This window comes from Actinomadura sp. 9N215 (genome assembly GCF_044326345.1).
Taxonomy (GTDB): Bacteria; Actinomycetota; Actinomycetes; order Streptosporangiales; family Streptosporangiaceae; genus Spirillospora.
The window spans coordinates 1-57,671 of sequence record NZ_JBIRBA010000002.1 but is presented as its reverse complement, the minus strand read 5'-3'; the positions used below and the strand labels follow the sequence as shown (position 1 = coordinate 57,671).

Sequence of the window (57,671 nt, the reverse complement as noted above, 5' to 3'; positions counted from 1 at the left end):
GAACAGCAGCGCGTTGCCGGTGTTGCCGGTGTGCTCGACGCACGAGACCTCCTTGGCCGACGGCAGGCCGAGCCTCTCGGTGATCTTGGCGGTCATCACCGCAGACAGCTGCGGCGGCAGCAGGTAGTCGACCTCGCCGCGGTCCCAGCCGAGGTCGTCCAGGAGGTCCGCGATCACGTCCTCGGCCAGCACCGGCACCAGTTCCTCGATCGCCTTGTAGTCCTCGGCGGCGGGAGCCACGGCGCTGTTCCGGTCGGCCAGGCCGTACCAGTTGAGGATCTGGCCGGGCGCCCGGTCCAGCCCGGCCAGCCGGGTCCGCACGGCCCGGAGCACCGGCGCGTCCGGCCGGTCCCGCGTCGTCAGCACGGCCGCGCCCGCCCCGTCCCCGAACAGCACGTAGTTGACGAGCTCGGCCGGCGGCAGCGCGGCCAGGTCGGCGGTGACGTCGTAGTGCTTGGCGATCACGTCGCCGCCCAGGACCAGGACGGTGCGCACCGCGCCGCCGCCCAGCAGCGCCGCCGCGACGTCGAGGGCCTGCACGGCGCCCGAACAGCCGGACTGCAGCTGGTAGGTGGGCACGTCGTCGATCCGCAGCCGATCGGCGATCACGTTGACGGCGGTCGGCATCAGCGTGTCGGGCGTCGCGGTGCCGAGCACGATCGCGTCCACCTCCTGCGCGGACTCGCCCGCCCGCGCCAGGGCCCGCCCGGCGGCCAGCGCGCCGAGCTCCGCCAGCGTCTGCCGCTGCTCCCCGGTGGCCAGGTCGATCGCGAGATGGCGCGAGCGGGTGCCGATGAAGGTCTCCACCCACTGCCGCCACAGACCGTCCATTCCGAATCGGTCGGCGAGTGCCGCCGTGTCGATCGGCGGCCCGGGTACAGCCGTCCCGGCCGAGAGAATCCGTACCGGACTCCGCTCCAATTGAGCACCCCTTCCCATCCGACCGTCGCTCCATTTCCGCGGCCACGCTAACCAGCCCCGCTAAAACTCCCCCAAAAATTGGAGCGGCCGGGAGAATGCCGGACACCGCACATTAAGAACATTTTTAGCGCGGGCTCGGAAGATGGCCGGGTCACGCCGGGAAAGGTTCGGAGAGGAGGGCGATGACGACGCATTCCGTCGAGCCGTCGCAGGCTGAACTCCGCGCGGCGCTGGGGCATTTCGCGACGGGTGTCGCGGCCGTCACGGGACTGAGCGAAGGAGCGTCGACCGGCCTCGCGGTCAACTCGTTCACCTCGGTCTCGCTGGTCCCCCCGCTGGTGTCGTTCTGCGTCGCGCACACCAGCCTGACCTGGCCGCGGCTGCGCCGGAGCGGGCGGATCTGCGTCAACATCCTCGGCGAGCACCAGCACGAGACCTCACGCAGGCTGGCCTCCTCGGGAGGCGACAAGTTCCGCGGCCTGTCCTGGACGGCGTCCCCGTCGGGCCTACCGATCCTGGACGAATCCATCGCCTGGCTCGAATGCGACGTCGAGACACACCACCCGGCAGGAGACCACGACATCGTCGTGGCCCGCGTCCACCACCTGGAGACCCGCGCGAACACCGGACCGCTGATCTTCTACCGCGGCCGATACGGCACGTTCACCCCCTCCCTCACCCAGGACGCCCGCAGCGAGCACCCATGAGCGCCGCCCAGCCGCGAACCGTCGACCTCGACCTCGACCTCGACCTCGACCTCGACCTCGACCTCGACCACAGGAATCCACGCCCGCGAGCCCATGCCGGAACCACCGGCCCGGCCTTACCCGCAGGCCGGGCATCGGGTCTTCATCGCCCCCTGCGAGCGTTCGCGACGCGCCGGTGAGGTAGTGGACCGTCCCGCCGGTGGATCCTCCGCACCCACGGCGTCCGGTACTTCCACGGCTGCTACTCGCCCGTGAATTCTCCAGCGATGTGTCGCGACGTGCGATACGCCGTTCGTCTTAGGAGTAGACCCCCGGCAGGGGGAGGAACTTGCGCCTAAGTGAATGTGAAGGAGGATCGTCGTGGTCGTCGGCGAAGAACTCATCCCGGTCCCGCGCAGCCTGGCCGAGCGGCGGGCCTGTGCTCGCAAGCGGCTCGAATCCGGCTTCCAGATGTGGCTGGCCACCGGCAGTGACGGTCGTGGCGCGCACCTGATCCCGGTCGCCTATGTCTGGGACGGGTCGGTTCTGTACACCGCGACCTTTGCCGGCAGCAGGACTGTCGCCAACATCAAAGCTCACCCGCGGGGCAGGGTCGCTCTCGGCGACACCACCGACGTCGTCATGATCGACGCCGGCGCGTCGCCTATCGATGTCCCCGACATCAACGTCGAAATTGCCGAGCGCTACGCCGAGGTTTCCACAGACCCGCGTAACCATCCGGAGGGCAGGTTCGTCTACCTGCGCCTGCAACCCCGGCGAATCCAGGTCTGGAACGGCTTCCACGAATTCGTCGGGCGTACGGTCATGCGGGACGGCCGATGGCTGGAAAGCTCCGTCGACTAAATGGTCCGTCCCGCGGCCGGCAGTGTCGGGTCCGTGGGCGGGTGCCGATCAACGCCCACATCCCGGCCCGGACCGGCGGCTATCCGGTGGTGACCACCAAAGGTCGCTCCACTTCCTTGTTGCGCGGGTCGCTGAACCTCGTCACACCCGGGACGAGCATCGCGGCGAGGGCGCTGCCCATGACCAGAAGACCCGCGGTCGTGAGCACGCTCTGGGCGCCGGCGGCGTCCACCATGGGTGGGATGAGGGCGAAGCCGACGGGGCTCATTCCGTAGGAGACGAGGAAGTCCAGCGATGAGATCCGGGCCTGCAAATGGCCGGGGACCTCGCGCTGGATGGCGGTGAACCACGGGATGTTGAACACCTCGATTCCTATCCCGCCGATGGCGCAGGCGGCGATGATGACCCAGCTCTGAGAGGCGTAGGCGAGGGAGAGCGGGACGAGCCCGTAACTCCCGAGCATGATCATGGCGGGGATCCCGACGCGTCGTGGTCTCCACCGGCTCATCAGCAGGGCGCCCGCGATCGCTCCGGCCGAGTAGGCGCCTAGTGCCAGGCCGATCAGGGCGGTGGAGCCGAACCTCTCCCTGCTCACCACGGGCAGCATCACGTACTTGGCGGCCTCGCCGAGGGCGAGCCAGGCGACCAGCGCGCCCAGACCGGCGAGAAACCAGCGATGGCGGCGCGCCTCGCGCAGCCCGTCCCGGAACTCGGTCAGCATGGTGGTGCTCTGTTCCGATTCGGTCGTGCGCTTCGCCGGGACGGTCGCGGCGAGTACCGCGGAGCCGAACCACAGCAGGGCCGCAGCCGTGAGGCTGAAGCCCCGGCCGAACTCGGCGTACAGGGCCACGGCCGCGGTCGGCCCGCCGACCAGCCAGATCCGCAGGCTGAGCGTGGTGGCGGCGTTGGCCTCCTGCAGCCGGTCCTTGTCGATGTGGTCGGCGACGAGTGCCTGGTAGGCGCTGCGGAAGGTGCCCTCGCCCGCGCCCGCCAAGCCGATGGCGACACAGACGGCCACCACGGGCAGGCCCGCGGCGAGGCCCACCACCGCGGTCGCACCGCCTCGTACCGCGCTGGAGGTCGCGAGCACCGCCGTGCGCGGGTAACGGTCGGCGATGACGCCGCCGGGCAGTGAGCCGAGGACGAACCCGAGGGTCCGTGCCCCGAGGACGAGTCCGAGCGCGGACAGGCCGTGGGGTCCGTCCAGGACGGCGAGCGTCAGCGCCGTCGGCATCATTCCGGTCGCCGCGGCCGAGGCCGAGTGGCTCAGCCACAGGCGCCGGAACGAGCGTTCGCGGAGAAGCGTCAGCACCCTTTCACCGCCATTCGGAGCGGGCCAGCACGAGCGTCGGAGAACCGAGTTCGGCCGCCAGATCCGGCAGGTAGTTCGCGCATTCCACGGCCGGCCTGGTGGAGTGCGGGGCGAGCTGCCGCGCACGTCGCCGCAGCCCTTCCGGGTCAGCGTCGGTGGTGAGGTCGTGAGCCTTCAGCCAGTCGTCGTTGAAGGCCGTGGCCAGGTAACGCTCACCGCGGTCGGCGGCGAGGAAGGCCACCTGCTGGTTGGGCTTGCCCTCCATGGCTTCGCTGAGCGCGACGGTGAGCGCGGCGCCGGTGGAGACGCCGGCGAGCAGCCCTTCGGAGCGCACCAGGGTGCGGCAGGCGCGGAAGGCGTCCTGGTCGGTGACCAGGTACACCTCGTCCACCAGCGACAGGTCCGGCAGGTTGGACGGCGTCCAGCTCAGCCCTACGCCGGGGGTCAGGTACGCGTGGGGCTCGCCGCCGAAGACCGTGGAGCCGTGCACGTCGACGCCGATCACCTTGACGTGCGGTGCGTCCTCCTTGACCGCCCGGGCGATGCCGCCGAGCTGCCCTCCGGTGGAGACGGTGCACACGATCGCCGCCAGACGACGCGTCTGTGCGAGCAGTTCACGCGCGGTGACGCGGTAGTGCGCCTCGCTGTTGAGCGGGTTGAAGCACTGGTCGGGACGGAAGGAGCCGGGGATCTCGCGATGCAGCCGGTTGGCGAGCTCGATGCGCGTCTTGTGGTACGAGCCGGAGTCGTCGGGTTCGTCCACGGTGATGATCTCGGCGCCGAACGCCTCCAGCAGGCCGCGGTTGGTGGCGGTGAGCTTGGGGTCGACCACGGCGATCACCCGGTAGCCACGGGACGCGCCGATCATCGCCAGCGCGATGGAGAAGTTCCCCGACGACGACTCGATGAGCGTTCCGCCCGGGCGCAGCCGTCCGGTCCGTTCGGCGCGCTCGACGATGTACCAGGCGGGCCGGTCCTTGAGGCTGCCCGCGGGATTGGCGTTCTCCAGCTTGACGACCAGTTGCGCCTCGTCGGGGGTCGTGAGGTTGCGAAGGCCCACGACGGGAGTTCCCCCGATGACGTCCAGGATTTCCGGCAAGGGGGTACGGCGTGTCGACTTCATGGGTATGACGATCCTTTTCAGTCGCGAACATGACATGAGCATGCTTTTTTGCGCCGACGCGGTGTCGGCGTACGCGACTGATCAGGTTCGCAGAACGCAAATCGCGGCCAAGGCGGCGGCACCGGTGCGGTACCCCGCCAGGCCTAAGCCGTTCAACGGCTCATCAGGCAAGGGCAGCGTGCCGCTGCCAAGGCTCGTGGTCACAGGGACGAGCAGGGCGTCCGCCATGGGCAGAGGTGCCTGGACTGGCGTTCCCGTCAGCTGGCAGCCCGGCGACGCCCCGTTCGGCGGGGTCACATGACAATGCTCGGCGCCGACCGCCAACGTCGGCGAAGCACTGGCCGGCGGGGTGGCCGGTGACTCATGGGTCTCCGCAGCGTAAAGGACCCCGTGTTCATGATGAGAGTGCCCCAACGGGACACACGGTGAACCATAGGCAAGGAAAACCGCGAAGACCAGCAGGCCGAACAGGCGCCTGCCAAGACACCTGCGCCATTGCATGGCGCGTCTCGCGAGTTCCACAATCCGGCGATGCTAGCCCAGGAAATATATTCCATTCCAGCGAATCATCGGCCGCGATTTTCAATGTTGATTGAAATCATCTAGAAGCCTGGCGATCTCGCCGATGGGCGGAACTCTTCGCATCGCGGGGGGCCGCTGGAGCGCACCTCGCGAACGCGATCGCGACGGGGGACGACGGACGTACCGGGCCGTTCTCGGCGCAGCGGTTCGCTCGCAGGAGGATGAGGGCGACCGACGACGACGGCTCTTCCGTCGTACGCGAACCCGGCTTCGGCAGCGACCTGCCCTTGTTAGATCCCCCCAGACGGCTATCATCGCGATATGGCGATTGATTCTGATTGTGGAATGACATCGTTGGACGGGCTCGCGCCGGCGGCCGCGCTGTTCCACTCCCTCGCCGACCCTGTCCGGCTGTCGATCGTGCAGCGGCTGGCGCGGGGCGAGGCCCGGGTGGTGGACCTGACCCGCGAGCTCGGGCTGGCGCAGTCGACGGTGTCCAAGCACCTGGCCTGCCTGCGCGGCTGCAAGCTGATCGACTACCGCGCGCAGGGCCGCCAGTCGTTCTACTTCATCGCGACCCCGGAACTGCTGGACCTGCTGCGCTCGGCCGAGCACCTGCTGGCCGCCACCGACCGCGCCGTCGCGCTCTGTCCCAGCTACGGCGCCGCCGCCGATCAGCCGGTGGGCGCGTGCGCTCCCGAGCGGCGGGCGCGGGGATGACCGTCCTGTCGCTGGGCCCCTCACCGCACCGCCGGGCAGTGCTGGCGCGGCGAGTACGGCTGCTGGTGGCCACCACCATCACCTACAACGTGATCGAGGCCGTCGTAGCGATCGGCGCCGGGACGCTCGCCTCGTCGGGCGCGCTGGTGGCCTTCGGGCTGGACTCGATGATCGAGGTCGCCTCCGCCGCCGCGGTCGCCTGGCAGTTCTCCGCGCGCGACCCGGAACTGGTCGAGCGGCGCGAGCACCGCGCCCTGCGGATCATCGCGGTCTCGTTCTTCGCGCTGGCCGCCTACGTCACCGCCGACTCGATCCGCGCCCTGGTCGGCGGCGGCCAGGCCGGGCACTCCACGCCCGGGCTGGTGCTGGCCGCCCTGTCGCTGGCGATCATGCCCGGACTGTCGTTCGCGCAGCGGCGGGCCGGCCGCGAGCTCGGGTCGGCCAGCGCGGTCGCCGACTCCAGACAGACCCTGCTCTGCACCTACCTGTCAGGCGTCCTGCTGGTCGGGCTCGCGGTCAACAGCCTGTTCGGCTGGTCCTGGGCGGACCCGATCGCCGCGCTGGTCATCGCCGCCGTCGCGGTCAAGGAAGGCCGCCAAGCCTGGCGCGGCGACGCCTGCTGCGCCCGTCCCACTCCGGCGGGGGCCACCGCCGACGTCAACGCCGCGGCTCAGGGCGACGGCTACGCGTCCTGCGGGCCTGGCTGCGCCTGCTGCTCCTGAGCTCCACCCGTCTCACGGCACCAGCTCCAAGACACGTCAGGGTCCGGATACCGGGGTGTCCGGGTTCTTAGGTGTTCCGGGCGTTTGCCACCGGGTGGCGAGGCGGGCGTGGCGCATTCGGCCCACCAGGTGGACGGGCAGCGTCTCGGGCGTGTCGTCGCCCGCGTCCTTGCTGATCGCCAGCGTGCTGTGCCGTACCGACAGGTCGTTGGCGTCGACCACCATGCCCGGCGCGAGGATCAGCTCCACGTTGCCGCCGCTGACCCGGAGTTCGATGACCAGCTCGGGTGCGCTGCGGACTGCGCTGGTCAGGTCCAGCATGACGTCGCACCACACGGTGCGCAGCGCCAGCCGGTGCGGCAGCGTCCACCGGCCTTCGCGGCGCACCGAGCCGTGCCGTGCCTTGATCGTGAGCAGTTCGACGGGCGGTTCGGCCGACGGCCGAGCGGACGGCAGCGTGAGTGCGCCGTCGCCTGGCGCCGCGACCAGATCGGCGACGAGCGGGGCCAGCGCGTCGATGGTGCGGGCGGCCAGTGCCGCGTCCAGCCGCTCGTCGAACTCGACCGGGTCGAGGCGGCCGTCGGCTACGGCGGCGCGCAGCAGTTCGATGATCCGGTCGCGGTCCGCGTCGGACGCGCGCAGCGCGGGTGAGCTGGGCGGATCTGCCGACATCCGGCCTTCCCCTGGGTACGAGGTGTGGCACCGCGTCACCGACGATGCTGCCTAAGGAGACAGTACCCAGGCGGTTTTGCGGCGGTAAGTGGGCCCATATGGTGTCACTCGCAGAAGATCTGCACTTTGGCGTCGGGGTCGTCGACGTCGACGGTGACGTCGTCGAGCTGATCGATCAGCTCTTCGAGCTGCTGCGGCTTGAGCTGGGTGAGGTCGATCGGCACCCCTGACCTGTCCAGCTCCGCGTTGGCCCTGGCGAGCGCCTTCGGAGGGATGAGGCTCGTGAGCCGGACCCCGGCGCGCAGCAGTTGCAGCGGGACCCGGACGTTGATCCGGCCCGGGCCGTCGCCGCCGGAGTCGTCCGTCCAGCTCACCAGCACGCGCAGGTACCTGGGCCGGGGTTTCGGGCCGGACGCGGTTCCCGGCGGCGACTCGGGCCGCGCACGTCCGAGTGCGTCGATCAGCCGCTCGGCCTCGGCCACGGTGATCTTGCCATCGGCCAGGATCTCCAGGATCTGGCGGCGCTGCTCGGTCATTGGTGCTCTTTCCTCTGACTCATCTGACGCTCACCAGCACTACCGGGCTCTCTCCAGCTCGGCCAGCGCCTCCTGGGCGCTGATCTCCCCCCGCCGCAGGCGGTCGACGACGTCGGCGCCGCTGGGCGCCGGGTCGACATCGACGAAGTCCAAGCGCTCGGCGATCCGGTTCAACCGGGACTTCACCGTCGGATAGCTCACCCCGAACACCCGCTCCATCTCCTTGATCGAACCGTGCGCCCGCACAAACGCAGCCACGAACACCTGATCGTCGACGCTGAGCTGAACCAGCTGCGGCGGCTCGAACCGCCCCTCGACCACGACACCACTGCCCACCAGGCGAACCCGCTCCACCACGAACGGCCGCCCGTGCGTCAGGTCCGTCAGCTCCTGCCAGTCCACCCTCGGCCCCCGCCTACGACAACATGAACGCTCTAGTTCTACCTTGACCCACTTAAGTAATCAATATTCAGACCTTAATTTTCTTAAGCTTGTCTACAACATCCTCACGGCTAACTCCGACCTTCGCGTACAACTACGGGATGCCGCTGAGGACGATGCCCCAGCCGATCACGGGCAGCGCCCGCTCGCCGATTTGGGCGTCGGACGCTTCCATCCGCTCAAGAGGGAGCGCGACAGCGGAGCGGATCAGCGGCGCATCATGCTCCGGAGTTTGTCGAGCGTCTCCGCCGCGTTGGCCAGGTTCTGCTGGACGGCCCCGTTGGCGTCCCGAAGCCCTTGGCCGATCGCGTCGCGCTCGTCGATGAGCGAGCTGCCGCGCAGGAACTCGGTGAGCTGTTTCTGGCCTTCGGTCTCGACCTCGTGCTGGGCCTGCCGGATGAGGCTCAGGACGGTACCGGCCAGTTCCTCGGCGCCCATGCGCATCGCGCGGGGGCCGATGTGCAGTGTCCGGACGCCGTCGGCGCTTGAGTACTCCACCGCCACGCGGCGGTCGGGCGACTCGGCGCGGGCGGTGACCTCCGTGCTGGCCTGGTGCATGTCGCGGAGCTGGGCGAAGAAGGCGTCGGCGTCCTCGGCCAGCTTTTCGGGGTCGAACCCGAGCGCGTCCTTGAGCTCGTTCACTCGTCCCTCATTCCCACGGGTACTGGTAGGAGCCGTCAGGGTTCTGCTCGGGCGTGAGGCCTCCGGTGATGGCCTGTCCGCCGTCGTTGTACTGCGTCTCGTAGAAGCCCTTGGCGCCTGCGGCCTGCGGAAAGCCTGCCGGGAGGGGCTGTCCGGTCGCCCGGCCGCGGCTCGCCCACCTGGAGAAGCCGCCGTCGGGCATCTTGCCGCCCAGGCCGTAGGCGGTGGCGTCGCGTTCCACGCGGTTGGCCGTGCCCCAGGCCAGCATGGGTCCCTGGTCGACGGTCGCGCTGACGAGGTCGCGTACGCCGCTGCAGTCGCCCTGCACCGCCTCCATGAGGACGTCTCCGGCGACGAGCGCGCCCAGCAGCCCGGCGCAGGTGTGGAGCGCGGCGCTGAGCATGGATTCCACGGATTTGAGGGTGGCGTTCAGGTTCGCCAGGGTCATCGTGGCCGTCAGCCGCGCCATGGCGGCGCTGATGGGGGTGACGGTGGCGATCGCGACCCAGGCCGCCAGCGCCACCAGCACGGCGACGAGCAACGCCATGAACACGATCATGGCCATGGTCAGCGTGACGGCGAGGAACAGCACCGCGGCGACGAAGGCGGTTGTAGGCGATGGCCAGCGAATAGGTGAACGAGGTGAAGGACGCCTCCGCGACCTGCAGGCCGACGAGTTCCTGGACGGCCTCCTCCAGGGTGCTGGTCGCCTGGGGCAATCCCGCCTGTATCCGGCGCAGCCGGTCGAGCTCGACCCTCACCTCTTGGGGGCTGGCAGGCGGCGGCGGGTTCAGGCCGGGCAGGCCGGGCCTGCCTGGCACGCCGGGCACGCCGGGCCTGGCGGGCACGCTGGCGGGTCCGGGGTCCGGCGGCCCGTTCAGGGCTCTCGCAATATGGTTCACGGCGCCTTCCAGCAACCTCATGTCACGCATGGACGAGCCCCATCGAAGACCTTCATCTCGCCGTTGGGCAACAGAATTGACGGCCTTTTGATGACCTCTGTATGCGTCTTTAGCGGCGGTGCCCGGCGCATCAGCGGATGCGCGCATCGATTTCGTTAAGGCTCTTGACGGGATCCGTGGTGCACGCCCTATCAATGGGGGACGATGTCCGCACCGAATGAGTTGTTCCGGACGCCGGCGCTGACGTTCGCGGGCGATCGTTCGTTTCTCGACTCGCGGAGCGGTGCGCTGCTCGCGCGGACCGTCCAGCGGAACCAGTCGCGACGGCGGATGCTGTCGGCCGGGGACGTCATGGACGTCCGGGACCCGTACGGGACGGTGCTGCTGGCCATCGGCCGGATTCGGCCGGGCTACCGGGTCTCCAAGCGGGCTCAGGTGTGGTGGCCCGACGGCCGGCGGGCCGGCGGCATAAGGCCTGAAGGGTTCGTCCACTGCGACTTCTTGCTCCGCGATCCGGACGACGCCGTGCTCGGCGTCGCCGAACGCGCCTCCCGGGGGTTCCGGGAGAACTACCGCGTCAATGACGTCCACGGCGTGCGGGTCGCCACGGTCGTCGAGCCTTTGGAATCGGTCCGCTCGATGGGCGAGAAGGGCGCGCTCCCGAGTTCGCGGTGGCTCAACGTCGAGTTCCAGTCAGATGTGACCGCGTCCCTTCACGCTCTCGTCCTCGCTCTTCCGCTCACCATCCGCATGCGCCGGTCGTGGTGACGGCCGTGATCCTCGGCAGGCAGGCGCCGGCGCTGACCAACGCCGGGATCGGCTGCAGTTCGGCGCGGTGTTCGGCACCGTGATCTTCCTGCTGGAGAGCGTGGTGTTCAGCCTGATCGGGCTGCAGTTGCCGACCCTCATCCGCGGGCTGTCGCGGAGCGCCGAGTCGTGGCTGCCGCCCGCGGCGCTGATCGCCGTGACGCTCATCGCGATCCGTGTGGTGTGGGTGTTCCCGCTGTCGGCGCTGCGGTCCTGGCGGGGTGGGCGGCGGCCCTCCTGGCAGGTCGCGGCCGTGGTGTCGTGGGCGGGAACGCGCGGCGTCGTCCCGCTGGCCGCCGCGCTGTCGATCCCGCTGACCACCGACACCGGCGCCGCCCTGCCCCATCGCGAGCCGGTGGTGGTGCTGGCCACCGCCGTCATCGTGATCTCGCTGGTGGTGCAGGGGTTCACCCTCCCCCCGCGGGTCCAGCTGACCGGGGTGGCGGTGCCCGCCTCGGCCGCCCAGCGCGAGTACACGCTGGCCAGGCTGCGCACGGCGCAGGCGGCGCTGGCCAGGCTCCAGGAGCTGGAGGACGTGGAGGCCGCGCCGCGCGTCGTGCTCGAACGGCTGCGGGTCGTCCTGCGGGACCGCGTCGAACGCGCCGAGCCGACTATCGCCGCCTGCGCCGCGACCTGGTCGCCGTCGAGACGGCCGAGCTGCGGCGGCTGCACGAGACCGGCCAGATCGGCGAGGCCGCCGTCCGCGACGTCCAGCGGCTGCTGGACCTGGAGGACGCCTCCCTGAACCATGCGACCGATCAGACCCCGGCGGCGGCGTCACGCTCACCCTGATCCCCGGGGCCGGGAGACGCCGGCCCGGTGCCGCCCGGTGCGGGAAGCAGCCGGCCGAACAGGTCCGTGACGGTGATGGCGCCGACCAGCCGCCCCCGGCGACCGCGCTCGACGACCGCCACGAGCGCGCTGCCGGTCTCCGCCATCAACGTCGCGATCTCCATGGCCTGGGCGTCGGCGGGCACGACGAGCCGCCGGGCCGCCTTCTCCGGCCTGAGGACGTCCCGCACGCTGCGTCCGCCGAGACCGGCGCACAGCTCGTCGGCGTAGTGCTCGTCGAAGACGCGCGCCAGGAGCGGGGAGACCTGGACATAGCCCGGCACCATCGACCACAGGATCTGCGGCCCGGTGAGCACCGCGACGGGACGCTCGCCATCGTCGTCCACCACGATCAATCCCGGCAGCCCGAGCTCGCACAGCAGCCGGGCACCCTGCGCGGCAGAAGTGTCCGGCCGGACGACGGGGAATGGCTTCGCTAACTGATACGCCCGCACGTCCCGCACATTACCCGCCGACGGGACGACGGAAAGAGGCCGCGGCGTTAAGAAGTCATCAGGACCGAAAACGAGCGTTAGAAAGCCATCAAGACCGCTTCCCCGCCGAGGACGGAGGTGCTTACTGCGAAGCCTCCCGGCATTCGCGGTGCCGACGATTCTGAAGGTGGTGGAGTTATGGCACGTCTGGTCGCCCGGCCCGAGTCCGCCGACGTCATGGAGGTGTCGAACCTGGCGCTGGAGGACCTGCAGGACCAGATCCGGCAGGCGTACGAGACGGCGAGGAACAAGGACGGCGCGGCGCCGGACCCCGGCGCATGATCGCCGTTCGTCAGGTGGCCGCCGGCTGGTGGGCGGGGGTGCTGGGCGCCGCGGGTTCGGGGAGCGGCGCGAGGCGGACGCGGAAGCGGCAGACCACGGCGTCGGTGTCGCGTCGCAGCGCGTGGGCGAGGACGGCGCCCCGCTGGTTCTGCAGGACGCGCTGCCACAGGTGTTCGGGCTCCAGTTCGGGAATGAGCACGAACACGTGCCGCTCTCTCGCGTCCCGGACGTACCGCACGATCGGCTCGACGAGCCGCAGCCGGTCGTCGTGCAGCAGGACGAGGTCCACGTCCGGCGACCATTCCTCCCAGGCGGTCAGGAACCGCCGCTGGTCGCCGGCCTCCTCGGGGTGGACGACGCGCACCGCGATCACCCGGTCGCCGAGGCTGAGCGCGGCGGCGAGGGCCTGGCGGGTGAGGTCGCTGACCCCGCCGATCGGCACGACGACCAGGGACCTGCGCGGCCGGGGCGGACGCGGCGTGCGGCCGAGTTCGAGCCGGTCGCCGATCCGGCCGTAGGCGCGGCCGATCCGTTCCATGAGCACGACCAGGGCGGGAAGCGCGAGCAGGATCAGCCAGCCGCCCTCGGTGAACTTGGAGATCGTCACCACGACGGCGGCGACACCGGTGAGCAGCGCACCGAACCCGTTCAGCAGGGCCCTGTGCCGCCAGCCGCGCGGCCGGTCGGCCAGCCAGTGCCGCACCATCCCGGTCTGCGACAGCGTGAACCCGACGAACACCCCGATCGCGAACAGCGGCACCAGGGTGTTCATGTCGCCGCGCGCGGCCACCAGCAGCACCGCCGAGGTGACGGCCAGGAAGCCGATCCCGTAGCGGTGGACCTGACGTTCGGCGCGCAGCGCGAACAGGTGCGGCAGGTGGTGGTCGGCGGCCAGCAGCCGGGCCAGGACGGGCAGCCCGCCGAAGGAGGTGTTGGCGGCCAACGCGAGCAGCACGACGGTGGCGAACTGCACCACATAGAACCCGGCGCCATGCCCGACGGCCCCCTCGGTGACCTGCGACAGCACCGTCACACCGTCCACCGGGCGGATGGAGAACCGCTCGATCAGCAGCGCGATGCCGATCAGCATCACCGCCAGGAGCGCGCCCAGGGCGACCTCGGCGCGCTGCGCCCGTTTGACGCGCGGCCGCCGGAAGGACGGGACGGCGTTGGCGATGGCCTCGACGCCGGTGAGCGCGGCGCAGCCGTTGGCGAACGCCTTGAGCAGCAGCAGCACGCCGACCGTCTGCAGTCCCTGCGCCTGCGCGGCGGCCGCGTGCTCGGTCGCGACCGGATGGTCGCGCAGCAGTCCGATCACGATGACCAGGACGATCGCCCCGACGTAGACGACCGTGGGGGCGATGAACATCCGCGCACTGTAGGCGATGCCCCGGTAGTTGACGAAGGTGATCAATCCCAGCACGGCCAGGCACAGCCACGGGGTGTGCGGCAGGAGTTCGGGGAAGGCCGAGGTCAGGGCGGCCACCCCGGCGGCGACGGAGACCGCGACGTTGAGCACGTAGTCGATGATCAGCGAGGCGGCGGCGACCAGTGAGGCGCGGCGACCCAGATACCGTCCGGCGACACCGTAGGCGCCGCCGCCCGCGGGGAACGCCGCGATCACCTGGCGGTAGGACAGGGTCAGGACGGTCAGCAGCGCCGCGATCGTGAGCGTGACCGGCAGCGTGAAGCCCATGCCCGCGCCCCCGGCGAGCGCCAGCACCAGCACGATGGCCTCCGGGCCGTAGGCCACCGACGCCATCGCGTCAAGGGACAGGGCGGCCAGCCCGCCCACCACGCTCAGCCGGTGCCGTTCCCTGGCGTCGGGGGGTTCCTCAGCGGCGCCCTTCACGGGCTCATCGCCGCGGACGAGGGGGATTCTCATTCGTGCTCCTGAAGGCTCCTGAAGGTGAAATGGTCCTGGGCCGGAGTCGGGGTCAGGGGTCAGGGGTCGAAGCGGTAGCCCATGCCGGGTTCGGTGATCAGATGCCTGGGGCGTGCCGGGTCGTCCTCCAGCTTGCGGCGCAGCGTGGCCAGGTAGACGCGCAGGTAGTTGGTCTCGCTGACGTGCTTCGGGCCCCAGACCTCGGCGAGGAGCCGCCGGTGCGTGATCAGCTTGCCGGGGTTGCGCACCAGGACCTCCAGCAGGCCCCATTCGGTCGGGGTGAGGTGGATCCGCGTACCGTCCGGGCCATGGACGATCTTCCCGGCCAGGTCGACGGAGTGGCGGCCGACGTCCACCCTGGGCGGCGCCTCCTCGGCGGGCGCCCGGCGGGTGATCGCGCGGATCCGGGCCAGCAGCTCGTCGATGCCGAACGGCTTGGTGACGTAGTCGTCGGCGCCGGCGTCCAGCGCGGCGACCTTGTCGCGGCTGCCGGCCCGACCGGACAGCACGATGATCGGCACCGCCGACCAGCCGCGCAGGCCGTGGATGACGTCGACGCCGTCCAGGTCGGGGAGCCCGAGGTCGAGGATCACCACGTCCGGGCGCCATTCCGCGGCGCCGGTGAGGGCACGGTTCCCTGTCGGCGCGACCTGGACCTCGTAGTCGCGGGCCCGCAGGTTGAGCCGGAGGGTCGCCAGCAGTTGCGGCGAGTCGTCCACCACCAGGACCCGCGTCATGGACGCCCACCCCGCCGGCCGGCCGATTCCCAGCGCTCCATTGGGAGCCTCCGCATTTCGGCGGCTTGTCGGGCCGCGATTTCAGGTGCTGCGGATGCGCGCTCCTCGGACACATCCGCAGCCTCACCGTAAGGTGAGATTCAGCTGGGAGCGCGGCCCTATACGCGTTCTCTACGCCGTCACCCGAAATATTGACGCCATCCTGACGCCTGCCCGGCCGGGCCCGGGAGCGGCTGCCTCCGCAGCCGTTCTCAAGTATGGGCATGGCCTGGTGTTCCGCCGGTCAGGCGCGATATTCGACCAGCCGGGGACGGACGCCCGTCACGATGAGAACGGTGCACACGACGACGGCCAGTGCGGGTATGTAGCTCCAGCCCCGCAGCGCTCGCCGCCCGTCGCGGATCGAGGCGTCGAAGTGCTGGTGGTTGAGTGCGATGAGCGATTCGAGTGACCGGTCATAGGCCGTGAAGTCGTGATTGGAGCCGCCGACGGCGTAGCTGGTGTTGAACTCCACGGCGGCGCGCAGGTTTCCCTTGGCCGCCAATGCCCGCAGATGGCGGTCGTCGCGTTCGTATTGTTGATAGAGGGCGATGGTCCGTTCGGCGCGTTCCCGTTCGCCGGGAAAGGTGATGTTACGGAAAGCGCGCCCGTAGAGCCCGTCGAACACCAGGTCGGCATGATCATTGCGGTAGCGCTGGATCGCGTCGGCGAGCCGCCCGTCATAGGTCGTCAACGTCGCGCGGGGCAGTCGCGCGAGTTGCTGTGACTTGTCCAGGAACGCCTGCTCGTAGCGCGAGCTCCGCTCGGGGTCGACCAGGAAACGGCTCTCGTCGGCGTTGGCGTCGTAGCCGATCGCCCGGGCCTGGGTGAGCGCGAGGACGGAGTCGAACGCGTCCTCCTTGGCCACGCGCAGTTGCTCGGCCTCTGCGGCGAACAGGACGGTCCCGGCGACGGTGAAGGCCACGACCAGGGCCGAGGCCGTGGCGACCGACGGGTTGACCATCCGGTGCGTACGACGGGTGAAGAGGACCTGGAGTGCGAGCAGCGTCGCGAGCAGCGCGAGGCCGAGTGCGGCGATCGCGACGGCGGTGTGCTGGGCGGCGCCGCGCCGGGCGCCGTAGGTGTGGTCCAGCGCGGCCGCGTTGGCCCGGGTCAGCCGCGCGGCGGCGGGCAGCACGTCGTCCTTCATCAGGTCGGTGGCCTGCCGGTAGAGGTCCAGCGCCGCTCTCGGCGGCCTGGCGGGGGGATGCGGCTCCTGCCCGTCGATCAGGACGGCCTGAGCGGGCGTTCGAACCAGTGTGAGCGCCACGGCGGGAACACGCCGCGGAGCCAATCCGCAAACGTCGCAATAGCCGTCCTGGACCGTCCCCTTACAGCCCGGCCAGGCGCAATGGGCCACGTCCGCCACGACCTTCACCTTCGCCCTAAGAACCAGGAACGAACCTCATTTTAATGACGGTTCAGACAAAGTCCCGCCTTCTTAACACGGTCTTAGCGAGGGGGATTGAAACGCGACCTGCGAAGCGCACGCCCCGGCGATCACGGATCGAAGCGGTATCCCAGGCCCGGTTCGGTGATCAGGTGCCGGGGACTCGACGGGGCCGCCTCCAGCTTCCGGCGCAGGGTCGCCACATAGACCCGCAGGTAGTTGGTGCGCCCGACGTAGTCGGTTCCCCAGACCTCGGTCAGCAGCACGCGGTGCGGAACGAGCTCGCCGGGCCTGCGGAGCAGCAGTTCGAGGATGCTCCATTCCGTGGGAGTGAGATGCGCCCTCCGCCCGCCTTCACCGGTGACGGTCTTGCGGACGAGGTCGACGACCCACGGCCCCAGCCGGACGCCGCAGGACGTCACAGCGGTGGAAGTCCGGCGGCTGACGGCGCGGATCCTGGCCAGCAGCTCGTCCACGTCGTACGGCTCGGTGACGTAGTCGTCGGCACCCGCGTCGAGGGCGGCCACCTTGTCCCTGCTGTGCGCCCGGCCGGACAGCACGATGATCGGAGCCTCGGTCCAGTCGCGCAGCCCCCGGATCGACTCGACGCCGTCGGCGCCGGACGCTCCCAGGTCCAGCAGGACCACGTCGGGACGCCAGTCGGCGGTGCGGCCGGGACCCCGCCCGGCGTCTGGTACGACGTGCAGGTCAAGTATTAACGCCGTCCTAACGGGCGCGCCCACGACCGGTCACGCCTTCTTAGCGCGTTAATGCCTCGTCAATTCTCTTGCGCCGTCCGATCCGGCATCGCAGAGTGGTCGGTGGCAGGCTGCATTCGAGCAAGGGAGCGGTGACGGTGTCTCGTTTCTCGTCACCGCCTGCCCGCTGCCATCGAAATCACGCCCCCTAGGCCGGGCACCCTCTGCCGTGGTCTGGGAAGGCGGCTCCTCCCGGTGCGAGCCCGGCGATTGACGCCGATGGGGCGGTCACGAGTTGGTCGTGGCCATTTCTCGGGAGGACCTCCACTCGCCACGGCAGCGCACCGCGTGCTCCGGCAGCAGAAAGAAGTGTCGACCATGAGCAAGCCCCGTCCCGGGGTCGCCCCGCCGGCTCTGACCGAGTCGGGCGGGGACGACAGGGAGGAACTGTTCCTGCTGGCCGTCCACGGCCTGACCGCGGGCGACCGGTTCGCCGAGACCACCGGCGACCGGTTCGCCGAGCGCGCCGCGCGGGTGGCGCTGGACGACGACGGCTGGCTGTGCCGATTCATCGACTGGACGGCGGAACGGGACGGCCTGCGACCGGTCGCCCTCGTCGCCGCAGCCGAGTTGGTGCGGGCGCGGCTCGCCGCCGGCCTGTTCACCTCGGGCGGCAACCGGCAGGTGATCAGCGGTGTGCTGCGGCGGGCGGACGAGCCAGGCCGCATGCTCGGCTACTGGTTCCGCCGGTACGGCCGGTCCGTCCCCAAGCCGGTCAAGCGCGGTGTCGCCGACGCCGTCCGCGTGCTGTACGACGAGCGCGCGGTGATCGCCCATGACGGGCGGGGCGGCGGGGTCCGCTTCGCCGACGTCCTGAAGATGACGCACCCCGCTCCGGCGAACGCGGCTCAGGCGGATCTGTTCCGGCACATCCTGCTCTCCCGCCGCCGGTCGGCCGCCGACGTTCCGGCGTCGCTGCCGACGCTCGGCGCTCAGGCCGCGCTGTACCGGCTGCCGCAGCAGGAGCGGACGCGGGTCCTGCGCGGACCCGGCGCACTGGACGCGCTGGAGCGGGCCGCGATGACCTGGGACAGACTCCCCAGGTGGCTGGGCCGACCGCTGGACGCCGACGCCTGGGCCACTGTCCTGCCCCTCATGGACTACCGGGACCGGCTGCGCGCCCTGCGCGCCTTCGACGAGGCGGGCCTGGACGACCGAACGGTCGCGACGGTGGCGGCCGGACTGGCCGATCAGGACTCGGTCGCCCAGGCCGGCGTCCTGCCGCTGGAGATCCTGGCCGCGGGACGGACGACCCGGTCCCGCCGCTGGGACGGGGCGCTGGAGCGGGCGGCCGACGCCGCGCTGAACCGGGTTCCCGCGCTGCCCGGCCGCACGCTGCTCCTCGTCGATCGTTCCGCGTCCATGTTCACCCAGGTGACCAGGGATTCCCCGGTGACCGTGGCCGACCAGGCCGCCGCCTTCGGAGCCGCGCTCGCGCTGCGGGCCGAACACGCCGACCTGGTGCAGTTCGGCACGGCGCACGCCCCGGTGCCCTTCACGCGGGGAGAGGGCCTGGCCGAGGTCGCGGCGCGGTTCCGGGAGATGGGCGACGGCAACGCCGCCGCGGTGGTCGGCGCCTGCTACCGGGGACACGACCGCGTCGCCGTCGTCACCGACGAGCCGGACGGCTCCGCCTGGGACGCGGGCAGCCCGGTGGACGCGCTGCCCGCCGGCGTCCCGTCCTACATCTGGAACGTCGCGAGCACCGCCCGGATGCCGTCGCCGTCGCCCAGGCACGTCTTCTCCGGGCTCACCGACGCCGCCTTCGAGGCGATCCCGCTGATCGAGGCCCGGTCCTGGCGATGAACCACCTGCCCGCCGTGCTGATGACGTGGAAGGCCGGGCTGCTGCTGGCCACCGGATGGCTCGCCCTCGCCGGACGGCTGCCGCCCAACCACCTCCTCGGCATCCGGACCCGCCGCACCCTGGCCGGCCCGGGGCCGCCTGGCACGTCGCCCACCATGCGGCGGGTCCGTGGGTCCTCGCCGCGGGGCTGGCCGACCTGCTGTTCGCCGCCGCGCTGCTCACCGGTCCACCGGCGCCGGTCACCGCCGCGCTCTGCAGGATGGGCATGCTGCTCACCGTGATCCTGCTGATCGTCGCGGCGGCGAGCGGCGGCGCCGAGCTCGGCCGCCGAACCGGCCACCGGCCACGATGCCCGCGACCGCAACGGCTGAACGCGGCGACGGCCGATACCGGGGCCGCGTTTCTCGGCCGCGTGAATTCCAGGACGAGGTCCTGGGTGTCCACCATGCTCACCAGGAGGGGTGGGGGCGGGTCAGGGTTCGTAGCGGTAGCCCATGCCGGGCTCGGTGATGAGGTGGCGTGGGCGGGACGGGTCGGATTCCAGCTTGCGCCGCAGGTTGGCGAGGTAGACGCGCAGGTAGTTGGTCTCCTTGACGTGTTTGGGGCCCCAGACCTCGGCGAGGAGCCGGCGCTGGGAGATGAGCTTGCCGGGATTCCGGACGAGGAGTTCGAGAACGCCCCACTCGGTGGGGGTGAGATGCACACCGCCACCGCCACCGCCACCGCCACCGCCGTCGCCACCGCCGGTGATGGTCTTGCGGGTGAAGTCGACCAGGTGGCGGCCGATCTGTGCGGCGGGCGGCTCTTCGTCGACGGGTGCGCGGCGGGTGATGGCGCGGATGCGGGCGAGCAGTTCGTCCACGCCGAAGGGTTTGGTGACGTAGTCGTCGGCGCCGGCGTCCAGGGCGTCGACCTTGTCCTTGCTGCCGGCGCGGCCGGACAGCACGATGACGGGGACCTGGCTCCAGCCGCGCAGCCGCCGGATGACCTCGACGCCGTCCAGGTCGGGGAGGCCGAGGTCGAGGATGATCAGGTCGGGGTGCCAATCGGCGGCGCGGTGGAGGGCCTGGCCGCCGTCGGCGGCGACCTGGACGTCGTAGTCGCGGGCGCGCAGGTTCAGGCGCAGGGTCGCCAGGATCTGCGGCGAGTCGTCGACGGCGAGCACGCGCGTCATGGCCGGTCCCGCTGCCCTTCGCCGTGGTCGCCGATGCGGTCCCGCCAGGCAGCGACCTGGTCGAGCATCGCGGGGTCGGCGTCGTGCTCGCCGGACGGGGACCGGCCCGCGGGGGGCGCCGCGCGGGGGGCGGGCATGTCGAGGACCATGGTGAGCCCGCCGCCGGGGGTCTCCTCGATGGCGATGGAGCCGCCCATGGCCTCGGCGAGACCGCGGGCCAGCGCGAGCCCGAGGCCGACGCCGGTGGTGTTGTCGCGGTCGCCGAGGCGCTGGAAGGGCTCGAAGACGCGGTCGCGGTTCTCGGGCGGGATGCCCGGGCCGCGGTCGATGACGCGCAGCTCGATCCGGTCGGCGTGCGAGCTGGCGGTGACCAGCACCGGCTCGCCCGGCGGGTTGTAGCGGACGGCGTTGGTGAGCAGGTTGGCCAGCACCCGTTCCAGGAGGGCGGGGTCGGCCCTCATCTCCGGCAGGCCGTCGGGAACGCTGATCTGGACCTCGGCCGGGCCCATGTCGGCCAGGACGCGCGGCACGACGTCCTCGGCGGCGACCGTGCGGAGCGAGATGCCGAGCGATCCGGCCTGCAGGCGGCTCATGTCCAGGAGGTTGGCGACGAGGCGGTCGAGCCGGTCCAGGGACTGGGCGGCGGTGTCGAGCAGCTCGTCCCGATCCTGCGGGCTCCAGGTCACGTCCGGGCTGCGCAGGCTGTCGACCACGGCCTTGGCGGAGGCCAGCGGCGTCCGCAGGTCGTGGCTGACGGCGTTCAGGAGGGCGGTGCGCATCTTGTCGGCCGCCGCCAGCGGCCGGACCTGCTCGGCGGTCTCGGCCAGCCGCCGCTGCCGCAGCGCGACGGCGGCCTGGGCGGCGAACGCCTCCAGCACGCGCCGGTCGGACGCGGGCAGCGTACGGCCGTGCAGGACGAGGGCGAGCGTGTCGTCGACGAGGATGTCGGTCTCGCCGTCGGCCGGGGTCGTGCAGGGCTCGCCGCCGACGTTGGCGACGACGTTCCAGGCGTCCGGGTCGCGCTTGGTGACGGGGGTGTCGGGCTCGTCCGGGTCGCGTTCGAGCAGCGTCACGGAGGTGAGCGCGTAGGTCTCCCGGAGCCGTTCCAGGATGCTGTCCAGGGCGCCCGGGGCACGGCGGCCGTCCGGACGCGGGTCCGTCCCGTCGCCGCGCAGGATGTCTCCGGCCAGGGTGGACAGCGCCTGGGCGTCGGCGCGGGCGCGGGCCGCCTCCCGGGCGCGGTGGGCGGTGCGGTCGACGATCGTGCTGACCATCACCCCGACCACGACGTAGACGCCGAGCTGGAAGATCACCTCCGGATCGCTGATCATGAACGTGTGCCGGGGTTCGGTGAAGTAGTAGTTGAGCAGCAGGGTGCCCGCGATGGCGGCGAACAGCGCCGGGAGCAGCCCGCCGATCACGGCGACCACCACCACCGCCGCCTGGAACACGAGGATCTCGGTGGTCAGGGAGACCGAGTCGTCCAGGCCGTCCAGCAGGAACGCCAGCAGCGGCAGGACGGTCACGGCCACGGCGAAGCCGAGGTTGCGCCGCCGGGCCGGGACGCCCCAGCTCTCCCGCAGCGCCTTCCAGCGGTGGCCCTGGTTGGCCTCCTCGTGGGTGACCAGGTGGACGTCGATCGGCCCCGACCGCGCCGTGACGGTGACGCCGACGCCGCGGGAGAACAGCTGCGCCAGCCGGCCGCGGCGCGAGGCGCCCAGGACGAGCTGGGTGGCGTTGACGCCGCTGGCGAAGTCGAGCACGGCGTCGGGCACGTTGGTGCCGACGACCTGGTGGTAGCTGCCGCCCAGGCTCTCCACCAGGTCGCGCTGCCGGGTGAGGCTGGCGGGGTCGGCGTCGGTGAGGCCGTCGCTGCGGGTGACGTGCACGGCCAGCACGTCGGCGCCCTTGGTGCGGTCGGCGATGCGGGCGGCGCGGCGGATCAGCGTCTCGCCCTCGGGACCGCCGGTGAGGGCGACGACGACCCGTTCCCGCGCCTCCCACGTCCGGTGGATGTCGTGGTCGGCGCGGTAGCGGTCGAGCTGGTCGTCGACCTTGTCGGCCAGCCACAGCAGCGCCAGCTCGCGCAGGGCGGTGAGGTTGCCGATCCGGAAGTAGTTGCCGAGCGCGGCGTCGACCTTCTCGGGCGCGTAGACGTTGCCGTGCGCCATGCGCCGCCGCAGCGCCTCCGGCGTCATGTCGACCAGCTCGACCTGCCCGGCGCGGCGCACCACCTCGTCCGGGACGGTCTCGCGCTGCGGCACGCCGGTGATCTGCTCGACGACGTCGTTGACCGAGTCCAGATGCTGGACGTTGACGGTCGTGATGACGTCGATGCCGGCGTCGAGGATCTCCTCGATGTCCTGCCAGCGCTTGGCGTTGCGGCTGCCGGGGACGTTGGTGTGGGCGAGCTCGTCCACCAGCGCCATCTTCGGCGCCCGCGCGATGACCGCGTCCGCGTCCATCTCGGTGAAGGCGGTCTCGCGGTAGCGCAGCGTCCTGCGCGGGATCGTCTCCAGGTCCTCGGTGAGCGCGGCGGTCTTGGGCCGGTTGTGGGTCTCCACGTAGCCGATGACCACGTCGGTCCCGCGCGCGCGGCGGCGGCCGCCCTCGGCGAGCATGGCGTAGGTCTTGCCGACCCCGGGCGCCGCCCCGAGGTACACCCGCAATCGCCCCCGGCCCATCACATCGTCCTTTCGCGTGCGCCCACCCGGTCCGCGAGCGGCCGGTCAGCGGCGGACGGGGTACCGCTGGTCGAGCGCGACGTTCAGTTTGAGGACGTTGACCGCCCGCTGCCCCATGAAGCCGAGCGCCCGGCCGGTGGTGTTGTCCTCGACCAGCTTGGTGACCTGACCGGCGGTGATCCCCCGGGCCCTGGCGACGCGACCGGCCTGGATCGCCGCGTACTCGGGTGAGATGTGCGGGTCCAGTCCGCTGCCGCTGGCCGTGACCGCGTCAGGCGGGACGGCGGGCGTGGTCGGCGCGCCGCCCTTGACGGGCACGATCAGCCCCTTGCCGTAGTCCTCACCGTACTTCGCCGGCTCGACCCTCACACCGTTGTAGGACGGGACGAAGGGCGCCTTGACCACGCCTTCCTGCTCGTTCACGCTGACGACGCGGGACGGGTGCGGGACCCTGCCGTCGGTGGTGCGGTCACCGAACACCGCAAGGACCGCGCCCACGCCGCTGCCCGTGCAGAAGGGCCGGGAGCCGTCCACGCCTTCCAGTTCACCGACCGACTTGCTGCGCTCGCAGACCTGGGTGAGCAGGCTCTGCTTGGCGTTCTCGTCCTCCTTGCCCGCCGCGGTGAGCTTCGGGTCGGGGAGGGTGTCGACGATGTCCTCGGGGCCGAGGTTGCTCGCCGCCGTCGCGGTCGGGTCGTAGCCGTCGCCCGCGTTGGACGGACGGCTCTGGAAGTACTCCTTGAGCGGGTTCCCGTCCTTGTCGGTGAACGACTGGCCGATGATCGCCGACCCGACGGTCCTCCCGTCGACCTTGAGCATCGAGCCGTCGGCGTCGTCGTTCAGGCCGGGCAGCCGTCCGGCCGCGAAGACGGCCAGCGGATAGAGGACGCCGGTCAGCACCGTGAGGACCAGAAGCGCGCGAAGCGCGGCCAGGTGCTGCCGGAACCAGGTTGGAACACGCATGTCAGGAGATCCCCATCCCCGGAAGGAACCGGACGAGCAGGTCGATGAGCTTGATGCCGATGAACGGGGCGACGATCCCGCCCAGGCCGTAGACGGACAGGTTGCGGCTGAGCAGCGCCGAGGCGCCGGACGGCCGGTACTTCACCCCGCGCAGCGCGAGCGGGATCAGCGCGACGATGATGAGCGCGTTGAAGACGACCGCGGACAGGATCGCCGACTGCGGGCTGTGCAGCCGCATGACGTTCAGCGCGTCCAGGCCGGGGAACAGTGAGACGAACAGCGCCGGGATGATCGCGAAGTACTTGGCGATGTCGTTGGCGATGGAGAACGTGGTCAGCGCGCCGCGCGTGATGAGGAGCTGCTTGCCGATCTCGACGATCTCGATGAGCTTGGTCGGGTCGGAGTCCAGGTCGACCATGTTCCCGGCCTCCTTCGCGGCGGAGGTGCCGGTGTTCATGGCGACGCCGACGTCGGCCTGCGCGAGCGCGGGCGCGTCGTTGGTGCCGTCGCCGGTCATCGCGACCAGCCGGCCGCCGTCCTGCTCGCGTCTGATCAGCGCGAGCTTGTCCTCCGGTTTGGCCTCGGCGAGGAAGTCGTCCACGCCTGCCTCGTCGGCGATGGCCTTGGCGGTGAGCGGGTTGTCGCCGGTGATCATCACGGTGCGGATGCCCATCCGGCGCATCTCGTCGAACCGCTCCCGCATCCCGGCCTTCACCACGTCCTTGAGGTGGATGACGCCCAGCACGCGCGCCGTCCTCCCGGACTGCTCGCCGACCGCGAGGGGCGTGCCGCCCGAGGCGGACACCCCGTCCACGATCCGGCTCAGCTCGGCCGGAACGTTCCCTCCGCGTTCCCTGACCCAGTCGGCCACGGCCGCCGCCGCGCCCTTGCGGAGCCTTCGATCCGTCGAGCGGAGCTCGTCCGTTGAATGGCGGTGGGTGGGGGCTGGAGGACGGTCGGGGACGCCGTCGCCCAGTTCGTCCAGGTCGACGCCGCTCATCCGGGTCTGCGCGGTGAACGGCACCCAGGTGGCGTGGGTGAGCTCACCGGGCGTGCGTTCGCGCAGGCCGTACCGCTCCTTGGCGAACACCACGACCGAGCGGCCCTCGGGCGTCTCGTCGGCGAGGCTGGACAGCTGGGCCGCGTCGGCCAGTTCCTCCTCCGTCACACCGCTCACCGGGAGGAACTCGGCCGCCTGCCGGTTGCCCAGCGTGATGGTGCCGGTCTTGTCCAGCAGCAGCGTGTTCACGTCGCCGGCGGCCTCGACCGCGCGTCCGGACATCGCCAGGACGTTGCGCTGGACGAGCCGGTCCATCCCCGCGATGCCGATCGCGCTCAGCAGCGCGCCGATCGTCGTCGGGATCAGGCACACCAGCAGCGACACCAGCACGATGCCGCTGACGCCGCCGCTGCCCAGGGCCAGCGAGTCGGCCACGCCCGGGTTGCCGTCCCTGGAGTAGATCGCCATCGGCTGCAGCGTCGCGACCGCCAGCAGGAAGATGATCGTGAGTGCGGCCAGCAGGATGTTCAGGGCGATCTCGTTCGGCGTCTTCTGCCGGCTCGACCCCTCGACCAGCGCGATCATCCGGTCGATGAACGACTCCCCCGGCCGCTGGGTGATCTTCACGACGATCCGGTCCGACAGCACCTTCGTGCCGCCGGTGACCGCGGACCGGTCGCCGCCCGACTCCCGGATGACCGGGGCGGACTCGCCGGTGATCGCGGACTCGTCCACGCTCGCGATGCCCTCGACGACGTCGCCGTCGCCGGGAATGATCTGCCCGGCCTCGACCACCACGTGGTCGCCCTGCCGCAGCTCGGTCGCGCCGACCCGCTCCTCGCGCGGCTCGGCCTTCCCCGGCGTCCAGTCGAGCACGCGGCGCGCGACCGCGTCGGTCTTGGCCTTGCGCAGCGAGTCGGCCTGGGCCTTGCCGCGGCCCTCGGCGACCGCCTCCGCCAGGTTGGCGAACAGGACCGTCAGCCACAGCCAGGCCGTGATCAGCCAGGCGAACACGCTGGAGTCCAGCGCGGCGAGCACCGTGGTCCACACCGCGCCGACCTCGACGATCAGCATGACGGGGTTGCGCCACAGGGTGCGCGGATCCAGCTTGCGGGCCGCGTCCGGCAGTGACCGGGCCAGCATCGCCGGGTCGAGCAGGCCGCCCTGCACGCGACCGCCCTTCTTCGCGGGCGGCTGCGGCGCCGAACTAGGCGCCTGAAGTGTCTGGGTGGGCATCAGTGGATTCCTTCGGCGAGCGGCCCGAGCGCGAGCGCCGGGAGGAAGGTGAGTGCGACCAGGATGATCGTCACCCCGACGACGAGGCCGACGAACTGCGGCTTGTAGGTGGGCAGTGTGCCGTCCGACTGTGGGGCCGTGCCCTGCCGCGCCAGCGAGCCCGCCAGCGCGAGCACGAGGACGATCGGTATGAACCGGCCGAGCGCCATGCACAGGCCGAGCGCGGTGTTGTACTCCACGGAGCTGACCGTGAGCCCGGCGAACGCCGACCCGTTGTTGTTCGACGCCGAGGTGAACGCGTACATCACCTCGCTCAGCCCGTGCGCGCCGGTGTTCGCCATCCCCTCGCGGCCCCAGCCGTTGGCGACCGCGACGGCCGAGCCCGCCAGCACCAGGGCTGGCGTGACGAGGAAGTACATCGACGCCAGCTTGATCTCCCGGGCGCCGATCTTCTTGCCCAGGTACTCCGGGGTCCGGCCGACCATCAGCCCGGCGACGAACACCGTGATCACGGCCAGCACCAGCATCCCGTACAGGCCCGCGCCGACACCGCCCGGCGCGACCTCGCCCAGCATCATGTTGAACAGCACCATCCCGCCGCCGATGCTGGTGTAGGAGTCGTGGAACGAGTCGACCGCCCCGGTCGAGGTCAGCGTGGTCGCCGAGGCGAACATGCCCGAGTTCGACACCCCGAACCGGGTCTCGACGCCCTCCATGGCCGCGCCGGTCGCGGTCGGGACGGTCCCGTGGTGGATGAGCTGGAACACCTGCGTCACCACGACACTGGCGACGGCGATCACCGCCATCACCGAGGCGATCGCGTACCCCTGCCGGTTCTGCCCGACCATCCGGCCGAACGTGCGGGGCAGCGAGAACGGGATCAGCAGGATGAGGAAGATCTCGATCCAGTTCGTCCAGGGGGTGCCGTTCTCGAACGGATGGGCGGAGTTGGCGTTGTAGAACCCGCCGCCGTTGGTGCCCAGCTCCTTGATCGCCTCCTGGCTCGCCACGGGCCCGCCGGTGATCGTCTGCTCCCCGCCGCCGAGGGTGCCGACCACGTGGTCGGCCGGGTTCCAGAAGTTCTGCACCACGCCGCCCGCGATCAGCAGCACCGCCCCGACGAACGCGATCGGCAGCAGGATCCGCACCGTGCCGCGGGTCAGATCGACCCAGAAATTGCCCAGGTGGTCGCTCTTCCTGCGCGCGAACCCGCGCACCAGCGCGATGGCCACCGCCATGCCGACCGCGGCGGACACGAAGTTCTGCACCGCCAGCCCCGCCATCTGCGACAGATGGCTCATCGTGGACTCGCCCGAGTACCACTGCCAGTTGGTGTTGGTGACGAAGCTGACCGCGGTGTTCCACGCGCCGTCCGGCTTCACCGGCTCCATGCCGATCGCGAGCAGCAGTTTGTCCTGCAGGCGCTGCAGCAGGTAGAGGAACAGAATGCCGACCACCGAGAACGCCAGCACGCTGCGGGCGTACACGCTCCAGCTCTGCTCCGCGTCCGGCTTGGCGCCGACCAGCCTGTAGATCCCGCGCTCCACCCGCCAATGCGAACGGCCGCTGTAGACGCGGTACATGTAGTCACCGAGCGGGCGGTACACCACCGCCAGCGCGGCGACGAGGGACACGATGAACAGAATCCCCGCGACGGTCGCGCTCACTAGAATCGCTCCGGGTAGAGAAGGGCGACGACCAAGAACACGATCAGCCCGAATGCCAGGACCAGCCCCACCACGTTCTCGGCGGTCACAGTTTTTCCACGCCCTTCACCAGTAGGCCGAGCAGGACGAACACCGTCAGCGTCAGCAGGACGAAAATCACGTCAGACATCGCTTTTTCCTTCATTTCACCGAATGGCCGCGGACCGGGACGGCCCGCAACCGTGCGCGTCGTCGGGCCCGGTCGCCGCGAGACTTCCCGTCTTCACGACGTCGAATCCGGCCACCATGGCCCAGGCCACCGCCCCCCAGCGCACTGCCGGCCAGCAGAAACGCGACCTGCTCCAGGCGACCCATCACACCCCCTCCCCGGCATCGCGCGGTCCCCCGTTCGCGAGACCAACAAGGAGTAAAACGCCTGCTAGTTGGTGCTATAAGCCCTTTTGACGGGTCCTTAACGCGCCGACCCCGCGTTTTAACGCATTCCTGACGCGACCCCAGTACGCGGAGCCGCGAGGGCCGATCCAGGGAGAGAAACGCTGGGTCAGGAACAGCAGGCGCAGCCAGAGCCAACTCATCCGATCTTGCGAGCCGGTGGAAACCCGTTCGGGGGCGCGGCGCGTCTTAGCCAAATGATCGCTGGTGCTCTTCGCGGCCGGTGGGGGCGCCGGACGCGCGCCTTCGTCGGGACTGTCGTGTTGCTCGCGGTGACGCTGCCGGCCGGGTGCGCCCGGGACGGGGACGCGCCGCCGCCCCGGAGCCGCGAGGGATGGTGGCAGCCGCGGCCCGGGCAGGTCGCGGACTGGGACTGGCAGATCGACGAGCCGTACGACCTGTCCGCGCGGCGCGCCATGTTCGACCTGGACCTGTTCGACCTGGCCCCGGCCGGCTCGCGGTTGCGGTATTCCGACGGCCGATCCGTCGCGGTCCCGGCCGGCCCGCTGGCCGGCATGATCGACAAGCTGCACGCCCGGTCGCCCCGCCCGGTGGTGATCTGCTACCTCGACACCGGCGCCTACGAGCGCTACCGCCCCGACGCGGCCCGGTTCCCCGGGCACCGGCCCGGAGCGGAGCCGCCGAACCGGCCGCGCCCGCCGGAGGCCGGGTCGGCGATCGGCTGGGACACCGGCTGGGACGGCGAGCGGTGGCTGGACATCCGGCCCGCCGCCCGGCGCGCGTTCGCCGAGATCATCTGGGCCCGCCTGGATCTGGCCAGGAGGATCGGCTGCGACGGGGTCGAGCCGGATCAGAACAACCCGGTCGGCAACGATCCCGGGTTCCCGATCACCGTCGCCGACCAGTTGTCCTGGTACCGGGAGGTCGCCGCGCAGGCGCACGCCCGCGGCCTGTCGGTGGGCATGAAGAACGGCCACGACAGCCCCGGCTCCGCCGCGGCGCTGGTCGACTCCTTCGACTGGGCGCTGCCGGAGGAATGCGCCGAGCTCGACGAGTGCGCCGAACTCGACGTCTTCGTCGAGCGGGGCAAGGCCGTCTTCGCCGTCGACTACGAGGGCTCGGTCGACCCCGCGGCCGCCTGCCGCGCCCACCGGCGGCACGGCTTCGACGGGCTGGTCAAGGACGAACCGCCCACCGGAGCCCACCGGAGACCGTGCCGATCGTAAGACCGCCGAAATCGGCCGCCCGTCCCGGCCCGTCGTGAAGAACTCGGACGGCGTGAACGACCCCGCCGGCGGCGGGACGTCGTCCGTGCGGGCTTCAGCGGCGGTTCCGGCCGCGTACACGCGCACGCCACCAGGGACAACGACGATCTGTCGGGCTTGGAGATCACCGATGGTCTCGCATTCCGGAGGCACGTATGAGCCAGGTCAGTCGTCGGCGGTTCCTGCAGTTGGCCGGTGGTACGGCCGGGCTGGCCGCGCTCCCGCAGAGCATCGCGCGGGCGGCCGAGATACCCGCGCATCGCCGGACCGGCACGATCCGCGACGTGGAGCACATCGTCGTGCTGATGCAGGAGAACCGCTCGTTCGACCACTACTTCGGCACGCTGCCGGGCGTGCGCGGCCTCGGCGACCCCCGGCCTGTCATCCGGCCCGACGGGAAGCCGATCTTCCACCAGGCGGACGGGACGGCGGACGTCCTCCCGTTCCACCCCGAGGTCGACGACCTGGGCATGCGGTACCTGTACGGGCTGCCGCACGGCCGCAACGACGGCCAGCAGGCGTTCAACAACGGCAAATACGACAAGTGGATTCCGGCGAAGTCGAAGTACACGATGGCCTACCTCGACCGGGAGGACATCCCGTTCCATTTCGCGCTGGCCGACGCGTTCACCGTCTGCGACGGATACTTCTGCTCCTACCTCGGCGCCACCGACCCCAACCGCTACTACATGCTCACCGGTTACACCGGAAACGACGGCACGGGCGGTGGACCGGTCCTCGGCAACGAGGAAAAGGGATACGGCTGGACGACCTATCCGGAGCGGCTGGAGAAGGCGGGCATTTCCTGGAAGGTCTACCAGGACGAGGGAACCGGCCTGGACGCCGATGGAGGCTGGGGCTGGACCGACGACGCGTTCATCGGCAACTACGGCGACAACTCGCTGCTGTACTTCAACAACTATCGCAATGCCAAGCCGGGCGACCCGCTGTTCGAGAAGGCCCGCACCGGCACGAAGGCCATCAGCGGCGAAAGCTATTTCTCCATTCTTGAGAACGACGTCAAGAACGGGCGGCTGCCGCAGATCTCGTGGATTCCCGCGCCGGAGGCGTACAGCGAGCACTCCAACTGGCCGTCCAATTTCGGCGCCTGGTACATCGCCAAGGTCCTGGACGCGCTGACCGCCGACCCCGATGTCTGGAGCAAGACCGCCCTGATCGTCACCTACGACGAGAACGACGGCTTCTTCGATCACGTCGTGCCGCCGCACCCGCCGCTGCCGCGGACCGAGAGCGCCTCCACCGCCGACGCCGCCACCGAGTACTTCGCGGGCGGCGGCGGGTACGTGGCCGGGCCGTACGGCCTCGGCCCGCGCGTCCCGGCGTTCGTCGTGTCGCCCTGGAGCAAGGGCGGCTGGGTCTGCTCGCAGACCTTCGACCACACCTCGATCCTCCAGTTCATGGAGAGGCGCTTCGGGGTGCGCGAGCCGAACATCTCACCGTGGCGGCGCGCCGTGTGCGGCGACCTGACCAGCGCGTTCGACTTCGACGATCCGAACGGGCGGCCGGCGGGGCTGCCGGACACCGACGACTACGAGCCGCCGGACCGCGAGCGGCACCCGACCTTCGTCCCGGCGATCCCGGCCACGGCGCAGCCGCTCAAGCAGGAGCGCGGCCGGCGCCGCACCCGGCCGCTGCCGTACGACCTGAGCGTCGCCGGCGAGGTCGCGGACGGCCGGATCACCCTGAAGTTCGCCAGCCACGGCAAGGCGGGGGCCTGCTTCTACGTCACCGCCGCCGGTCAGGATCCGCGCACGTACACCGTCGAGTCCGGCCGCGAGCTGCCGGGTTCCTGGAACGCCGAGAGCTACGACCTGTCGGTGCACGGCCCGAACGGCTTCCTGCGCCGGTTCGCCGGGAACGCGGGCACGCGGGTCGAGGTCGAGGCGCACGTCAAGCACGGCGCAATCTGGCTGACGCTGATCAACAAGGAGGACCGGGCCGTCAGGTTCTCCGTCGCCGACGGCTACGGCCACGGCTCCCAGGCCCGCAAGATCCGGGTCCGTCCGAACGGCCGGGCGAGTCTCCCGGTGCTGCCGCTGCGCACTTCCAACTGGTACGACCTCACCGTCACCTGCGACGCCGGAAGCGACTTCGTGCGCCGCCTCGCCGGCCACGTCGAAACCGGCCGGCCCGGCCTCACCGACCCCGGTATCAAGGTGCGATGAACGGCACTGGAGGGTGCCTGAAAAGGATCGCGGTGGGCGCGAGGACGGTCTCGGTCGAGACGGTGGCCCGGTAACGGGCGTCGTCGTCGGCCGAGCGGTAGCGGGGACGGTCGATCGTCCAGGTGAAGGTGTAGGTGTCCGGGGCAAGCGGGGCCGCGGGGATCAGCAGGGCACGATCCTCCGTGCCGTTGGTCAGCACGGCGAGGTCGATCTCCTGCGTGCGCTCGACGGGCAGCGGCAGGGCCGGTCCGAGCGGTTTGCCGGAGGCGTCCAGCAGCCGTATGTGGTCCAGCGGCATGGGCAGCGGCGGGGTCTTGCGCGTCCGCCCCAGCTCACCATGGAAGTCCGTGCCGTCGATCTGGGCGCTGTACAGCCGGTACTCCGGGCCGGGCAGGCCGCGCACCGAGTGGACGAGCGTGTGCGTCTTGCCGACGGTGGGCAGCGCCTTGGTGGAGATCGGTCCGTCGATGACGCCGTCGCCGAAGACCAGCCCGGCGGCGAACTCCAGCAGCTCGCGTGGCGCGTCGGAGGGCGGCTGTCCCCGCAGCGTGTGCGTGACGCGGAGGCTGACGTCGCGGCTGAACGGCAGGCGTTCCGGGCTCTCCAGAACCAGCAGCCGCGACCCGACGGAGCCGAGCCGCAGTCCGGGCACCGACGGCGACAGCGGGATCGCGAGCTCGCTGATCCACCGGTCGAACAGGCGCTGGCGGATCTGGGGGTCGCCGGCCATCGCCGCCGGGATCTGGCCGATCGTGGCGGCGCGAAGCGCGGCGACTCCGTCCGCGTCGCCCGGGAGCGGCCGGACCTGGCCGTCCCAGCCGCCGATGTGCTCCTCGAAGGAGGCGTACCTGCTCGTGGTCACCTGGGTGATGTAGGCGTCCAGGCCGTCGACGTGCAGCGCGGCGCATGCGGCGGATCCGGACAGGACGATCGCGACCCGGCCCTCGCGCAGGTCTCCGCGCGCGGCCTCGACGGAGACCTCCCCGACGCGTGCGCGCACACGGTCGTCGAAGACGAGCACTTCCAGCGCGTACGGGCTCCCGGCGGGGGAACCGGCGGGCAACGGGGCGGCGGCCAGCTGCTGCGTCCCGCCGCCGCGCCGGGCGAGGAGCCGCAGCTGCCCGCCGCCGATCACGGCCACCAGCGCCCGGTCCACGCGCGGCAGCCCGTTGACGGCGACGGCGACGCCGGCCGCGGCTCCTTCGCCGTCGGCGGAGGAGAACTCGGCATTGATCTTGATGTGATCCCAGGTCGTCTCGCCGAACACGGCGTAGTGCCGCAGCCCCGGCGCCCCGGAGGCGGAGAGCGCGCCATCGCCGACCCGCCACGCCGATGCGGTGGTCAGCCCCTCGTCCGCGGGGGTGAAGGCGGTCTCGTCACCGGCCGCGAACGGGCGGCGCGACACGTGCGGGCCGTCCTTCCCCCGGACGGCGACCCGCAGCGTGGCCCGCGCCGGCCAGAGTTCCCCGGTGGGCACGTGCGCGAGGACCTGCGACGAATGCAGCCGGAGCTCGTCGAGGTCGCAGGACGGCGACAGGACTTCGAGGTTCTCCAGCCGCCGCGCCATCGGCTGCAGCGTCGGAGCGTGACGGACCGTCGCCTGCACCACCGAACCGTCGATGACCCGCGGCGCGCGGATCGGCGGCGGCGTGGCTCGGTGCGCGACGACCCAGTCGGCGCTGGGCACCGACAGCCGCTCCCCGTCGAGCTGCGCGACGACCGGCACCCACTCCAGCAGCTGAGCGCGCTCGGCGGGGGCGTTCGGCGCAGGCGTCCGGTCGACGGGGAGCAGCGAGTTGAACCGTTCGTCGAAGGCCAGCACGATCGGTTCGCGGCGATACAGCACCTCTCCGTAAACCGACTCGACATAGGGCTCCAGCTCGGTGCCCGGCGTCACCGTCGCGTTGAGTCCGGGCAGTCCGCGGGTACGGAAACCGGCCCGCTGGACGACGAGCACCTCCTGCGCGCTGCGGTCGTAGTCGACCGTCGAACGCACGGTCAGCGCGATCTCGTAGTCGTGGTTGGGCAGCCAGGCCAACTTCCCGCCGCCGGCGGCGTGGGCGCCGCACCGGCCCTCATCGGCCAGCCGGTCGCGCTCCTCGCGCACGGTCCGGTACCGCAGCTCTTTGATCTCCAGCCACTCCCCGGCGGGCTCGGCCGGCCCCACCTGACGCTCGTAGCGCAGCGTCACCGACGTGATCCCGTCAGCGTCCTGGCATCGGATCGGCATCGCGGGACTGCCCTGATGCAGCGGAATCACCTGACGGTCGACGACGCTCAGCCCCCGCACCGCCTCGACCACGAGCGCGCTGCGCAGATCCGGCGACGCCACCGGCCGCCAGAACGCGGTGAGGTCAAGCGCGAAGGCCGGTTCGTCGAACGTCACCACCGCGATCGTCAGCTCCTGCGCGCTCGTGACCACCACTCTGGCGGCCGCGTTCGCGACCACGACCGGGGGCCGCACCCAGCGCATCGTGCTCTCGCTCTCGGTGAAGCGCTGCACCACCGGCACCCGGCTCCCGACGGGCAACCCGGTGAAGTCGAGAACGTGCTCGACGGCGGGCCGTTTGAAGCAGCAGGGGAACGACGGGTCCTTGGCGAGCAGCCCCTCCTCGACGGCCGGGTCGCCGGTCAGGAACGTGTACGGCGTATCGGCGTTCACCAGCAGCCTGCGCGGATCGACCGTGTCGTCGTCGGCGACGACGTCCGCGTCCCACCTGAAGCGCACCTCCGACCGGAACCGCACGCTCAGATCGGGGTCGTTCAGCAGGTCGCCGAGACCGCCGATCTCGCTGTCGGCCGGTGCCAGCAGATCGGTCCACACGCCGGCGCCGGGGCCGAAGCGCGGCCGTCGCCGGATGCCGACGCGGACGAGCGTGTACGTCGCGCTCAGCTGATTCTCCGCGGGAGGAGTCGCCGCCTGCCGTCCGGCGCCGACCGGAGTGCTCGGCACGACCGTGGTCTCGTTGCCGACCGCGACCGCGAGGTTGACGGCGATGACCGAGTCCACGCTGACCGGTGTGAGCCCGGCCCAGACCGATTCGCCGATCGGCCCGCCGGACGCGCTCAGCCCGGTGATCGAATGGACGGCGCCGGGCGCGCCGAGCTCCGTCGCCGCCAGCGCGGTCTCGGTCGACGTCCCGGGATCCAGCGCACCGGCGTTCAGCAACGGCGCGGACAGCACCGGCATCGCCTCCGGTTGCGGCGTCTCCCTGACCCGCGTCACGCGCCAGGTGACGTCGGGGAGCCACCACGGCGTCTCGATCCGCACTTCGAGGCTGACCCGGCGGTAGTTGGGCTCCTGCGGCCCGAGCTGCTCGAAGACCGCCTTCACCACGGCGCCGAACGAGAACACGTGGAACACCTTGATCCGCAGTGCCACCTCGGTCCAGGCGATGAAGCCGGACGAGCCCGCCTCGTTGCCCCACACCCCGACCAGGAGGCCGAACGCGGCGTAGAGCTGGACCTTGCCGATCGAGCACAGCCCCTGCACGGACAGGGTGAGCGCGAACCCGGCGCCGCTCGTCTCCCGGGACAGCTCGAAGGCGAACGCGACGGAGAGGCGGCCGCTCAGCCCGAGCAGCGACTTGTCCATCGACAGCGTCAGCCAGGTCGCCGGGTCGGCGAGCCGGCCGATGGCGAACGTGGCCGGCGAGTCGCTCGCGAACACCCTCCCGGCCAGCTTCGCCAGCCCCCTGAGCAGGCCGCTGTCGGTGTCGAGCAGCTTGGCGAGGTCGATGTCCACCTCGATCAGGGCGCTCCACCCGCCGTCGCCGATCTCGACCGCGCCGGTGCCGATCCTGTTCTTGAGCGCGAACACGTCGGCGGCGACGAACAGCACGGTCGCATCGCTGTCGTACACGAAGATGAACGACCGCAGGAACACCGCCTTGCCCACCGGCAGCGTGATGTCGGCGCCGATGCCGCCCGCCACGGCGCCCTGGTCGACCCGCCAGCCGCCGCGCTGCTGGTCGCGGTCGCCGCGCAGCTCGACCGCGCCGGATCCGCTGTGCTGCTTGTACCAGTCGAGCAGCCGCATCTCCTGCGGGCGGCCGCTCGGCTCGGGCAGGAGCGGCGACAGGCCGGAGGCGCCCAGCGCCCGCACGTTGCGCAGTTGCGTGAAGCCGAGCGGCAGGTGGGACAGCTGGGCGCCGAACAGCCAGTACGTGAAATTGTCCACAGGACCGGTGACGCGGCCGTACGCGAACTGCGCGCCGGCGCTCACCTCCGTCCCGAGCGCCGGGAACCGGAGCAGCAGGCCGAGGGCGAACTCCCGGATACGGTGCCCGTTCACGGCGATGTCGGTGATCCCGCCGGATCCGCTGAATTCGAACGCGCCCTTCCTGACGAACAGGCTGACGCCGTCGAGCAGCCACTCCGCCGCCCGTTCGCTGCCGCCGGTGCGCAGCCGCAGCCGCCGGAACCGCAGCCCGGCGCCGCCGCCGGCCGGCTCCATTGGCGCGGGCTCACCGGGAGTGCTCGGGGAAAGCCTCTTCTCCGGCTGGTCGCCCGCGCCGGGGAAGACCGAGATCCCGCCGCTGAAACCGATGTAGCGGCCGCCGTTGTCCTCGCTGAGGAACGCGACCTCCTCGACCTCCAGCTGGACCGCGCCGAAGGCGTACAGCTTGATCGACTCGGGGAACCAGAGGTCCGGCAGGAGCTTGACCTCCCCCTGGTCCCAGCCGAGGTCGCGCAGCACCATCGTCTGCCTGACCCGCGCCGTGAACGGCTTGCCCGTGTCCTCGCCGATCTGGACGCCGAGGTCGGCCAGCAGCCGTGCGTGGTCGTCCCAGCCGCTGTCCGGCACGTGGCGCAGCAGGTAGCCGAGCTTCACCGTCATCAGGCTGACCGTCACGTTGAGGAACGTGAGGAGCTTGAGCGGCTTCGGCGGCACCCAGGCGCCCTGCACGAGCCAGCCGTCGGTGACGTCGATGAGCAGCCCCTGGTCCGTGTCCTCGTCGTCGCCGAACAGGACGGCCATCCGGACGACCGCGGTGGCCGGCGTCTCGAAGAGCAGCCGGAAGATCTTCAGCCGCCAGCCGTCGAGCACAGGCAGCTTCACTTCGACGGGTGCGAGGGTGAGGTCGTACGCCTCCGGCTCGTCACCTCCCTGGAGGACGGCGCGTCGCAACCCGAACCGGCCGTGCACCGGGATCGGAAGGAGCGTCCGCACCGGCAGCGCCAGGTCTTCGAGGACGAACTCCAGATCGGCCGCGGCCGTCTGGTCCGCGACCCGGTCGAGGAGCCCCTTGATCGGGTCGAGGGTGTGGTCGAGATCCAGCGTCCGTACGGTGAACAAACCGCCGAGGTCGCCGGTGATGGTGTGCCGCGTCCACTCCAGCGCCAGTTCGTGCTCGGTGTGCTCGCCGCTCAGTTTCGGATATGGCAGGAAGCCGAGGTCGTGCACGGCGCGGCACGGCAGCCCGCTGAACCGGCACGCGCCGAACGAGATCGGCACGGCCGGCTCGATCACCACCTGCCCTTCCTCGGTGAGCCGCACCCGCAGGTGCACGAAGATCGACGACGGCGCCACATCCCTGAGCACCGCCTCGAACGTGTCGTAGAAGCCGGGCTCGAACGGGCCCGCTTGCTTGACGTCCGCGATCCGTGGCGTCACCGGCGTCACCAGTGCGGGCGGCAGCCGGATCTCGACCGGCAGGCCCTCGACCACCACCTCGACGCCGGCGGCGGACTGGGTGACGAACAGCCGTACCGGCCGGGCCAGCACGACCGGGCGCAGCAGGAACACGACGTCGGGCATCTTCTTCAAGACCAGCGGATGCGGGTTGGGATGCGGCTTCACGGCCGCTTCGGCGAACATCCCGACCCGGTCGGCCGCGGCGCCCGGCCGGACGGCGCCGAACTCCAGCACGGAGTTCAGGTAGCCGACCAGCGGCTGGAGGTTCTTCTCGTCGAAGACGCCGTCCGGCAATTTCGCGGCGGCTTCGGCGGTGCTCGTCACGCCGAGCAGGGCGAACAGGGTCAGTGGTTCGCTGGTCATGGGTGACAACCTCACACCTGGCCGAGTTCGGGGCCGATCGTCGGATCGGGGTCGTTGGCGGTGGTGGATTCGGCGAAGACGTTCCAGAGGTACGGGATGATGGCCAGCTCGAAGGTCGGCACTCCGGGAAACGACAGCAGCTTCTTCCAGGTCGCGGATTCGCTGGGGAACCCGTATTCCGGGGTGACGCCGAGCACCCCGAACGTGCTGAGCCGGTTGCCGTTGACGACCGGCCGGCGGAACAGCTCGAACGCGGCCACCGGATCGGCCAGCAACGCGCGGCCCATCGCGGGCGGAATCCCCAGATGCTCGGCCCACAACGCGGTCCGCAGCGCCAGCGCCGGGTTGTCCCGCGCCGCCTTGAGCCTTTCCGGGACGGCGAACGCGGTGATCTCCCCGTCGTGGAAGAACCCGCGCCGGTTGGCGTTGCACGAGCCGATCCCGGCGAAGACGTCGTCCACCATGATCGCCTTGGTGTGCACGTAGATGCCGGTGACCTGGTGCAGGCTCACCGGGGACCCCGGGGCGTGTGCCCGGGGCCTGGCCTCCCACAGCGCCCCGGAACCGCCCGATCGCCGTACCAGGTACCGGCGTGCCGGGACGGCGGCCGCCACGTCGCCGCGGTCCTCGACCGCGAGCATCCGCTCCCCTTCGACCCAGAGCCAGAACGGGACGCCGCCGGGCAGCCGCGACCGCGGCCCGAGGGTGACCAGCGCGTCCCCGTCCGACTTCCCGAGCGGTTCCAGCAAGATCAGCCGTCCCTTGGCCGCCACCCGCTCGGCGTCGCCCAGCACCGGACGCCGGACGACGGTGCCGACGATCATGCGGTCGCCCCAGGCCTCGTCCAGCCGCTGGAAGATCTGCCGCCGCCGGATGTCGCCGACGACCTGGTCGGGTCCGCCGGTGAGCACGATCAGCAGCCGCGGCCTCGGGTCGCGGGCGGCCGCCTCGACCAGCGCGTGGACGTACCCGTCGTGCGGGGTGAAGTACTGGTCCTCGATGTAGATGTACTCCCGCGCCTGCCCGATCGCGCGGAGGGTCGCCTGCTCGATCGTGGCCTCACCGGCCGGTGACCACGGCAGCGGCGTGCTGCCGCCGCCCGGGTCCGGCGCGAAGCCGGTGCGCGCGATCTGGACCAGGTGCCGGGCGGGCTGCGGCGGCACGGTGCCGGCGTCCGGGGTCGGGAAGGCCAGGTCCAGCGCCGGCGTGCCGGACGGCCGGCGGCCGGCGTCGAACTCCCAGCGGCGGGCGAAGGTCAGCGCGAGATCGGCCGCGGCCGGGCCGGTGACGCGGGCGTGCACGTCGTGAAACGGGTCGACCTTGGGACTGCTGGAGATCTCGCCGGGCGGGCGCCACGCCTTTCCATGGTGGCCGGGGGTGTCCAGCCGGTTGCGGGTGACGTCGATCCCGCCGGCGTATCCGACCACTTCGCCGTCCACGCGACGCACGACCTGGAATTTCTGGTGCCAGCTCGTCGGCCCGTCGATGAACTGCGCGGGATCGATGTCCACCGGGTTGTCGACCAGCGGGACGAGGGGATTGTCGGCGAACCGCGCCGGGTGCCGGGCCCGCAGCGCGATTCCCGGGCGCATCTCGTCGAGGACGGCGGCCATTCCCTTGCTGTGGTCGAGGGAGTCTTCGAGCACGCCCTTCAGGAATTCGATGAGGGGGTTGGCCGCCAGCGCGAGAACGACGTTGACGCTCAGAAGGGCGAGGTAGCCGTAGTCGTCGGTTTTGAGCTTCTTCGACAGGGACGCCACGATGAGTGCGTCGACGCCGAGGGTCAGCAGCAGCACCATCAGGCGGCTGACGTCGTCGGACGGCGCGTCCTGGCGGAACTCCAGGAGCTTGTCCATCAGGAACCGCGCGCCTTCGCCGTCGTCGCCGTCCCCGAGGCCGCGGATCACTTCGGTGAACATCGACCCTTCGGGATCGGCCAGGTCGAGCGGGACGTCGTCGAACGACCATCCCGCGAAATGCGCAGCATCGGCGGCGCGCAGGTCGGCGAGCAGCGAGCGGAAGGTCGAGACGCCGTCGACCAGCGGCTCCATCCTGCTGTCCTGCCGGACGTGCCCGAGCCCCTCGGCGAGCCGCGGCGGCCGGTCGGCGAACCAGCTCGCGGCGTCGAGCAGCTGCAGATGCCCGGCCGTCAGCGCGGCGGGAATGGTCAGCGGCGTGCCCGGAGGGGTGCTCGTGGTCCGGTCGTCCGGTGCGGCCAGCCCGTTCTCGTACAGGGCGTGCACGGGCCGGACGGCCTGCCAGGCCAGCTGCACGTCCCCGGGCGGCAGCGGCAGCGTCCCGTCCGCTCCCGCGGTGACGAAGGACGCGTTCACCTGGAAGCCGGCACCGGCGGCGGGCCGTCCGACGTGGTCGAGGACCCGGACCGACCTCCCGCCGGACGCGAACCGGCCGAGCCCCCGCCAGGCGGTGACCGCGAGGGCGTCGTCCAGCCCGGTCATGGCCAGCGCGATCTGCTCCACCCAGGCCGCGGGCGACAGCGCGACCCGGTCGTCGAACAGCAGCCCGGCGTACGCGGCGGCGACGAAACCGATCGTGCTGTCGACGCGTATCAGGTGGTTCTCGGCGGGCAGGGGGCCGGTGGTGACCGGCGCCAGGTAGAACGTGGGATATCCGGGGAGCCGCCGCAGCACGTCGGCGCCCTCGAACGGAAGCGGCGAAAGCTCGGCGGCCACCGTCACACCGGGCAGGCCGGCCACCGTCACCCGGCGGCACGTGCCGGTGACCGGCGCCGCCAACCGGAACGGCGACGTGCCCTCGGCCGCGAGCCGCAGCCAGACGACGGTCGCGCCGGCATGGCGTGCGACCCCGTCCCGGACGATCGGCTCGGCGGCGCCGCGCGGCGGATCGGGCAGCGCCACGGGCAGGTCGGGGCCGTCCCGGCGGACCCCGGTCGCGGGCACGAAGGGCGTGAAGGTCGGCATCGGGTCACACCTCCACCGTGTACGGGCCGATCAGGCACGACGGGACGCCGTCGTGCGTCAGGGTCGCCAGCCAGACCCGGGTGCGTTCTCCGGTCACCGGCACGGTGAGCTCGCGCGTCCCGTTCGGATCGGTCACGACGTCCGGGCCGGTCATCGGGAGCACGGTCGGGGCCAGCATGCCGCCGTCCGGCGTGCGCAGCCACAGCCCGCCGCCGGGCGGCAGGTCCGGCCGGTTCGGCACCCGGCTGATCTCGGTGACCTCGACCGGGCCGGACGCCGTCGACGGGGCCTGGAAGAGCAGTACGTGGCTCACGGCCGGGTCGGCCGGCACCGCGATCCGCAGCCCGTCGGCCCCGCGCAGCCGGAAGGGGGCGACGCCGGGCATGAGCGACGGCACCCGGACCACGACCCGGGCGGTCGCCGATCCCGCCGAGACCTGACCGGCCGCGTCGACCGCGCGGACCCGGTAGATCCACCGGTCCGCGGCGGGCGGCAGGACCTCGGTGAACGGCCCCGGCGGCGCCGGTTCGCCGTGGGCCGCGGCGAACAGCCGGTCGCGGTAGGCGTGCCGGCCCGCCAGATACACCAGGAACCGGTCGCTCACCGCGGTGCTGACGCCGGACTGGAGCGCGGCGACGAGCTCGGCGCGGTCCGCCTCGTTGGGCACCGCGATCTCGACCTCGGCGTCGCCGGGCGCCGCGGGCTCGACCGGGACCGCGTGCACCCGCCCGCCGGACGTGGCGCGGCACGCCTCGATCAGCGCGCCGGCGGCGACGCGTTCGTACCGGAGCCGTCCGGCCTGGAACGCCGCGGGCGGGAGGTAGGCCGTGAGGTCCAGCGGGAAGCGCAGCGGCTCCGCGCCGGGCTCCGGGGTCCGCAGGCGCGGAACCGCCGCGAGCGGCGGCGGGATCTCCAGCACCGGCCGGCCGGCGTAGCGCCCGGAGGCGACGACCGGCGCGATCGCGCTCTCGTTGCCTGGGCGCGATTCCGCGTCCGCGCGCTGATCCGCGACGTACGGCTGGTCGTCGGCGGCGCTGACCCCGACCCACAACGCGTCCGCGGGATGGCCTGGGGTGAGGGTGAGCCGGTCGCGCAGCACCACCTCATACGCCGTGGCGCCGGTGATCGGGACGGCCTGGATCCGTTCCGCCCAGGCCGGCGGGCGGGTCAGGCCGGGCGTGAGCGGGTGGTCGAGCCGTATCGGGCCGAGGGCGGGCACCGGCGCCGCGCCGCCGACCGGCAGCCGGGTCTCGACGACCATGGACACCGTGGTGCCGCCGGTGTGCGCGCGGATCAGGAACGGGTGTCCGGCGCGCAGCCGCCGCCCGGCGGCCAGGTCGGCCTGGACGGGCCGGTCGAGCCGCAGATCCAGGCCGTACGACGTGACCGGTCCGGTGCTGAGCGCCGTCACCTTCAGAACCTGCCCGTGGACGACGTTCAGCGGCGGCGCGGCATAGATCCGGAACTCGCGCGCGTAGTCGTCCTGTCCGCGTTGTTCCGCCTGCCAGCTCCAGCGCAGCACGATCGCGTTGTCGCCGGTGCCGAGCAGGTCCTGCTCGGCCGCGGTCAGGTCGGACGCTCCGCGCACCAGCACGCGCGCCGCGACCTCGATCGGCACGGGCGGGGGAGCGTGTTTCTCCAGCCGGAGCGGTGCCGTCTCCGTCCACGTCGGGCTGGGCCGTCCGATCGCGTCGACGGCGCGGACCCGGTAGCGGACGGACGTACCGGGCTCGGGCCCCGACGGGAGGACGTCCATCAGGCTCAGATCGTGGTCGCCGCCGGCGGGGCGGCCCGCCGTCTCCGGGAACGCCAGCATCAGTTCGGCGCCCGGGTGCAGCCGCGGATCGCGGATCCCGGCGTCCCGGTCCCCGAGGGTCCAGTTCTCGTCCTCGTGGACGGGCGCCCAGCCGTCCTCCGCCCGGCGCTGCACCTCGAAGATCGCGGCGTCCAGCGGCGGGGGCGACTGGGCGTCCAGCGGCCAGCCGGTCAGGCCGAACGCGGGTGAAGGCCGCCAGGAGACCCGGAAGCCGAGCTCATGCCGGGCTCCCGCGACCGACTGCGCCGAGCCCTGGGGCGATTGCAGGTTCGCCGCGGAGGCGTTCAGCGGGGCCGCGGGCGGCGGGGTGTCGGTCAGGACGATGGGGGGCGTCACGACGTACGCCTCCGCCGGGGCGTCGTTCGCCGTCGAGACCCGCAGCGCGTGCAGGAAACCCTTCCCCCGCAACCGCAGCCGGCCCGCCGGCCCTCCGAACATGAGCCGCGGCGCCGTGCCCGGGGGCACCTGCCCGGCGCCGTGCACCGTGTCGAACACGAGGTCGTGACCTTCGGCGAGTTCGAGGATCACGGACGTCGCCGGCGCCGGGAAGTCCGCGACCAGGCTCCAGTCGTCGAGCGACGGCGTGACCCAGAACGAGTCGTGGCGCGGCTCCAGCGCGATGCCGCGCCTGATGACCCGCACCGGATCGCCGGACGCCGCCGCAGTGAGGCCGACGATCACCGGCTGCGGCAGCCGGATCCGGACGCCGCCGATCGAGAAGTCGGCGGGCAGCAGCGTCCCGGACGGCACGGTCGCGAAGCCGTGGTTGGCGTCGGCCAGGTCCTCGGCCGGGAATTCCGCGCTGATCCGGTATTCGTAGCGGCCCCCGTTGAGCAGCGCGGGATCGTCGTCGAACAATCCGAACCCCAGGACTCGCCGCCATTTCGGATGCGCCAGCAGGACGCTCAGCGAGTCGAGTCCCCGGACCTCATCGTCGTCGTCGGCGCCGGACTCCTCCCGGATCAGCAGCGCGAGCTCGGACGGGCGCGTCCCCGCGGCCCGCAGGATCGGCCGGACCACCCGGGCGACCCTGCCGAACTCCTCCGCCGAGATGCTCTCCCCTGGCAGCAGCCGGCGCCTGGCCTCGGCCAGCTCGTCGGCCTCCGTGACCAGCGAGGGCATCACCTCGCCGAACGGTAGCGTCAGGTCCCGGACGACCACCGTCGCGTCCTGCCACCCGGTCGCCTCGTCGCCGGGAAACTCGACGCAGACCCGTACCGCCGTCGGATCGTGGGTCACGACCTCCACCGCGTCGATCCGCGGCGCCCGCAGCATGTGCTCGGTCTGTCCTGGGGACGGCCCTTGCACGGCGACCGTCCGGCCCTCGCAGTAGGCGACGGCCAAGGACGATCCGGCCGTGACGGCGATCCGCACCAGCGGGTGGTCGTCGATGAGATCGATGTGGAACACCTCGGCCGGTGTCCCGCCGTCCGGCGACCCCGTGCCGTCCAGCGGATCGAGCCATCTGCCCGGCCGCAACGTGACGACGCCGAGATCCAGCATCGCCTCCCGGGTCGACCGCAGCTCCGCGATCGCCGCGGCGTCGAGCTGCCGGCAGTTCAGCGCCTCCCGGCCGCGCGCGAACCGGCGCCGCACCGTCCAGCCGCCCGGCGCGTACAGCCACGACCGTGGCCCGCTCCAGGACAGATGGATCCCCCTCGCACCCACTGTGACCTGTGCGATCCCGTACGCGTCCACGCCGCCGGCGCCCATGCCCCGTCCCCCTTCCCGCCTGCCGTACATCCCACCCGGCCTGCGGAGCAGGGCGCTTCGGGGAACTCCCTCAACTTGACGCGACGGCCTCTCGATCCGCCCGGCCGTTGCGGGTGACGTGGGCGGTGAGCTCGGTACGGGAACGCAGGCCCAGCTTGCGGTAGACCGCGGACAGGTGCCGCTCCACGGTCTTGCGGGAGATGAACAGCGCGGCGCCGACCTCCGGATTGCTGAGCCCGCGGGCCACCGCCAGCGAGACCTGCAGTTCCTGCGCCGTGAGGTCGTCGAGCCCCGACGTCCTGGCGGTGGCCGGCACGGCCACGCCCGCGGCGGTCAGCGCCGCCTGGGCCTGCCGGATCCAGGGCGTGGCGCGAAGCCGCTCGAAGGTTCGCAGCGCGTCGGCCAGCAGTTCGCCGGCGCGGGCCGGCTGCCGAGCCCGCCGGCTCAGCAGGCTGTTGCCCCAGCACAGGAGCGTGCGGGCCCGCTCGAACGGGACGTCGACCCGGGCGTGCCGGCTCATCGCCTCCTCGAAGTGCTCGTCGGCCGCGTCGCCCGAGGCGAGCAGCCCGCGGCACCGGGCGGCGGCCGCGGCGGGCCAGGACAGCCCGGTCCGGTCCGCCTGCCCTTCGAGATCGGCGTGCCTGCGGAGCGCGTCGTCCCGCCGGCCCGTGCGGATCAGCACCTCGACGTAGTCGGCGGCCCACGGCACCGTCAGCGGGCTGCCCAGCGAGATCTCGTCCACCTGCGCGGCGAGCCGGTCCAGCGCCCGGGCCGCCGCGCGGAAGTTGGATCTGCCCAGCTCGAACCGGCCGCGGATGGCGTCGGCGTAGGCGGTCATGCAGTCCACGCCGCCCCGCGTGCCGAGTTCCTCCGCCGCGCCCGCCATGGCCAGCGCCGCCTCATCGCCCCGGTCCGCCTGGACGTTGCCCAGCCGCGTCATGGCGAACGCCTCGGCGCCGAGCTGGTCGAGCTCGCGGCCCAGCCGGACGGCCTCGGCCGCGTCGGCGGCGGCGATCGTCCAGGAACCCGTCCAGTGCGCGATCTCGCTGCGGCCGGCCAGCGCGTCGGGCAGGATCAGCGGTGCGCTCGCGCTTCTGGCGGCCTCGATGACCTGGTCGATCAGCTCGATCGCCGGGCCGAACCGCTCGCACCAGGTGAACGACTGCGCGGTGTGGCACAGCGCGGGCAGCGCGTGCGGGTTCGCGCGCGGCGTCAGGTCGAGCACACCGCGGTCGAGCAGTTCGAGCCCGCCGGCGACGTCACCGTTGAGGATCATGGCGTGCGGCGCGAGCGGCCAGGGCAGCCGGCGGCTCCGCATCTCCTCGACGCTCAGGTGCTTCAGGGCGTTGACCGCGGCGACGGCCGCGTCGGGGGGACGGCCGCCCATGGTCTCCAGCAGGGCCAGTTCCAGGTGGATCTCCGCGGCCCTGCCCGGATCGGACTCTCCGATGTGCCGCAACGCGTCGGCGAAGACCGCGCGCGCCTTGTTGATCTGGCCCGACCACATGGCCGCGCGGGCGTACTCGGTGCGCGCGTCGGCCCGGACCGCGGCGACGTCCGTGGCGGCGTAGGCGTCCCGTACCCAGCCCTCGACCAGGTCCAGCCGTCCGGCCGCGCGGGCGTCGGCCGCCGCCAGCAGGAGCCGTCTCGCGCGGCCCTTCGCGGACCCGGTCAGCTCGGCGGCGCGCCGGAGGGTCCGGGCGGCGGTGAGGTGACCGCCCGCGTGACGCGCCCGCCCGGCCGCGTGCTCCAGGCCGCCGGCGATCGCCTCATCGGGCGTCCGCGCGCTCGCCGCCTGGTAGAGCACCCTCACCTCGTCCGCGGCGGTGGCGGCGAGCGCGTCGTACGCACGCGACCTGGCCCGCGCGGACGCGGCGTCGCTGATCGCCGAACGCAGCAGCGGATGGCTGAACTCCACCCGCCCGCCGGTCAGGCTGATCAGCCCGGCGGCGGCCGCGTGCTCAAGGCTCTCCGGAGTCCGCACGGCTCTGGTGACCGCCGCCAGGTCCGCGTCGACGGACAGCGCGGCGATCAGCAGGGCCTCACCCGTGTCGGCGTCGAGGCGCGCGACCCGGCTGGACATCAGTCCGCGCAGGGCACGCCCACCGGCGAGCGTCTCAGGTAAGGCCACATGACCGCGCAATTGCCCGGCCGACAGCGACGCGACCAGCTCACGCACCGCCAGCGGGTTGCCGTCGGCGGCGGCGGCGAGTTCGGCCGCCACCCGCGGCTCGATGCCGATCTCGGCGGTCAGCGCCGCGAGGAGCGCGTGGCTGTCCGTCGTGCTCAGCCTGGGCAGCTCCAGCACGGGCAGGCCCGTCGCCCGATGGTCCAAGGCCGGTTCGTGGGTTCGCACCGTCATCAGCAGCGACGCCGCATGCTCGGTGAGCCGCCTGCCGACGAACAACAGCCCGTCACGCGACATCGGGTCCAGCCAATGCGCGTCGTCGACCGCGATGATCAGCGGGCGTTCCTCCGCCGCGAGCGTCACCAGGCCGTGCACCGCGGCGAAGATCGCGTACGGGCTGGCCGCCGCGGGCCGTCCCCCCGCCCCCCGCACCGCCCGCAGCGCGTTCGCCTGCGACTCCGGCAGCCGCCCCAGCTCGTCGGCGAACACGCCGATGAGCTCGCCCAGGCCGGAGCCGGCCAGCTCGACCTCCGATTCCACACCTTTGATGACCACGACCCGATGCCCCTGCGAACGGCCGACCGCGTCCAGCAGGAGCGCCGTCTTACCGATGCCCGGCTCCCCGCTGATCACCAACGCACCGCCGCGTGCCAGCCTCGCGTCCTCCATCAGCCCGGCGACACGCGCGCACTCCGCCGTCCGCCCGACCAGCCCTTCCATGACCTGCCGCCCCATCACCGACCCCCCTGCGGAAGCGCGTCCTGCCCAATCAAAACTGGTCAGGATCAGAACTCGATGAGAACCAGAACAGCGTCTCGCCGAACATGTACGGGCTTCGTGTTCAGTCCCGCCCCGATGGTCGCCCCACGACTACGGCGCGCACATCCGGGCAGGCACGGACTTTCCCAGCACCGCGGTGCGAGGCGGTCCGGGCTGAGGCGCCCTGGTGGGCGGGTTGTCAGTTCGGCGGGGGCGTCCGGTAGGGGCGGAAGAACGCGCGGAGTTCTTCGGCGTACAGGTCGGGTTCCTCGAACGGCGCGAAGTGCCCGCCGCGCGGGGGCTCGGTCACGCGGACGGCGTTGGTGGTGCGCTCCAGCCACGCCCGCGGGGGCCGGACGACGTCGCCGCGGAAAAGCGAGAACCCGGACGGCACCTCGACCCGGCGGGCGTGCTGGGCGGGCGGAATCGCGGCGTTCGCGTGGTACATGCGCATCGACGAGCCGATCGTCCCCGTGAGCCAGTAGAGCGTGACGTTCGTGAGGATCTCGTCCTTGGTGAAACTCCGTTCGACGTCTCCGCCGCAGTCGCTCCACGCCCGGAGCTTCTCGACGATCCAGGCGGCGAGCCCGGCCGGCGAGTCGGTGAGCCCGAAGGCGGCGGTCTGGGGTTTCGTCCGATGCATGGCGGCGTAGGCGCCCTCGGCGGCGCCCCAGGCCGCGGTGCTCTGAAGCCAGGCGCGCTCCTCGGCCGTGAGCTCCGACGGGTCGCCGGTGAAGACCGGCAGCCCGCCGTCCATGCGGTGGACGGCCACGACCCGGTCGGGATGGTCGAGCCCGAGGTAGCGGCTGACGTGGCTGCCGAGATCGCCGCCCGCCGCGCCGAACCGCTCATGACCGAGGACGCCCATGAGCTCGGCCCACAGTCCGGCGACGGCGATGGAGTCGAGCGGCCCCGCCGGCGGGGCCGTCGGAGTACCCGTAGCCGGGTATGTCGGGCACGACCACGTCGAACGCGTCGGCGGGGTCGGCGCCGTGGGCGCCCGGGTCGGTGAGGAGCGGGATGACCTTCGCGTAACGCCAGAACGAGTCCGGCCAGCCGTGGGTGAGGACCAGCGGCAGGACGGGCCCGGCCGGTGCGACGGCCCGCGCGTGCACGACGTGGATCCCGAGCCCGCCGGCCCGGACGCGGAAGTGCGGGAACCGGGCGAGCTCCGCCTCCCGCGCCGGCCAGTCGAACTCGTCCGCCCAGTAGGCGACGAGCTCGCGGAGGTAGGCGAGGTCGGTGCCGAGCGACCATCCGGCCTCCTCGGGCGCGTCCGGCCAGCGCGTCGCGCGCAGCCGTGCGCGGAGGTCCTCAAGCGCCGCGGGGTCGGTCTTCAGCGTGAACGGCTCAAGCAGGCGTGGCGTGTCCGGCATGGCACTCACCCTACGCACGACGCCCTGCCGCTCATGACAGCGCGCGGGCCGCGGCGGTGTCAGGACGGAAAGGTCACGCGGAAGTCGGATCTGGTGGGGCAGCGGCGGCGTCCCGAGAGGCGCAGGAGCAGGAAGCGGACGTCGTGGCGGAGCCGGCGGTCGGCGTTGCGGAACGTGCGTCCGCCCGGCGCCTGGTCGGCCACCGGCAGGGCCTCGCCGGCGGCCAGCCGGGAGAGCAGGTCGGCCAGCACCAGCGCCGCGCGGTGCATTGACCGGCTGTACAGCGACTCCTCGTGGTCGCCCGGGCCCATCGGCGGGCGGACGACGGCGAGCACCGGGCCCGCGTCCAGCTCGGGGGTCACGAGGTGCAGGCTGGCGCCGATCCCGTCGTAGTCGGCCTCGTACAGGGCCATGAAGAAGCACTGGTTGCCGCGGTAGCCCGGCAGGACGCCCGCGTGGACGTTCACGGCGTGCCCCGCCCTGGCGAGGATCTCCGGCCGGATGATCGAGGTCCCGCAGACGACGGTGACGTCCGGCCGCCACCGGTCGAGGGCCTCGGCCGTCTCCGCCGCGTTGATCCACGGCGGCCTGACCGTCGGAAGGTCCGGCCACTCCGGTTCCAGCGCGGCGAAGTACCGGCGGCGGTGGCGGCGGTACCCGAGGAGCCGCTGCCGCCACTCGTGCACGACCCGGGCGCGGAGCCCGCGCCGGAACCCGGCGTCGCGCAGCCGCCGCTTCTGCGCCTCCCCCGTCTCGACGACGACCCCGGCGAGACCGGGCGACCGGGCGAGCAGCGCGGCGAGATACCGGTGCTGCGGACCGTCGGCGCACAGCAGAACGACCCGTGGCGGCAGGGCGGAAGGCGCTAGCCTCAGAGTCCGAGCAGGCACCGGGCCGCTGACCTCCAGCTCGCGAAGGACGTCCCGTGAACGCAGCCGAGTTGTTCCCGCCCCGATCCGCCGGCGTGCGGCCCGCGGACTTCGCCGGAGAGTACTCCTTCAGCCACGACGGCTGGCCGGGGACGCTCACGCTCCAGGTCCAGGGCGGGCGCAACCTGCGCGGCACCTACCGGGACGAGCGGCTCGACGGCACGTTCACCGTCATCGGCAAGATCGACCCCGCGGCCCGGCACCGCGTGGTGCTGACGATCCAGGAGTTCAACTGGCTGGACGAGCAGCGCTTCACCGGCCACCTGTTCACCCGGGGCGCGCGCGGGATCGCCGGGACCACGCTGTGGAAGGACGAGCCCTTCGGCTTCCTCGCCAGCGTGGCGCCGGTGCTCGAACCCGACGTGTACCGCACCGGCGCCGCCGAGCCGGGCGACTTCGCCGCCGAGTACGACGTGGTCCTCGACGGCCTGCCTGGGGTCGCCGAGCTGGCGCACGCGGGCGGGCGGGAGCTCACCGGGCGGCTGTCCTGCGCGGGCGTGGAGGTCGCGCTCCGCGGCGAGGTGGGCGCGGACGTCCCGTACGCGGTGTCGCTGCGGCCGTCCGGCGACCCGCGGGTCGCCTCGGTGCGGTTCTCGGGCCACCTGTTCAGCAGGCCGAAGAGCACGATCGCGGGGACGGTCGAGGGCCCCGGCGGAGCCGCCGGGTTCTTCATGCGGAAGCGCTCCTGACGGCACCGGCACAGGCAGCGGCGCAGGCGGGGGCGCAGGCGCAGGCAGCGGCGCAGGCGCCGGGCGCTCGCGGTCAGGCCGGTTCACAGGTCAGGGTGAGCGTCCACGACAGTTCGCCGGAGTCGGGGACGACGGCCGCGTCGCCCGGTCCGCACAGCCCGATCTCGCCGATCCGGCCGACCATGGGCTCGACGCCGAAGTTGCGGTAGGGGGCGCCGTCCGGCCAGCCTTCGAGGTTGCGCCAGATGGCGATGCTCGCGGGCGCGCCGTCGACGTCGAGGACCATGTGGAGCTGCTCGGCGCCGTCCCGGACGGTGATCCGGTCGAGGTCCGCGAGCGTGATCATGAGCGCGGTGCCGTGCCGTTCGCGGATCTGGCTGAGGTCGACGCCGTCGAAGACCGGCCACGGGAAGTCGTGCACGCCGCCGGCGCTCGGTCCCGCGACGACCGCGGGATGCCCGCCGGGGGCGACGAGCCGCGCTCCGGGGCCGAGTTCCAGCAGCGCGTGGGCCGCCCAGATGAACCGCCAGCCCGGCTCGGCGCTCACCCGGTACTCGGCGGTGACGGTGTCGTCCCGGGTGGTGATGCGGCGTTCCATGACGTAGCCGTCGCCGTCGACGGCGAGCCGGTCGCCCCGCTCGTACCAGGGACGGGCCCAGGCGTCGCCGTGGTCGGGCGGGCCGCCGATCGTCGGGATGCACTCCTCCAGGCCGCCCGCGTCGACGAACGCGTCGCCCGGCTTGACCGCGGAGCGGCCGGGCGCCTCCCGGTACCAGAGCCACTCCCGGCCGGACGACGAACGGAGCGAGGTCCATCGTCCGCCGTGCTCCGCGTCCACCACGACCTCGACCATCGATCCCCCGTAAGGAGCGTGCGGCTGATATTGATGTTGCTCTCGCGCGCCGGTTAATTTATCGGCACGACGACTTCCGCGGGCAGTATTCGCATGGCCAGGGAAAGGTATCGAATGGCGACGTATGTCGAGGTTCCGCTGCCCGAAGGGGGCTCCCTGATCGTCGAGCAGGGCGAGGAGGAGGGCGGCATCGTCCGGGCCGGCCGGGTGCGCGACGTCGCCGACATGGCGACGGAGACCTTCGAGGCCGCGATGGACCGGCTGCGCACCGCCGCCGAGGCGGTCAACACGAAGATGCGGAGCCTCCAGCAGCCGCCCGCCGACATCACCGTCCAGTTCTCGGTGAAGCTCGGGACCGCGGTCGGCGTCGTCATCGCCAACACGAGCGCCGAGGCCAACCTGACCGTCACCCTCCGGTGGGAGCCCGGGAAAGAAGCTTGAACGGCCGGACGCTCCATCCGTCGATCGCGCGCATCCACTCCGAGCGCGGCGCGGTGATCGGGACGGGCTTCCTGGTGGGGCCGCGGCACGTCCTCACGTGCGCGCACGTCGTCGCCGCCGCGCTCGGCGCGAGCGACCGGGCGGCGGAGGCGCCGGACGGCCCGATCCTCGTCGACTTCCCGCTGCTCGGGGTGTCGAGGATGCCGCTGGCCGGGACGGTCGCCGCGTGGTCCCCGGTGGCGGCAGACGGGGGCGGCGACATCGCGGGCCTCCTCCTTGAGGCGACCGCGCCCGACGGCGCGGAGCCGGTCCAGCTGATGGACGTGGAGGAGCCGTGGGGCCTCGTGTTCCGGACGTTCGGGTTCCCCAGGGGCAGCCGGGACGGCGACTGGGCGGGCGGCGTCCTCGCCGACGTGCAGGCCACCGGCTGGCTCCAGATCGAGAGCCGGCGCCAGACGGGGCGGCGCGTCCAGCCCGGCTACAGCGGCGCGCCCGTCTGGATCGAGGCGCTCCAGGGCGTCGGCGGCATGGTCGTGGCGGCCGACCAGGGCGGCGCCGACCGGGTCGCCTACGTCATCCCCACCGGGACGCTCGTCGCGGCGTGGCCGGAGCTGCTGGAGGAGCTGGCCGTCCCGCCGACGCCGTACCGCGGTCTCAACGCGTTCCGGCCCGCCGACCGCGACCTGTTCTTCGGACGCGACGAGCTGGTGGAGCGGCTGGTGGAGACCGTCGCGGCCCGTCCGCTGACGGCGCTCGTCGGCGCGTCGGGCAGCGGCAAGTCGTCGATCGCCAACGCGGGGGTGATCGCCCGGATCTCGGCCCGGCCGGACTGGCGGGTCGTGGAGCTGCGGCCGCGCCGGGACCCGTTCGGGGAGCTGGCCGCCGTCCTGCTGCCGCTGCTGGAGCCCGGACTGTCGCGGCTGGAGCTGCTGGACCGGACGCCGCAGCTCGCCGAGATGCTCCGGCACGGACGCACCGAGACGGTCCTGCGCACGCTCTTCCGCGACGGGCCGCCGAACCTGCTGATCGTCGTCGACCAGCTGGAGGAGCTCTACACGCACGGCCTGGCCGCGCCCGAGCAGCAGCGGTTCATCTCCGACCTGCTCGGCCCGACCACCGCGACCGCAGCGGAGCTGGGCGGACGGCTCCACGTCCTGGTCACGCTGCGGGCCGACTTCCTCACCCAGGCCATCGCCGACCCGGGGTTCACCGACGCGCTGCGCGGCGCGATCGAGCCGGTCGGCCCGATGCGGCGCGCGCAACTACGCGAGGCGGTGGAGGGTCCGGCGCGGCTCAGGGGCGTCCGCTTCGAGCCGGGGCTGGTCGACCGGATCCTCGGCGACGTCGGGGAGGAGCCTGGGCGGCTCCCGCTGCTGGAGTTCACGCTGACCCGGCTGTGGGACGAGCAGGGCCGCAGGCGCATGACGCACGCGGTGTACGACGCGTTCGGCGGGGTCGCCGGGGCGCTGACCCACTACGCCGAGCAGGAGTACTCCCGGTTCGGCCCGGACGAGCGCGAACGCGCGCGGCGGATCTTCGTGCAGCTCGTCCTGCCCGGCGAGGACAAGCCGGACACCCGGCGGCTGGCGGAGGGCGACGACCTGTCGGCCGAGGACTGGGAGGTCGTCCGCCGCCTCGCGGACCGGCGGCTGGTCGTGACGGGCGGCGACGCCGCGGCCGGCAGGACCGTCGAGCTGGCGCACGAGACGCTGATCCAGGAGTGGGCGCGGCTCCGCGAGTGGATCGCCGCCGACCGGGACTTCCGGATCTGGCAGGAGCGCGTCCGGGACGGGATCAGGCTGTGGCGGGCGTTCGAGGGCGACCAGGCCGTCCTGCTGCGCGGGAGCCTGCTCGTCGAGGCGGAGACGTGGCTGGCGGACCGTCCCGGCGAGGTGTCCGCGGAGGAGCGCGCGTTCATCGAGGCCAGCCGGGAACGGCAGGAACGCGAGGACGCCCAGTACAAGCGGCTGTACGAGGAGGCGATGGCGCGGCAGCTGGTCGCGCAGGCGGAGCTGGTCCGCGGCCACCGGCCGAACGACGTGCCGCTGAGCGTCCTGCTGGCGGTCGAGTCGCTGCGGCGGCTCCCGTCGTTCGAGGCCGACTACACGCTGCGGCGGGCCCTGGCGCTGATGCCGCTGCGCACCACGCCGCTGCGGCACGAGCTGCCCGTCCAGATCGTCGTGTTCGGCCCGGACGGGCGGACGATGCTGACGGCGGGCGACGACGCCGTAGCCCGCATCTGGGACACGGCGACGGGAGCGGAGCTGCTGAGCCTCAGGCATCTCAGCTACATCAGGACGGCGGCGTTCTCGCCCGACGGGAGCCTCCTCGCGACCGGCGGCGAGGACGAGAAGGCGCGGCTGTGGTCGCTGCCGGACGGCCGGGAGCTGGCGGTGATGCCGCACGACGCGTGGGTCGGCGCGATCGCTTTCGGCCCGGACGGCGCGGTCTTCGCGACGGGTTGCGACGACGGCCGCGTCCGGTTGTTCGACGGCGGCTCCGAGCCGTTCGCCCGGATGGAGCATGACGGCTGGGTGAGGTCGGTGGCGTTCGCCCCGGACGGGAGCACGCTGCTCACGGCGAGCGGGGACCGGACGGCCCGGCTGTGGGACACGTCAGGCTGGTCGGAGACGGCGCGGCTGGAGCACGACGCGGCCGTCCTCACGGCGGTGTTCGACGGTGCGGGCGAGCGGGTCGCGACCGGCGACGAGTCGGGGGCGGTCCGGATCTGGCGGCCCGGGACGGACCCGCTGGTCCTCCGGCATGACGCGGCCGTGAACTCGGTCGCGTTCGACAGCGCCGGGACGCTGCTGGCGTCCGGTTCGGCGGACGGCTCCGCCCGGCTGTGGCACACCGGGACCGGCTCGGAGACGCTTCGCCTCCAGCACGACGCGCCGGTCAGGTCCGTGGTCTTCGACGGCGGCGGGACGCGGCTCGCGACGGCCGGGGACGACGGCACCGGCCGCGTCTGGGACGCGCACCGGGGCGCCGAACTCGTGCGGATGTGCCACGACCGGGCGGTCCGCGCGATCCGCCTCAGCCCCGACGGCCGGCTCGGCGCGACCGCCGGGGAGGAGGGTCTCGGGGCGCTGTGGACGGCCGAGGCGCACGCGGAGCTGTACCGCTCGCCGTTCCCCGGGCTCACGGCGCTCGCCGCGGGCCCGGACGTGTTCGCCGTGGCCGGCGCGGACGGCGACGTTGCGGTGCGCTCGCTCTCGGACGGCTCCGGCGCCCGTTCGCTGCGGCTCGGCGAGCCGGTCCTGGCGCTGGCGTTCTCCGCCGACGGCGCGTGGCTCGCGGCGAGCGGGGCGGGCGGTGCGGTGCGCGCCTGGCGACTGTCCGGCGACGACGGCGGGATCGGGTCGCGCGATTTCAGCACGGCGGAGCCCGCCCGGGTGCTGGCGTTCGGCCCCGAGGGGACGGCCCTGGCGGGCGGAGGCGAGGAGGGCGCGATCCGCGTGTGGTCGTTCCCGGACGGCGTCCCGGCCCTCGACCTCGACCTCGGCCAGTACGTGAGCGCCCTGTCGTTCGCGCCGAACGGCGCCTCGCTGGCCGCCGCCGGCGACGAGAACACCGTGCACGTCTGGTCGCTCCCCGACGGGCTGCTGACCGCCCAGCACGTCTACGAGCACGAATGGCTCGGCGTCGCGGCGCTCTGCCCCGACCTGAGCCGGGTCGCGTCGGTCGGCGAACGCGGCCGGGTCCGCACCCTGGACCTCACGACGGGCAGCCCGCTCGCGGGCCTCGACCACGGAAGCTGGGTGACGGCCGCGGCGTTCAGCGCGGACGGCGCGCTGCTGGCGACGGTCGGCGAGGACGGCACCGCGCGGGTGTGGGACGCCGCCGGGGCGGAGGTCTGCCGGCTCCCGCACGACGGCCCGGTGGCGTTCGCGGCGTTCGCCGGGTACGGGAGCCACCTGGTGACCGCCGGGCGCGGGGAGGGCGCCGGGGTGTGGCCGCTGCGTCCCGCGGACCTGATCGCGCAGGCGCGCGGCCGGCTCCTGCGGGAGCTGACGCCCGCCGAGTGGCGCCGGTACCTGGGCAGCGAGCCCTATCCGGCGGAGTGAGCGGCCCGCGTGGGCGGGGCGGCGGGGCGGGGCCGGGTCCAGAGCCCGGCCGCCACTTGCGGAGCCGATCCAGCGGTTCCGCTCACAGCCCGGCCGCTGCCAGGGCGCGGGACATCGCGTCGGCGAGGGCGGCGACGTGCGGGGGCCGCATCAGGTCGTGGTGGTCTCCGGGGACGGTCGTCAGGCGCATCCCGCCCGTGGTCCGGCGCGCCCAGCCCGCGGGGTCGACGGGCGGGCAGGGCAGGACCGGGTGGACGCGGTCGGCCTTGAACAGGTGGATCCCGGCGCGGACACGGCCCGTCGGCCGGTAGGCGTCCGCGGCGCGTCCGTTGGCGGTGAACACGGCGACCATTCTGCGGACCGCGGCGAGGCTGCCCAGCTCGGGCACGCGGTCGGTCTCCACGGCGTGCCGGGCGAGCACCGCGAGCGCGTCCCGCTCGGCGAGGCCGTCGACGGCGCCCGCCTGGGCGATCAGCGCGTAGCGCCCGAGGTCGGACCGCGCGCGGTAGCCGGGGTCGAGTTCGTCCGCGCCGAAGACCCGCGCGTCGACGAGGCCGAGGAACGCGACCTGCTCGCCGTCGTCCTCCAGGAGCCGCGCCATCTCGAAGGCGACGTTCCCGCCGAACGACCAGCCCGCCAGGCGGTAGGGCCCGCGCGGGACCGCCCGCCGGATCCGCGCGACGTAGTGCGCGGCGATCTCCTCGACGGTCGCGAGGGGCGTCCGGTCGTCGGAGAGGCCGACGGCCTCCAGCCCGTGAACGTCCCGGTCGCCCAGCGCGCGGGCGAGGTCGAAGTAGCAGCAGACGTCCCCGGACTGCGGGTGGACGAGGAACAGCGGTGCGCCGCTCCCCCGCCGCAGCGGCGTCGGGCCGTCCGGCCCGGGACCGTGCCCCGCAGACCCGTGCCCCGTGGACCCGTGCCCCGCGGACCCGTGCCCCGCGGACCGGAGCGCCGCGCACATCCCCCGGATCGTCGGCTCGGCGAACACCAGCGGCAGCGGGACGTCGCGGCCGAGCGTCCGCGCCAGCCGGTCCACCAGCCGCACCGCGAGCAGCGAGTGGCCGCCGACCTCGAAGAAGTCGTCGTCGATGCCGACCGGACGGCCGTCGAGCAGGTCGGTCCACGCCCGGGTCACGTCCAGTTCCAGCCGGTCGCGCGGTCCCGTGGTGCGCGCGCGGCCGGAGGGTCCCGCCGAGAGCGCGGAGTAGTCGATCTTGCCGGTGCTGGTGACCGGGAGCGTTTCGACGGGCACGAGCAGATCGGGCACGGCCGCCGGTGGGAGGAGCCCGCGCAGGTGCTCGCGGAGGCGCGCCGCCGGGACCTCGGCGCCCGCCCTCGGGAGGTAGAAGGCGGCGAGCCCCGTCCCGCCCTCGGCGGGCTTGACCGCGGCGCGCCGCACGTCCGGGTGCCGTTCCAGCGCGGCCTCGACCTCGGCCGGCTCCACCCGGACGCCGCGCACCTTGACCTGGCGGTCCGCGCGGCCGAGGAAGCGCAGGGCGCCGCCGGCCGTCCGGACCGCGCGGTCGCCGGTCCGGTACATCCGGCCGCCCGGCGGGCCGAACGGGTCGGCGACCAGGCTCGCCGCCGTCAGCGCGGGCGCGCCCAGGTAGCCGCGCGCGAGCCCGGGACCGGCGATGTAGATCTCGCCCTCCGCCCCCGGCGGCACGGGACGCAGCAGCGGGTCGAGCAGGCGGCACCGCATGTTCCCGATCGGGCGGCCGATCGGGACCTCCTCGGCGCCGTCCCGGGACGCCTCGGCCCAGGTCGTCGTCATCGTGCACTCCGAAGGCCCGTACTGGTTGACCACCCGGGCGCCCGGGGCCAGCGCTGCGACCGACCGCACCAGCGTCCGGGTCAGCGCCTCGCCGCTCACCAGCACGTCCGTGACCGCCGGGAGGACGGCGCCGTGCTCGGCCCCGGCCTGGACGAGCGCCTCCAGCAGCGTCGGGACGACCGCGAGGATCTTCGTCACGCCCTGCTCCGCTGCCGTGCGGACCAGCTCCGCGGGTGTCCTCGGCCGGGCGGGGCCGGGGAACACCACCCGCGCCCCGGCGGTCAGCGTCCCGAGGATCTCGCGCAGCGAGGCGTCGAAGCCCGGCGAGACCAGCTGGAGGACGGCGTCCCCGGGGCCGATGCCCGACAGTTCCCGGACGTAGGCGAGGTAGTTGGAGAGGCCGCCGTGCGTCATCGCGAGCGCCTTCGGGCGTCCCGTGGATCCGGACGTGAACGCGACATAGGCGAAGGACGGCGGTGCAGGCGGCTCGGGAGGCGCATCCGGCAGGTCGGGGTCCGGCAGG

At 72.3% G+C, this 57,671-nt stretch carries 42 protein-coding genes (1 of these 42 running past the window's edge); 14 read left to right on the top strand and 28 right to left on the bottom strand.

The genetic code is table 11. The features are described 5' to 3' along the window. Window positions 1-831 carry the 5' portion of a 3-oxoacyl-ACP synthase III family protein gene (locus ACH34T_RS03130; protein ID WP_395990398.1) on the bottom strand. 111 nt of this gene lie to the left of the window's left edge, so 831 of the gene's 942 nt are visible here — the first part of the coding sequence; the start codon lies at window positions 829-831; its stop codon lies off the left edge, out of view. A gap of 272 nt (window positions 832-1,103) precedes the next feature. On the opposite strand from ACH34T_RS03130, the gene ACH34T_RS03125 reads away from it, so the two are divergent. Then, the gene (locus tag ACH34T_RS03125) at window positions 1,104-1,628 is read left to right on the top strand and encodes a flavin reductase family protein (RefSeq protein ID WP_395990397.1); all 525 of its coding nucleotides are present in this window, start codon (window positions 1,104-1,106) and stop codon (window positions 1,626-1,628) included. A gap of 360 nt (window positions 1,629-1,988) precedes the next feature. Next, entirely contained in the window at window positions 1,989-2,471 is a 483-nt protein-coding gene (locus ACH34T_RS03120; protein WP_395990396.1) for a pyridoxamine 5'-phosphate oxidase family protein, read from the top strand. A 79-nt stretch (window positions 2,472-2,550) separates the two neighbouring features. On the opposite strand, the gene ACH34T_RS03115 is transcribed toward ACH34T_RS03120, so the two are convergent. Both ACH34T_RS03115 and ACH34T_RS03110 read right to left on the bottom strand, forming a co-directional pair. Next, entirely contained in the window at window positions 2,551-3,783 is a 1,233-nt protein-coding gene (locus ACH34T_RS03115; RefSeq protein ID WP_395990395.1) for an MFS transporter, read from the bottom strand. Between the two features lie 4 nt (window positions 3,784-3,787). Beyond that, window positions 3,788-4,906 carry a PLP-dependent cysteine synthase family protein gene (locus ACH34T_RS03110; RefSeq protein ID WP_395990394.1) on the bottom strand — a complete coding sequence of 373 codons (1,119 nt, stop codon included), beginning with the start codon at window positions 4,904-4,906 and terminating at the stop codon, window positions 3,788-3,790. Between the two features lie 867 nt (window positions 4,907-5,773). On the opposite strand from ACH34T_RS03110, the gene ACH34T_RS03105 reads away from it, so the two are divergent. Then, window positions 5,774-6,148: an ArsR/SmtB family transcription factor gene (locus ACH34T_RS03105; protein ID WP_395990393.1), complete on the top strand. Its 375-nt coding sequence runs from the start codon at window positions 5,774-5,776 to the stop codon at window positions 6,146-6,148. Continuing rightward, on the top strand, window positions 6,145-6,870 hold the full coding sequence (locus tag ACH34T_RS03100; RefSeq protein ID WP_395990851.1) for a cation transporter: 726 nt from the start codon (window positions 6,145-6,147) through the stop codon (window positions 6,868-6,870). Before ACH34T_RS03105 ends, ACH34T_RS03100 begins: the two co-directional genes overlap by 4 nt. Window positions 6,871-6,906: 36 nt before the next feature. Here ACH34T_RS03100 and ACH34T_RS03095 read toward each other — a convergent pair whose 3' ends face one another. From ACH34T_RS03095 to ACH34T_RS03075, 5 genes are all read right to left on the bottom strand, one after another. Further along, on the bottom strand, window positions 6,907-7,542 hold the full coding sequence (locus ACH34T_RS03095; RefSeq protein WP_395990392.1) for a DUF1707 domain-containing protein: 636 nt from the start codon (window positions 7,540-7,542) through the stop codon (window positions 6,907-6,909). 104 nt (window positions 7,543-7,646) lie between these two features. Then, window positions 7,647-8,078 carry an SHOCT-like domain-containing protein gene (locus ACH34T_RS03090; protein ID WP_395990391.1) on the bottom strand — a complete coding sequence of 144 codons (432 nt, stop codon included), beginning with the start codon at window positions 8,076-8,078 and terminating at the stop codon, window positions 7,647-7,649. Between the two features lie 39 nt (window positions 8,079-8,117). Then, entirely contained in the window at window positions 8,118-8,480 is a 363-nt protein-coding gene (locus ACH34T_RS03085; RefSeq protein WP_395990390.1) for a DUF2089 domain-containing protein, read from the bottom strand. Window positions 8,481-8,726: 246 nt separating this feature from the next. Beyond that, window positions 8,727-9,161: a YbaB/EbfC family nucleoid-associated protein gene (locus ACH34T_RS03080; RefSeq protein ID WP_395990389.1), complete on the bottom strand. Its 435-nt coding sequence runs from the start codon at window positions 9,159-9,161 to the stop codon at window positions 8,727-8,729. A 7-nt stretch (window positions 9,162-9,168) separates the two neighbouring features. Beyond that, a complete protein-coding gene (locus ACH34T_RS03075; RefSeq protein ID WP_395990388.1) occupies window positions 9,169-9,753 on the bottom strand; it encodes a hypothetical protein in 585 nt (194 codons plus the stop codon). Window positions 9,754-10,267: 514 nt separating this feature from the next. Here ACH34T_RS03075 and ACH34T_RS03070 point away from each other — a divergent pair. Beyond that, complete coding sequence (locus ACH34T_RS03070) at window positions 10,268-10,831, top strand: hypothetical protein (protein WP_395990387.1); 564 nt, start codon at window positions 10,268-10,270, stop codon at window positions 10,829-10,831. A 67-nt stretch (window positions 10,832-10,898) separates the two neighbouring features. Further along, window positions 10,899-11,615 carry a cation:proton antiporter gene (locus ACH34T_RS03065; RefSeq protein ID WP_395990386.1) on the top strand — a complete coding sequence of 239 codons (717 nt, stop codon included), beginning with the start codon at window positions 10,899-10,901 and terminating at the stop codon, window positions 11,613-11,615. Between the two features lie 13 nt (window positions 11,616-11,628). Here the strand turns inward: ACH34T_RS03065 and ACH34T_RS03060 are convergent, their stop codons facing one another. After that, window positions 11,629-12,156, bottom strand: coding sequence for a CBS domain-containing protein (locus tag ACH34T_RS03060; protein ID WP_395990385.1), 528 nt, complete (start codon window positions 12,154-12,156; stop codon window positions 11,629-11,631). Window positions 12,157-12,333: 177 nt separating this feature from the next. Here ACH34T_RS03060 and ACH34T_RS03055 point away from each other — a divergent pair, with 177 nt between their 5' ends. Further along, a complete protein-coding gene (locus tag ACH34T_RS03055) occupies window positions 12,334-12,477 on the top strand; it encodes a hypothetical protein (RefSeq protein ID WP_395990384.1) in 144 nt (47 codons plus the stop codon). 10 nt (window positions 12,478-12,487) lie between these two features. Here ACH34T_RS03055 and ACH34T_RS03050 read toward each other — a convergent pair whose 3' ends face one another. The 4 genes from ACH34T_RS03050 to ACH34T_RS03035 form a co-directional block, all read right to left on the bottom strand. After that, the gene (locus tag ACH34T_RS03050; protein WP_395990383.1) at window positions 12,488-14,362 is read right to left on the bottom strand and encodes an APC family permease; all 1,875 of its coding nucleotides are present in this window, start codon (window positions 14,360-14,362) and stop codon (window positions 12,488-12,490) included. A 59-nt stretch (window positions 14,363-14,421) separates the two neighbouring features. Then, complete coding sequence (locus ACH34T_RS03045) at window positions 14,422-15,099, bottom strand: response regulator (protein WP_395990382.1); 678 nt, start codon at window positions 15,097-15,099, stop codon at window positions 14,422-14,424. 283 nt (window positions 15,100-15,382) lie between these two features. After that, window positions 15,383-16,408, bottom strand: coding sequence for a hypothetical protein (locus tag ACH34T_RS03040; protein ID WP_395990381.1), 1,026 nt, complete (start codon window positions 16,406-16,408; stop codon window positions 15,383-15,385). Window positions 16,409-16,638: 230 nt separating this feature from the next. After that, a complete protein-coding gene (locus ACH34T_RS03035; protein ID WP_395990380.1) occupies window positions 16,639-17,175 on the bottom strand; it encodes a winged helix-turn-helix domain-containing protein in 537 nt (178 codons plus the stop codon). Between the two features lie 429 nt (window positions 17,176-17,604). On the opposite strand from ACH34T_RS03035, the gene ACH34T_RS03030 reads away from it, so the two are divergent. Beyond that, a complete protein-coding gene (locus ACH34T_RS03030) occupies window positions 17,605-19,092 on the top strand; it encodes a TROVE domain-containing protein (protein ID WP_395990379.1) in 1,488 nt (495 codons plus the stop codon). Then, window positions 19,089-19,373 carry a hypothetical protein gene (locus ACH34T_RS03025; RefSeq protein WP_395990378.1) on the top strand — a complete coding sequence of 95 codons (285 nt, stop codon included), beginning with the start codon at window positions 19,089-19,091 and terminating at the stop codon, window positions 19,371-19,373. The genes ACH34T_RS03030 and ACH34T_RS03025 overlap by 4 nt, the downstream gene beginning before the upstream one ends. A gap of 191 nt (window positions 19,374-19,564) precedes the next feature. On the opposite strand, the gene ACH34T_RS03020 is transcribed toward ACH34T_RS03025, so the two are convergent. From ACH34T_RS03020 to kdpF, 6 genes are read right to left on the bottom strand one after another with little or no spacing between them, the layout of a single operon-like run. Continuing rightward, a complete protein-coding gene (locus ACH34T_RS03020) occupies window positions 19,565-20,266 on the bottom strand; it encodes a response regulator (RefSeq protein WP_395990377.1) in 702 nt (233 codons plus the stop codon). After that, window positions 20,263-22,950 carry an ATP-binding protein gene (locus tag ACH34T_RS03015; protein WP_395990376.1) on the bottom strand — a complete coding sequence of 896 codons (2,688 nt, stop codon included), beginning with the start codon at window positions 22,948-22,950 and terminating at the stop codon, window positions 20,263-20,265. Before ACH34T_RS03015 ends, ACH34T_RS03020 begins: the two co-directional genes overlap by 4 nt. A 45-nt stretch (window positions 22,951-22,995) precedes the next feature. After that, window positions 22,996-23,913, bottom strand: a complete 918-nt coding sequence (locus ACH34T_RS03010; protein WP_395990375.1) for a potassium-transporting ATPase subunit C — start codon at window positions 23,911-23,913, stop codon at window positions 22,996-22,998. A 1-nt stretch (window position 23,914) separates the two neighbouring features. Continuing rightward, window positions 23,915-26,149: a potassium-transporting ATPase subunit KdpB gene (gene kdpB, locus ACH34T_RS03005; protein WP_395990374.1), complete on the bottom strand. Its 2,235-nt coding sequence runs from the start codon at window positions 26,147-26,149 to the stop codon at window positions 23,915-23,917. Further along, complete coding sequence (gene kdpA / locus ACH34T_RS03000) at window positions 26,149-27,816, bottom strand: potassium-transporting ATPase subunit KdpA (protein WP_395990373.1); 1,668 nt, start codon at window positions 27,814-27,816, stop codon at window positions 26,149-26,151. The genes kdpB and kdpA overlap by 1 nt, the downstream gene beginning before the upstream one ends. After that, window positions 27,816-27,887 (bottom strand): K(+)-transporting ATPase subunit F, encoded by a 72-nt coding sequence (gene kdpF, locus ACH34T_RS02995; protein WP_395990850.1) that lies wholly within the window; start codon window positions 27,885-27,887, stop codon window positions 27,816-27,818. Before kdpF ends, kdpA begins: the two co-directional genes overlap by 1 nt. Before the next feature lie 621 nt (window positions 27,888-28,508). Here kdpF and ACH34T_RS02990 point away from each other — a divergent pair. Both ACH34T_RS02990 and ACH34T_RS02985 read left to right on the top strand, forming a co-directional pair. Continuing rightward, window positions 28,509-29,435 carry an endo alpha-1,4 polygalactosaminidase gene (locus ACH34T_RS02990; protein ID WP_395990372.1) on the top strand — a complete coding sequence of 309 codons (927 nt, stop codon included), beginning with the start codon at window positions 28,509-28,511 and terminating at the stop codon, window positions 29,433-29,435. A 194-nt stretch (window positions 29,436-29,629) separates the two neighbouring features. Further along, complete coding sequence (locus tag ACH34T_RS02985) at window positions 29,630-31,660, top strand: phosphocholine-specific phospholipase C (RefSeq protein WP_395990371.1); 2,031 nt, start codon at window positions 29,630-29,632, stop codon at window positions 31,658-31,660. On the opposite strand, the gene ACH34T_RS02980 is transcribed toward ACH34T_RS02985, so the two are convergent. From ACH34T_RS02980 to ACH34T_RS02950, 7 genes are all read right to left on the bottom strand, one after another. After that, a complete protein-coding gene (locus tag ACH34T_RS02980; RefSeq protein ID WP_395990370.1) occupies window positions 31,647-37,661 on the bottom strand; it encodes a hypothetical protein in 6,015 nt (2,004 codons plus the stop codon). The genes ACH34T_RS02985 and ACH34T_RS02980 overlap by 14 nt on opposite strands. Window positions 37,662-37,672: 11 nt before the next feature. Continuing rightward, on the bottom strand, window positions 37,673-40,603 hold the full coding sequence (locus ACH34T_RS02975) for a hypothetical protein (protein ID WP_395990369.1): 2,931 nt from the start codon (window positions 40,601-40,603) through the stop codon (window positions 37,673-37,675). 4 nt (window positions 40,604-40,607) lie between these two features. Continuing rightward, window positions 40,608-44,132 carry a hypothetical protein gene (locus ACH34T_RS02970; RefSeq protein ID WP_395990368.1) on the bottom strand — a complete coding sequence of 1,175 codons (3,525 nt, stop codon included), beginning with the start codon at window positions 44,130-44,132 and terminating at the stop codon, window positions 40,608-40,610. Between the two features lie 70 nt (window positions 44,133-44,202). Further along, complete coding sequence (locus ACH34T_RS02965) at window positions 44,203-46,995, bottom strand: AAA family ATPase (protein WP_395990367.1); 2,793 nt, start codon at window positions 46,993-46,995, stop codon at window positions 44,203-44,205. 223 nt (window positions 46,996-47,218) lie between these two features. Continuing rightward, window positions 47,219-47,887 (bottom strand): alpha/beta fold hydrolase, encoded by a 669-nt coding sequence (locus tag ACH34T_RS02960; RefSeq protein WP_395990366.1) that lies wholly within the window; start codon window positions 47,885-47,887, stop codon window positions 47,219-47,221. Then, window positions 47,868-48,395 carry an epoxide hydrolase gene (locus ACH34T_RS02955; RefSeq protein WP_395990365.1) on the bottom strand — a complete coding sequence of 176 codons (528 nt, stop codon included), beginning with the start codon at window positions 48,393-48,395 and terminating at the stop codon, window positions 47,868-47,870. Before ACH34T_RS02955 ends, ACH34T_RS02960 begins: the two co-directional genes overlap by 20 nt. Window positions 48,396-48,454: 59 nt before the next feature. Further along, entirely contained in the window at window positions 48,455-49,285 is an 831-nt protein-coding gene (locus tag ACH34T_RS02950; protein ID WP_395990364.1) for a formyl transferase, read from the bottom strand. Between the two features lie 35 nt (window positions 49,286-49,320). Here ACH34T_RS02950 and ACH34T_RS02945 point away from each other — a divergent pair, with 35 nt between their 5' ends. Then, window positions 49,321-50,013: a hypothetical protein gene (locus tag ACH34T_RS02945; RefSeq protein WP_395990363.1), complete on the top strand. Its 693-nt coding sequence runs from the start codon at window positions 49,321-49,323 to the stop codon at window positions 50,011-50,013. A gap of 73 nt (window positions 50,014-50,086) precedes the next feature. On the opposite strand, the gene ACH34T_RS02940 is transcribed toward ACH34T_RS02945, so the two are convergent. Further along, entirely contained in the window at window positions 50,087-50,866 is a 780-nt protein-coding gene (locus ACH34T_RS02940; RefSeq protein WP_395990362.1) for a hypothetical protein, read from the bottom strand. 114 nt (window positions 50,867-50,980) lie between these two features. On the opposite strand from ACH34T_RS02940, the gene ACH34T_RS02935 reads away from it, so the two are divergent. Next, window positions 50,981-51,307 (top strand): CU044_2847 family protein, encoded by a 327-nt coding sequence (locus tag ACH34T_RS02935; RefSeq protein ID WP_395990361.1) that lies wholly within the window; start codon window positions 50,981-50,983, stop codon window positions 51,305-51,307. After that, window positions 51,304-55,374 (top strand): trypsin-like peptidase domain-containing protein, encoded by a 4,071-nt coding sequence (locus ACH34T_RS02930; protein ID WP_395990360.1) that lies wholly within the window; start codon window positions 51,304-51,306, stop codon window positions 55,372-55,374. The genes ACH34T_RS02935 and ACH34T_RS02930 overlap by 4 nt, the downstream gene beginning before the upstream one ends. Before the next feature lie 82 nt (window positions 55,375-55,456). Here the strand turns inward: ACH34T_RS02930 and ACH34T_RS02925 are convergent. Continuing rightward, a partial coding sequence (locus tag ACH34T_RS02925; RefSeq protein ID WP_395990359.1) for an AMP-binding protein occupies window positions 55,457-57,671 on the bottom strand: 2,215 nt, incomplete at its 5' end.

Bases quoted from the DNA above. Each gene is read 5' to 3' on its own strand.
- ACH34T_RS03125 (WP_395990397.1), top strand. From the start codon at position 1,104: ATGACGACGCATTCCGTCGAGCCGTCGCAGGCTGAACTCCGCGCGGCG.
- ACH34T_RS03110 (WP_395990394.1), bottom strand. From the start codon at position 4,906: ATGAAGTCGACACGCCGTACCCCCTTGCCGGAAATCCTGGACGTCATC.
- ACH34T_RS03105 (WP_395990393.1), top strand. From the start codon at position 5,774: ATGACATCGTTGGACGGGCTCGCGCCGGCGGCCGCGCTGTTCCACTCC.
- ACH34T_RS03100 (WP_395990851.1), top strand. From the start codon at position 6,145: ATGACCGTCCTGTCGCTGGGCCCCTCACCGCACCGCCGGGCAGTGCTG.
- ACH34T_RS03095 (WP_395990392.1), bottom strand. From the start codon at position 7,542: ATGTCGGCAGATCCGCCCAGCTCACCCGCGCTGCGCGCGTCCGACGCG.
- ACH34T_RS03090 (WP_395990391.1), bottom strand. From the start codon at position 8,078: ATGACCGAGCAGCGCCGCCAGATCCTGGAGATCCTGGCCGATGGCAAG.
- ACH34T_RS03070 (WP_395990387.1), top strand. From the start codon at position 10,268: ATGTCCGCACCGAATGAGTTGTTCCGGACGCCGGCGCTGACGTTCGCG.
- ACH34T_RS03055 (WP_395990384.1), top strand. From the start codon at position 12,334: ATGGCACGTCTGGTCGCCCGGCCCGAGTCCGCCGACGTCATGGAGGTG.
- ACH34T_RS03050 (WP_395990383.1), bottom strand. From the start codon at position 14,362: ATGAGAATCCCCCTCGTCCGCGGCGATGAGCCCGTGAAGGGCGCCGCT.
- ACH34T_RS03045 (WP_395990382.1), bottom strand. From the start codon at position 15,099: ATGACGCGGGTCCTGGTGGTGGACGACTCGCCGCAACTGCTGGCGACC.
- ACH34T_RS03030 (WP_395990379.1), top strand. From the start codon at position 17,605: ATGAGCAAGCCCCGTCCCGGGGTCGCCCCGCCGGCTCTGACCGAGTCG.
- ACH34T_RS03025 (WP_395990378.1), top strand. From the start codon at position 19,089: ATGAACCACCTGCCCGCCGTGCTGATGACGTGGAAGGCCGGGCTGCTG.
- ACH34T_RS03020 (WP_395990377.1), bottom strand. From the start codon at position 20,266: ATGACGCGCGTGCTCGCCGTCGACGACTCGCCGCAGATCCTGGCGACC.
- ACH34T_RS03015 (WP_395990376.1), bottom strand. From the start codon at position 22,950: ATGGGCCGGGGGCGATTGCGGGTGTACCTCGGGGCGGCGCCCGGGGTC.
- ACH34T_RS03010 (WP_395990375.1), bottom strand. From the start codon at position 23,913: ATGCGTGTTCCAACCTGGTTCCGGCAGCACCTGGCCGCGCTTCGCGCG.
- kdpB (WP_395990374.1), bottom strand. From the start codon at position 26,149: ATGCCCACCCAGACACTTCAGGCGCCTAGTTCGGCGCCGCAGCCGCCC.
- ACH34T_RS02985 (WP_395990371.1), top strand. From the start codon at position 29,630: ATGAGCCAGGTCAGTCGTCGGCGGTTCCTGCAGTTGGCCGGTGGTACG.
- ACH34T_RS02980 (WP_395990370.1), bottom strand. From the start codon at position 37,661: ATGACCAGCGAACCACTGACCCTGTTCGCCCTGCTCGGCGTGACGAGC.
- ACH34T_RS02975 (WP_395990369.1), bottom strand. From the start codon at position 40,603: ATGCCGACCTTCACGCCCTTCGTGCCCGCGACCGGGGTCCGCCGGGAC.
- ACH34T_RS02970 (WP_395990368.1), bottom strand. From the start codon at position 44,132: ATGGGCGCCGGCGGCGTGGACGCGTACGGGATCGCACAGGTCACAGTG.
- ACH34T_RS02965 (WP_395990367.1), bottom strand. From the start codon at position 46,995: ATGGGGCGGCAGGTCATGGAAGGGCTGGTCGGGCGGACGGCGGAGTGC.
- ACH34T_RS02960 (WP_395990366.1), bottom strand. From the start codon at position 47,887: ATGGGCGTCCTCGGTCATGAGCGGTTCGGCGCGGCGGGCGGCGATCTC.
- ACH34T_RS02955 (WP_395990365.1), bottom strand. From the start codon at position 48,395: ATGCCGGACACGCCACGCCTGCTTGAGCCGTTCACGCTGAAGACCGAC.
- ACH34T_RS02940 (WP_395990362.1), bottom strand. From the start codon at position 50,866: ATGGTCGAGGTCGTGGTGGACGCGGAGCACGGCGGACGATGGACCTCG.
- ACH34T_RS02935 (WP_395990361.1), top strand. From the start codon at position 50,981: ATGGCGACGTATGTCGAGGTTCCGCTGCCCGAAGGGGGCTCCCTGATC.